Raw genomic sequence first — 57,671 nt, forward strand, 5'->3', positions numbered from 1 at the left:
CCACCTGCAGCTATAAGCATAAAACCAGCATATTCACCAGCTGAGGCGTTATTTAGTAGCCCAGCTAAAAATCCTTGAAAAGGATTTAGGCCAGCGTTTTTAGCAACAATACCTAAGCTAAAAGCTACAGCGAAATATCCTAATGCTATGGGGATAGAATCTTTCATTCCTGAAAAGAATTCTGCCCTATTTGTTCTTCTTCGAGTTTCCATGAATCATTACAACTTTATTTATTGGTTAATATTTAATCTTGCCTTAATAAAATCATTACAACTTTACTAAGATAACATATATATCTTTAAAAGATTAAATTTATTTTTATATGTTGTTTAATGGCGTTTCGTATCTATTCAGATACTACATAATCTAGGCTATCAACGGTTAGATACTCTATTACAATTTCTGATATTTCACCTTTACTATCACGTCCAAAGTAAACAAAGTACGTTGCCTCCCCAAATCCTGGGCAAATCATTGGCATATTTAGGTTTGTTCCTGGGATAGTAAAGTTTATCCAATTTCCTTCTTGAATTTGAAAGTGTGGACTATTTTTATAGCTTTCTTTAAACTTTTCAGAAAAATATGTGTTGTATATTTCTTTTTCAGGATTGTCTTGTGACCATTCTTCACAAAAATTATGGTATGCATCTTTAATCTGCACATCTACAATTGTCACTAAACCTGTGTCAACTTGAAAGCCGAAAAAAGAATTTTCATCTACATCATCTAAGTTTTCATATCCAATTAACGCCTCTTCATATATAACAGATTTTTCTTCTGTAAATTTTATCCTTGTAGCGATATACATGTAATGATTTTCTCTTATTTCAGCTACTAAAGTTTCCAACTGGAATGTACCTATTGGTACTTTAATAAAGTATGCCTCTTCTCTAGGATGTAAGTAAACTATCGGGTCTCTAACTAGAATTTGCCCTGTTGGGAAAGTTATGGTTCCCATATTTACAACAAAAGTTTTTTTATTCAGGACTTCTTTTGCTCTAAATAGTTGATTATAGTCAACTGGCGATATAAGTAAGTTTTTTACTTTCTCATATTTTTCAAGCCATTGCTTTACAGGTTGCACTTCTTCTCCCCGTATTGTTACTTTCTATTTAATAATATACCTGTTAAAATCTCACATATTTAAATAGAACTTTTATTTATACTTCTTATATCTAATCTTTATATTTATATCTGTGCTCTGTAATATATAAAACATGGTTTCAAAGAATTCTAGTATCAATAGGCAAATTCTATCTCTTGCTCTTCCCACTTTAGGATTTATAGTTATTGCTCCCCTTTTGAGTGCAATAGATACTGCTTTTGTAGGTAGGCTAGGCACTCTTTCACTAGCCAGTCTTGGTATTTCAAGTAGTATTCTAACTACTTCATATAGCATATTTATTTTCCTAAGTTACGGCACTACCTCAAAAGTCGGTAAAACTTTTGGTGCTGGTAAGATAAAACAAGCTTACGAATACGGATTTCAAAGTATTTGGTTATCTATTTTTATTGGATTTTGTCTATGTAGTTTACTATTTTTCTTTGCTTATGACATTGCTTTGTTCTTAGGTGTAACTGAAGAGGTCGCAATCCAATCACAAAGTTATATAAGAGCTTCTTTACCAGGGCTATTTGCCATACTAATTTCTTTGTCTTGTGTAGGTATTTTAAGAGGAACTTTGGACACTATTACTCCTCTGATAGTTAGCGTTGTTGCTGCTATCATCAAAGTAATCTGCACCACTACTTTTATCATGGGTTTTTCTTTTGGACTTATAGGTGCTGGTATTGCGACTTCAATAAGTGAAGTTTTTATTGCTATTTGCCTTATTACAAGCATTCGTAGAAAAGTTAAAGGTAACAAAATAAATTACAAACCTACGAAAACTATTTTAGCTGCTTTGCTGGAAAATATTCCTTTATTCATACGTTCTTTGACAATAAATGCTTCTCTTATACTTGTTGGTGTTACTGTTGCTCATTTTGGTACTGAAGTCCTAGCTGCTCATCAAATAGTTTATACGGTAAGTGTTTGTATTGCGCTTCTAGTTGATTCAGTGGCAACTGCTTCTCAGTCGCTAATTGCTGTTGAAATGGGACGTAAGAATTATGAACAACTGGTAAGTTTAACTAAGCAGTGTTTTAAATTTACTAGTGTTATAGCTGTTTTTGTTGGAATAGTTATAATATGCTTGTCCCATTATTTGCCTATAATTTTTACTAATAATTCAGGCTTGCAATCTATGGCTGTTGTTCCTATTGTACTTATTGGGCTTTTACTACCTGTTATGTCTTTTGCTTTTATAGGCGATGGTGTGCTTATCGGCTCTGGTGACACTTGGTATCTAGCTATTGCTGGTGTTTTGAATTTCTTAGTCTATTCGATTTCTCTAGTAAGTATTTCTAAACTTGTTTCATCTAACTACGGTTTGATCGCTTTGTGGTTATGCATGCTGATTGTGTTTTATGGTGGTAGAGCTGTAGCTAATAGTTATCGTTTGTTCTCTTACAAGTGGGTAAAATTTTAGTGTCTACTAGTTCTTAAAGGTTTATAACTCTTAAGCTATATAAGGTCTAGAATTTTTGAGGTTTAGCATTTTGACCTAACAAACTTATTAGCTTTATTTTGCGCTGTTTATGCTTTCTTATGCCTTGTTTGTTTTCATATAAAGTAAGTTTATACTGAGCTCCAAGCCACTATACTCCTATTTATGGCTTTCTTAGCAATAAGTGCTTTTAGTGAGACTTCCGGTATATTTAAGTTTTCAATCTGTGAAAGTAAGTCTTTTACTTGTTTACACCATCTTACAAAGTCTCCAGCTTCTATATCAGCTGTAGATAAAATTTGAGACAGTTCTATTCCGTTAGACCATGGATATAATACTTCTACTAGCCCAAAATCTATATCGTGAACTTCTGATAAGTGGTTTTTCTTTTGCAACTGGTCAATTTTTTTGTATATTCTATATAGTTTTTCGTGAGTTCCTTCAAAACTTCTAGCATATTTTTTAGTCATACGACGTGAAGAGTTTTTTCTTCCGCTATATATACAAGCACTTATGAGGCACGCTAAAACACTTGGCTCTATATCTTCAAATATTCCCTCTGATATCGCTTGCGTAACTAGTAAATCGTTTTCGGAGTATACTTCAGAAAGCATATATCCTTTTTCTGTCAGCTGATAATTTTCATCGATATATCCCATCTTTTCTAGAACTTGCATAATATTAGTAAATAGCTTAGAAATATTACCAGTTTCGAGGTCAATAAGTCTCTCGTAGTGACTTATATTATCGCTGTGTTCTTTATATTTTCGATAGCTGTTTAAATGATCACGTTTATCTGGACAGTTATTACACTCATGTTGGTAAATCTTATTTTCTAGGTCAGATAGACGTTTAATGTCTTTAGTTTGTGCTTTTTCTGGTGTTTTGTATTTAAAAGTATCTTTTTTCCTGACTATTTTTTGCAAAATCATACCCAGTTTTTTAGCTGATTTTACATTATAAAATGCCTCGTATAAAAGGTGTTGATCATCTATTTTTAGCTCATGTTTATGAATTTGTGTCACAAATGCAACCATATTGTCTTGTAAGCTATCTAAAAAGATTTTCTTCTTATTACCTTTTTCTGTTACTACTGTGAAAAAAGAGTTACCTCTACTCGTTGGTTTTGCAATGGCAATACCGTATTTTCTATGTCTACCTTTTTTATAGGTAAAAATTGCTCCTACCTTACAGTATTCATCTAAGAAGATTTCGTTATATTGCTTTTGTCTTAAGAATTTCTCATATTTTAACTTAGACTGTTCTTTTGAAAGCTTTGTTTTTAACTCAGCATATTCTAAAAAATTACCTTTAGAACAACTCAAAGTGTTTAAAAATTTATCAGCTAGTTTTTCTTCTTTTTTGATTTTCTGAACATAAGCTGTAATTGACTCATTTCCCTGGAATTGCGCAAAAGACGATCTCAACAAGTCTTCTACTTCTTGAGGTGAAAAAGTCTTTAACAGGTTAGCGACCATGTTGTATGTAGGTTTGAACACTGAATTTAACTCATAATCCCTACTTGTAGCTAGTTCAAAGTAGTCTTCTACCTCAGCACTGCCATCGTATACTACGACAACATTTCCTAAAGTATCTATTCCTCTACGTCCTGCCCTACCAGCTAATTGAGTAAACTCTATTGGAGAAAGCATTACGTGTGCCTTGCCATTCCAAGTATATAAGCTTTCTAAAATCACAGTTTTTGCTGGCATATTTACACCAAGAGCTAGAGTTCCTGTTGCAAATACAACTTTTATGAGTCCATCAGCAAATAATCTTTCAACAAATTCTTTCATTATTGGTAGCAAACCAGCATGGTGAGTAGCATACCCATTTATCAAGCATTTTGCCCATTTGTGTAGATTTAAGTTTTTATGGTCTGTCTTATCAATATTTTCATAGAAAACTTGAAAGCGTTCTTGAATTAGTACTTTCTCTTCGTCAGTTGTAAGATCTATTTTTTTATCTAGACATACATTCATTGCTTCTTCACAATTAGCTCTCGAGAAAATAAAGAAAATAGCCGGTAACATTGATTTTTCAGCAAGCAAAGAAACAATTTTATGGCGAGGTAAAATTTGTGGTCTAAATCTACGATAGGTATGGTCAGCTGGAACTTTCTGTATAGCATTAAGCAAAGAATCATTTATTTCTAAAGCAGTTCTTTTACCTAAAGTATCAACGCTTTTTCCCTCAGCAAATAAATCGTATATTTTATTTCCAACCAGCATTTTTTGGTACAAAGGCACAGGTCTATGGCTAGTTTCAATTAGTTCACAAGAGTAACGACATTGTCTAATCCAGTTAGCAAATTGTTTAGAGTTAGATATCGTAGCAGATAAAGCTACTATCTGTACCTTATAATCCAGATGAATTATTATTTCTTCCCATATAGGTCCTCGAAATTCATCAGATAAATAATGCACTTCATCTAGTATTACTGAAGATAAGTTTTCTAAACGCTTAGAGTTTTCATAAATCATATTACGCAATACTTCAGTAGTCATTACAACTATTTGCGCGTCAGGATTTATTGCGATATCACCAGTTAATAGGCCTACTTTTACCTCACCATGTTCTTGTAACAATTCTCTATATTTTTGGTTACTTAAAGCTTTAATTGGTGTGGTATAAAAAACTTTTTTATTTTCACATATTGCTTTGTGTATAGAAAATTGAGCAACAACAGTTTTACCGCTACCAGTTGGAGCACAAACTAAAACGTTATCATTTTGGGTAATTTTTTCTATAGCTTCTTTTTGAAATTTATCTAAAGTAAATTTTAGAGTTGTTTCAAAACTTTTAATCATCCATCAATCCGTATCTACGCCATCTATTAACTACACGTGCGAGTCTATTATATTTTCGTTCCAGTCTTATAGTTTTTATTTCAATTCGTTTACGTCTTTGCATATTTTTATAATTTGAATCAGCAACTACACCAACTTTATATTCGGGTAAATCTTTACCTGCTTTAGATTCTTTTTCATTAGAATCAAATATTTTTAAGATTCCTATAAGCTTCATAACAATTTTATACAAAAGGTATATAGGGGTAACTATTGCTAGCACTACTAGAGTTATCCATATAGCTGTCCACATATTTTACCTCTTATATTTGAAACATTTTATATAACTTTGAATAGAATCAACTCATTATATTTTACACAATAATTCGTCAAAGTTTTATATTGAAAAGAGTATATCTAAGTTATTTGAATTCTTATTGGCAAAACTCATGCTACTTCGTCAAATAATTCATACTACTTCTTGTTAGAATAGTTACATGATTTATAGAAAAGTTGAAGTAACAAAAATAATATCAAACACAGATGAATGCTTTGAGTTAGAAACTACTGTTGTAGACGAATACAATGGTGGGAATGCCAAAGTCTTATGCAATGGTCACATTTTGAAAGTCATGGCTTATAAAAGCATTATTGACACTGTGAAAATTGGTGATAGCTTACTAGTTGAAGCTAGTGCTGTTGCTAAAAAGTTGGGAACTGGTGGTCTAGCTTTTGCCGTAACTAACTTTGATGCTGATTTTACTGATAAAATGCCAGAAATAGGCCATATTGTCAAAGCTCGTTACTCTCCTTTTCAACATATGGTCATGAGTATTGAAGAGCAAGATAGCCCTTATCACGATGTTATTAAATCTAAATCTTCTATTGAAGGGTTGCCAGTAATCGTAGCTGATTTGCATTCAGCTTTGCCTAGTGTTTTAGCTGGTATTTATGCTTCAGATCCTAAGGCTAAAGTAGTGTACGTAATGCCAGATGGAGCTGGACTACCTATTGCTTTCTCAAAAAACGTCGCTGTTTTGAAAGAGAAAAACTGGATTTATAAAACCATTACTTGTGGGCAGGCATATGGTGGAGATGGTGAAACTATAAATATTTACACAGCTTTACTTGCAGCTAAATACGTTTACAATGCTGATGTTGTAATCGTTACTCAAGGACCTGGAAATGCTGGCACAGGCACACATTTTGGTTTCTCGGGTATGCAATGTGCTGATATTTTCAACGCTATTGGTGTTTTAAAAGGTACGCCTATCGGAGTATTACGTCTTTCTAACGGTGATTTGCGTGAACGCCATTACGGTGTTTCTCACCACTGTTTAACCACCATTTGCGAAGCAACTTACGTACCTGTACACTTACCTATACCTACATTTGATGGGGAAAATAAGTTTGAAAAAGAATTAGGTAAAGATTTTTATAACCTATGTATAAAGAAAATAGAAAAAGCACTTATTACATCTTTATCTAAACATTCTTTGGTACCTTTTGCCTCTAAAAGTATTTATGAAGATTTATGCAATGTTCCTGTAAAACTATCTACTATGGGAAGGAACCTCGAGCAAGATTACTCAGCTTTTGCTGCAGGGTATGCTAGTGGGTTTTTTGCTATGACCTTGAAATAAAATCGTAATACTTCAGTAGGTCTTTGTTATGGTTGCACACAATAAAATTATTTCGTGGCAACTATAGAACTTTTTTACTAAAAGCTTACATAATAATTCTTATGTGAGCTACCACGAATTTTAAGATTATTTCCCCACGTTAAAGGTGAAAAACTACTCAGTCCTATGTAACCAACGCAAATTATCACCATCAGAGCCTTGTCTGAAAGGTTCAAGTTCTTCATCCCAAGCATTACCTAGCGCTAATTTTAATTCGTGTATCATACGCTTAGGGTCATCTTGGTATTCAAGTACAGCCCTCACTCTGTTTTCAGAAATAAGCATGTTCCCATTTCTGTCCATTTGGGAGTAGAAAATTCCAAGTTCAGGAGTATGAACCCATCTTCCCCCATCTGTCAGCAAAGTAGGTTCTTCAGTTATTTCATAGCGTAAATGCTCCCACCCTCGAAGAGCAGAAGCTAACTTTGCTCCGGTAGCAACTTGCCCTATCCAAGAATGCTCAGTTCTATAAACTTTTTCATCTATACTCTGTTTAGTCCACTGTAGCTTTATCTCAGTTTCAAGCACATGACTTATAGCCCATTCAATGTGAGGACATAACGCTCGTGGAGTTGAATGTATAAAAATGACTCCACGAGTAAGTGAATTTTTATTCATAAGTTTTCATTTCTCGCGGAGTCCTTCAAATAGAGTTTCTAGTTTTGTATCTCAACAACTGCTAAATTACGCTTGCCTTTACGAATTAACGCAATTTGTCCGCCTAGTAAGTCATCTTCAGTCAATGTGTAGTCTTCATCAGTGACTTTTTCGTTATTTAGATATGCTCCACCTGAAGCTATTGTTCTACGTGCTGCTGAACGACCTTTTTCTAGTCCTGTTTCAACTAGCATATCAACCATATTAGCTCCAATACTGCATTTACCCTTAGGGAGCTGTTCAGTTGCACTTATAAGAGTTTGAGGATTAATTCCTTTCAAGTCTCCACTTCCCCAAAGGGCTGTAGAAGCATTGATAACTTCATCACATTCTTCTTTACCATGCACCATTGTTGTAACTTCTTTAGCAAGTAGTTTTTGAGCTGCACGTAAATGTGGACGCTGGCTAACTTCTTCTTCCATTTGAGCAATAGTATCTCTATCTACAAATGTGAAAACCTTTAGGAAGTTTACGACATCGCTATCTTCAGCACCCATCCAGAACTGGTAGAAAGCATATGGACTTAATAGTTCTGGGTTTAGCCATATTGCTCCACCCTCACTCTTACCAAATTTAGTACCATCAGATTTAGTGATAAGTGGTGTTGTAAGAACATGAACGCTTTTACCTTCAGTTTTACGAATCAAATCCATACCTGATACTAGGTTACCCCACTGGTCATTACCACCTGTTTGTAATACACAGTTATAGCGTTTGAATAGTTCTAAGTAGTCATTTCCTTGCAAAATTTGGTAAGAAAATTCTGTGTAAGAAATGCCTTCTTCTGATTTAAGTCTTCTTGCAACGTTATCTTTAGCCAGCATAGTACCTAGTCTAAAATGCTTACCTAGGTCTCGTAGCAAATTAATTGCTGAAAGTTCGCTAATCCACTCGTAGTTATTTACCATACGTACAGCATTATCGCCATCGAAGCTTAAAAACTTACCAATTTGCTCACGTAATTTTTCAGCCCATTGGCTAACGATTTCTGATGGATTTAGAGTTCTTTCACCAGACATTCTTGGGTCACCAATTAAACCAGTTCCACCACCAACAAGTGCTATAGGTTTATGACCAGCATTTTGAAGATGTTTCATAAGAACTAGCTGTACTAAATGCCCATGATGTAAAGATGCAGCAGTAGGGTCAAAGCCACAATAAAATGTGATAGATCCCTCATTTAGAAGCTTAGACAATTCATCAATATCTGTGTGTTGGGCTACTAGTCCACGCCATTTCAATTCTTCTAAGAGATCAGTCACAATATTACCTTCCAGTTTTTAAAATATACCTCTATATGATATCTAAATATATTTATTAAAATCTAGTCACACAATACCAAAGACAGAGTATTAAGGAATAAAGATACTACAACTTTTGAATTATATTATTCTAATTAGAAAGTTGGAGTTATACTGCAGGTTCAGCCAGCCTCAACAAATAATCTCTAACTTTATTAGCAACTATTTCACTTCTACAGATCATAATAACTGTATTATCACCTGCTAGACATCCGAGAACATCGTCCAATACAGCAGCATCAATTGCTCCTGCAAGCAAATTCGCACCACCATTAGGAGTACTTAAAACTAAAATATTTCCAGCGATGTCACCACCCACCAGTAGTTCCTGACACCAACGCTTGAGTTTATAAGAAGGCGATTCTTCTAAATTCCAGCTTTGCTGATGTATATGTGGAACTGCCTCAGGCATACTATAAACGTTTTCACCAGATATATTGCGAATCTTAGTTGCACGCATTTCAAGCAAGTCTCTAGATAATGTAGCTTGAGTGGCAACTACGCCCTCTTCACGCAAAGCTTCACATAATTCTTTTTGCGAACGAATTGGCCTATTTGAGAGAATTTGAGTAATCATGGAATGTCTAGTAGCTTTTGTAACTGGAATTGCAGAGCTCATAACACACCTCTCAAATATAAAAAGATTTCAATATATATTATACAGTTTTTAAGATATAGATACGTCAAATATCATACTTAAAACTTATTTTAATTATCTTTATACTATATTTACGACACAAGTAGTAAACAGAATTTTCTTAATATTTTAATATATTTTTTAAGAATCATTTATTTACTGAGTGTATCTATAAAAAGTTAACAATTTCTTATAAAAGTCTTAATAGTTTATTACTAGAAACTCTTCCTTTCACAGGATAAGACATCCCTACCACAGGTTGCAATAGGTCAAAATTTTTCTAAACTCATTATCTCTACAAAGTAATATATGTTTTATAATCGCTAAATTTATAAATTTTACAAATTTTATTTTTATTCATCTTAAATTCATTTAAGAAAAATAATATTGAGTCATCAAGAAAATCAAAGGAATAAAAAATATTCCAAAGACAGGTAAGTATCTAAACAAATAGAGATAACTACCTAAACTAAATAATCCTAATAAAAATCAAATAAAGGGAAAAGAAAATGAAAAAAATTACTAAAAAGCAAAAAGTTGCAATTGGGGCGATTGCTGCTCTAGCAGTACTTGGTATCGGAGGATCAAGCATTGCAATAGCAAATATGGATAACTCTTTTCCAGGAAAGCCTGTTGTCACACAAAACGTAAAAATAAGCATGAAAAAAGCAGAGAGCATAGCTTTGAAAGAAGTAACCAATGGGCAAATAATACAGACAGAGCTTGTACAGAAAAATATTCCAGTGTATGAAATTATAGTAAAACAAGGCAATTTAGAAAAACAAATTGAAATTAACGCAAATACTGGGAAAATAACTGCTAAACGTTCAGGAAGCGCTATTCGGATGAATCACGAAATGGGACACCACCCAGAAAAAGGCATGAGAGGCGGTAAACACCACCATGATCATATGCCTGCACCTGCTCCTAAAAATCAGCTTTCCCCTTCTTCTAGTAGCAAAGAGGAAAATACTCAGAATCAAGGAGACGAGCAGGGAAAAAATAAGACTTCCGATACTGAACAGAATAAAAATCCAGAAAACCGCTAAATATAGTAATTTTGATAGTGTCTCTGGGATAGTAATTACTAAGCTAAGCTTTAAATATGTAGTACGCGCTTATTCATAAAACACGAATTTCTCCTTGTCCTCGTGTATAAAACTATGGCTACTTTTAGTAGCCATAGTTGAATAAGAGATTGAACCTAAAGGATATGACAATGACGAAGCTAACAAAGAAAAAGAAAACAATTATAGGAACAATTGCTGGAATAAGTTTACTAGGATTTAGTGGAACAAACTTAGCTATGGCAACTTCAGGAACAACGCTTCCTCAAGTTATGCAGGAAATAAGCCATTTTTATCACGAAAATAGGGCAGAGCAAACCCCAGTGCCTACATCACAAGAAACAGATAGCGACACTGATATAGTGTAAAGTTGCAAATATAAAACATTTACATAAATGCAACAAAAGTACATAGATAAACTTCAAATAATTGTTGCTTTTATAGCTTGAAAATAATATGAAAAAATATCTTATAGCTGATAAAAATCAACAAAATTATCTAAGACGTCATTATAAAACTGGGAAACACCTTATTCCTCAATATTACTATTCATCGTAAGTCTAGGTTATAAGTGCTTTCCTAAACTATAAACGAATAATATTAAAAGAGTATCAAATCAGTAGGTAAAAATGAGTAAAAAAATCCAGAAAAAGGTTACGTTACCAATAACAGTGATAGTGATAACAATACTGACAGCATTAGTTGGAAAAAAGAAAAACGAAGTGAAAACGTCATTGTATAAAGAATCTAAAAGAAAAAACCTGGTAAAAGATTACGTACTAGCTTACTGAGACTAGTGAGAATTTTCATTCTAAGATTGGTAAAACTATTCATATATAACACTTATTCCCCTAAAGCCTCTAGAGTCGTAGACGTAGAAAGGAAAAATATCGAAAAAACATAGAGCATTAAACTATAAAAAATAAATATTCTTCTCTTATACCCCTAAGTAGGTTCAAACATAAAACACTAATGTTTGAACCTACTTTACTTGAGCATTAAAAATAGACAAATCATATATAATAGTTGATAAGATTTTACTTTGGGACCAAAATGAAAATATTAGTAGTAGAAGACGAAAAAGACTTAAACCGAATAATTGCTAAACTATTACAGAAAAAAGACTACGTTGTAGACAGCGCTTACGATGGTATAGAAGCCTTACACTACATTAAAACATCCTCTTACGATGCAATAATCATGGACGTAATGATGCCCAAACTTGACGGATATAAAACTGTTGACCAAATACGTCTATCTCAAAATAATACACCAATAATAATGCTAACAGCACGTGATAGTTTAAGTGACAAAATCAACGGGTTAAATTTGGGCGCAGACGATTACCTAGTAAAACCTTTTGAATTTGACGAACTACTTGCCCGTCTGAACGCATTAATCCGCAGAAAATATGGCAATGCTACTACTAAATTAACAACACAAGACCTCATAGTAGATACTTCTAACAAAACTGTTATGCGAAATAATGTAGCAATAAATCTAACTGCAAAAGAATATAAAGTATTAGAATACCTATTACAAAACAAAAACCGTATAGTTTCAAGAGAACAAATACGACAAAGCGTGTGGGATTATGACAATGAAGCAGAGTCAAACGTTATAGATGTGCTTATAAAAAATATAAGAAAGAAAATAGATATCAATAATTCTAATACAATAATACATACAAAACGAGGGCTAGGCTATGTCATTAAAGAAACTAACTAATGCATTTATTAACGTGAAAAATGCTAGAAAAATTAAAAATGTAATAGTTAGTTCTTTTAAAAATACTTCCATAATAATGCGTGTTACTCTATGGTACACAGTATTTATGATCATACTCATAGCCGTACTTATAGGAATCTCACTAGAAGTAGCAAAAAACCTTGCTAGGAATAGCCTACATCAAGAAATAGTCCAAGCAGTCACTTCCGTATCTAATAATCCAGAAAAATTCCAAGGCTTTGACAACGGAATTTTCTTCGCAGTATATGATAAGGATAACAATTTACTAGAAGGTACTTTTCCTGCAGACTTTGCTACAAACTTACCGATAAGCAGTAACGAAGTCAGAGAATATAAGCATAGAGGAAAAGACTTCCTGTACTATGATGTTCAGATTGACAATGAGGACAAATGGATACGTGGTATTATCCCAGATTATCATTCTTCCAAAGAGATTTCTTTTTTCTTAATACTCGTCTTAACTATCTCTCCTTTACTAGTACTGTTCACCGTTTACGGAGGGTATAAAATTATTAAGTACGCTTTTATACCTGTTAGTCGAATTTCTGCTACAGCCTTAGAAATAAAAGATCAAAAAGATTTCTCAAAACGAATTCCAACTCAAAATGAAGGTGATGAGTTAAATAAATTAGCTAGTACTTTCAATGAAATGCTCGATTCGTTAGAAAGTTCATTCTTACATGAAAAGCAGTTTAATATTGATGTTTCACACGAACTACGCACACCTGTAACAGTAATTCTATCTGAGAGTGAATATGGATTAAAATATGCTGATAATATTGAAGAGGCAAAAGAATCATTCACATCAATTATGAACCAATCTAAGCGCATGACTACGCTTATTAATCAAATAATGGAACTATCAAAAATTGAAGAAAATGAAAAACTTAATTTCGAAAAAGTAGATTTATCACAAACTTTACAAATGCGATTAAAAGATTATACATATATTTGTGACAAAGAAAATATAACTCTAAAAATCAATGTAGAGAATAGTATTTTCGTAGAAGCAAATCAGTTAATGATAGAAAGATTAATAGATAACTTATTGAGTAATGCCATAAAATTCACTAAAGATGAAATAGCAGTAAGCTTATCTATAACAAATAATCGAGTAAAGTTCGCAGTGCAAGACAACGGTGTGGGACTAGATGAAAATGCACAAAAATTAATTTGGGATAGATTCTATCAAGTAGATAATTCACGTAATAAACAGCAAAATTCTGGCAACGGTCTAGGACTATCGCTTGTGAAAAAAATTGTTGAAATGCATAGTGCTGATATAAAAGTTCAAAGCCAAATAGGTGAAGGGGCTAGTTTCATAGTAAGCTTCCAAAGCTTATAACTGTATATACTCAAAAACTAGTATAAAACTGCCATCTAGCAAAACATATAGGCTTATACCTTATAAAACTGCCGAATAAAGAGCAAAACAAAAATACGTCAAAACGCTAAAATACATCTCAACTATAAATAGTATGTGCTTTGCAAAAAATTCAATAACTAGTTATAAAATATCTTTTAGTTTTTCAATATCTTCTATACGGGTATACCAACTAGTAGCTAAACGTATAATATTCTTTCCATCAGCAGTCTTACCTGAAAAAGTAAACTTTAGCTTTTCAGAAAGCTTTTGTGTTTTATCCTGATCAAGAACTATGAACTGTAAATTGGTTGGAGAGTCAATAAAAAACTCATATCCTTTTGAAATTAATATCTCTTTCATACGCATTGCCATATCTACGGCATGTTTACTTATTTCAAAATACAAATTATCGCTAAATAAAGTGCAAAATTGTACAGACAACAAGCGTCCCTTAGCAACTAAAGCCCCATGCTGCTTAACTATAGTTCTAAAGTTCTTTGGCATATTAGCATTTGTAAATACAACAGCCTCACCACACAAAGCACCTATTTTAGTACCACCGATATAAAATACATCACAGTTAGCAGCAACGGTAGGTAAATCTAAATCACATTCATTACTTGCCAAAGCATAACCAATACGAGCACCGTCAATAAAGAAAATTAAGTCGTGCTTACGACAAACATTAGATAAAGCTTCCAATTCAGCCTTTGAATACACAGTGCCGTATTCAGTAGATAATGAGATATAAACCATACCTGGAGGTACTGTATGTTCATAAGCAGGATTAGCGTAAAAATTAGTTATGTAACTATCAACATCATCAGCAATAAGCTTACCGTTTACTCCAGAAATAGTAATAACTTTATGCCCAGTAAATTCGATTGCACCAGCTTCATGAGTAGCAATATGACCAGTATCAGCAGAAATTACACCTTCAAAAGGTTTAAGCATAGCATCAATAACTAAAGCATTTGTTTGTGTGCCACCTACTAAAAACCAAATATCAGCATTTTGTCTATTACAAGCCGATTTGATTTTATCACTTGCCAATTTCGTATACTCATCAGTAGCATAACCTGATAGAGATAATTCGTTAGTGTCAATCAAAGATTGCAACACTTTAGGATGAGCACCTTCTACATAATCGTTTTCAAAATGTAAATACTTGTCACTACTCATTACCCTATCACATCCAAAACTATCTATTTCGAAGGTAAAAATTCACATATATGACCATGATATACGAATTTTATTATTTTGCCTATAAAGTATTTAAGTTTCGTATTGCTGAAAATATCTTTTATCAAAAACCTTTATATAAATTTATCTTTTCTTACATACAAGCACTCTTGTCGAAACATCATAAATTATTTCGACAGATAAACAAAATTGCCCCAGCAAACAAAGCTAGGGCAATAAAGTATTTTATATATTATAAACCTAGTTCTGGGAACCACAAGCCAAGTTCACGCTTAGCTGATTCAGGTGAGTCAGAACCATGAACAATGTTTTCCATGTTACCAGTTCCCCAGTCACGACCTAGATCACCACGGATAGTTCCAGGAGCAGCAGTTGTAGGGTTAGTTGCACCCATTAGGCTACGCATACCTTCAATAACGCGGTCACCTTCAACAGCAATAGCAACAACTGGACCTGATGACATATAACCAACTAGGCTACCGTAGAATGGTTTTTCACGGTGTTCAGCATAGTGAGCACCTAGAAGCTCTTCAGAAGCAACCAAAACTTTCAAACCAACTAGTTTGTAACCTTTAGCTTCAATACGTCGCAAAACCTCACCAGTCAAACCGCGTTCATAACCATCTGGCTTTACTAGAATAAGTGAATGTTCCTTAGCAACATCAACTAACATTTTAAATTCCTTTCAAATAATTACACAAAAATTTTACATAAAAGGTAAGAATAAATATAGAAGCAACTAACTTATTCAAAGTTTTTAAGGAAAATATAGTAAAACTTCATATATTAGTTTTCGCTAACTTTATAGGAAATAGTTCTCCAAATACCAATTCCAACTATCCACATTCCACTTATATACCAAATTATTAGAGCTGGTAAAGATGATAGAGGGTGAAGATAAACTAAAATTACAGATGTTGCACACCAAATAATTACCATACTTATATTTACTAGGCGTAAAGTTTTAACTCTAAAAGGATGCAAGAATTTAATAGTACTCAAATGCAAAACAGCGAGAATAATCGTAACTATAACATTTGTCCAGCCAGAAGTTTGCATAATGTAGAACACTAAAGCGACAATATTCCAAACAGCTGGAAAACCAACAAAGTAGTAGTCGTTTGATTTCATCTTAGTATTACAGAAACAAAACATAGATGAAATGCAAACAATAATCATAACTACCATACCCCACATCTGTGATGGTACAGGCAATAGTAAATACATAAATAAAGCTGGAACGAATACGTAAGTCAAATAATCGACTATTAAATCTAAAGCTGTTCCATCAAACCAAGGCACAACTTCTTTTACTTTCGCATGACGAGCCATTGAACCATCAACACCGTCAACTATTAAAGCTATAAGTAACCAAAAAAACATCATTTTTACGTCGTGTTTGTAAAGACTTAAAAACGCTAACAATGCCCAAACAACACCACTCATTGTAAAAGCATGTACTGCCCAAGCAACTACTTTATGCTTTAAAGAAAAAGACTTACTATCACTATCCATATCAAATAAACCTTACATTTTCATTGCAAATTTTCGTTTTAAAATGCAAAACTACCACACAAGTATAAAACATTTATAGCAAAACTTGTTGCATTTATCGATTAACATTCATAAATGTGTGGTAGTTTACAAAAATTATTCAGCAAATAATTGTCTAATTGCTCCTGCTAAAACTACAGATCCGAAGCTCAAAACTGCACTATTTGCCATAAATTCACTGTTTTCATCACTAAGTGTTGTAGCAATATCAACGGCATCATGCAAGTTTCGTGCAATGTGAACTCTATCAGCACCAAAAATTCCATCAGCAATTTGTTTTAGCTCATCTATATCCATAGCTCTCTCGCCTGGCATTTGCACTAGCACAAGATGCTCTAGTGCTGCTTCCATTTCAGACAAGATACCATCTACATCTTTGTCTCCCATTGCTGAGAAAATGCCAGTAATACTCGCATCAGGCAAAACCTCCTCAAGAGCTTTTGCTAAAACTCTACTGCCGTCAGGATTATGAGCAGCGTCAACAATTACTATAGGAGAAGTCCTAACAACTTCAAGACGTCCCGGAGAAGAAACTGTATCAAAAGCTACCTTTACATTTGCTCCATCAATTGCTCTACCTCCACAGAATGCTTCAACAGCGCTAAGAGCTAGTACAGCATTCTCACTTTGATATTCACCATGCAAAGGTAAAAATACATCCTCATATACAAATTGTGGAGTCTGTAGTCTTAAAATTTGTCCACCAGGAACTACTACCCTGTCCAAAACGTGCATATCTTGGTTGAAGAAATATGCTACAGCTCCAACTTCTTCAGCCTTAGCTTTTATAACAGCCTTTGCTTCTTCAGGTTGTGTTCCTACAATAACAATCTGTCCAGGCTTTATTATTCCAGCCTTTTGCTCAGCTATCTCTTCAATTGTTGTTCCCAGCCACTGAGTATGGTCTAAAGATATAGGAGTTATGACTGCAACTTTGGAATCTACAACATTTGTAGCATCCCATAAACCGCCCACACCTATTTCCATAATTGCAGCATCTACCGGTGCATATGCGAAATAAGAGTATGCCATAACCACTAAGAGTTCAAAGAAAGACATTCTAGGCCCTTGTTTTTCCAAGGACCTTTTATCTGTCATATCTATATGTGAAACAATATCTTTATAAGCTTCAATGAAAACTTCATCAGAAATAGGTTCACCAGCGACACTAATTCTTTCATTCGGACGATATAAGTGAGGAGAAGTGAAACGCCCTGTTTTAATCCCTAAGGACGAAATCAAGGAGTCGATCATACGTGAAGTAGAAGTTTTACCGTTAGTTCCTGTAACGTGCACCACAGGATAAGATAACTGCGGATCCCCCAAAATAGATAATGCGTATTGGACGCGCTCTAGAGTTGGTTGGATTTTATGTTCAGGAGCTCTTTGCATTATTTCAGCAAAAATTCTCTGTACTTCAAGCGTTAAATCTTTTTTGTTCACTTATCAACCCTCACAATTTCAATATTATTTTTTTCAATGTCAGCAGAAACAATTTCACATTCAACTGTCAAAGTTTCATTGCAAACCATTTCTTTATTATCAAGAACACCTTCGTATTTGTCAGCTGGTACTTGTAGTTTCAACTTTATACGGTCAGATACTTCTAGTCCTATAGCTTTACGAGTGTCTTGAATTTCACGAATTAGATCTCTAGCGTATCCTTCAGCTTCAAGCTGGGCATCTAAAGTTGTATCTAATACAATGAATGTTCCTGAGTTCAAGATAGTTGCAACTTTTCCTTCAGGGGCAGAAACTACACGTGTAAGCTCATACTGATTTGGAGATAGACTGACTTTGCTACCTTCAAATTCAATATTTGAGAATACAATGTTGTCGCCTTGCTTTTCCCACTGGCTCTTATCGTTAGCTGCCTTGAATAGCTGTGCTGTTAGTTTACGCATAGCAGGATCTAGCTCACGTGGTAAAACAGCCAATTCTTCAAGTAACTCAAATCCCGAGTTTTCAGCAAGCTTTAACTCAATTCCCTTAACATTTACTTCTGAAGCAATAAGTTTAGTAAATGGTTCAAGTAGCTGAGGTTGTACTGATACAACTGTTAGGTTACGCAATGGCTGACGTACACGCAACTTATTTTCTTTACGCAAGGAGTGAGTTGAAGATACAACATCACGGACTTCATTCATAGCCTTTACAAGCTCATCATTTTCTACAGCTTCGCTGTATGTAGGATAATCTTGTAGGTGTACTGACTGCCCGTTAGTCAAGCCTCTCCAAACTTCTTCACATAGTAGTGGACACAATGGAGCCATTATTCTACATAAGTTTTCTAGCACTGTGTAAAGAGTGTCAAAGGCTTTCTTATCTTCGTCCCAGAATCTTTGACGTGCTGTACGAACATACCAATTTGAAAGCATATCTAGATAGTCACGGATTAGGTTACAAGCGTTGGAAATATCGTATTGGTCCATGCATCTCTTTACTTCTTCTGATAACTGTTTCAAACAAGCCAAAACATATTTATCCATGACAAATAAAGAGTCAATTTCTGTCTTATCTTCCAAGTTTATAGACTTAGCTAGATAACCTTTTCCTCCATCGCAAGTTTTAGCATACAATGCAAAGAAATACCATGTATTCCACAAAGGTAATAGAACTTGACGTACAGTTTCACGAATACCTTCTTCAGTAACTATCAAGTTACCTCCACGCAAAATTGGTGATGATAACAAGAACCAACGCATAGCATCTGAACCATCACGGTCAAATACCTCATTCACATCTGGATAGTTACGTAAAGACTTAGACATCTTACGACCATCAGATCCAAGCACAATACCGTGTGAGACACAATTTCTAAAAGCAGCCCTATCAAATAGTGCGGTAGCTAGAATGTGTAGCGTGTAGAACCAGCCACGAGTTTGACCAATGTATTCGACAATAAAATCTCCAGGATAGTGGTTGTCAAACCATTCACGGTTTTCAAAAGGATAATGTACCTGTGCATACGGCATAGAACCAGATTCAAACCAACAGTCAAGCACATCTGGAATACGTCTCATCATAGATTTTCCAGTTGGATCATCTGGGTTAGGACGCACTAAAGTATCAATAAATGGTCTGTGTAAATCTTTTACTTCTACTCCGAAGTCCTTCTCCAAATCTGCAATAGAACCATATACATCTACGCGTGGATACTGTGGATCGTCGCTCTTCCAAACAGGAATTGGTGAACCCCAGTAACGGTTACGTGAAATTGACCAGTCACGAGCATTTGCTAACCATTTACCGAACTGTCCGTCTTTAATGTGATCAGGCACCCAGTTTATTGTCTGATTTAGCTCTACCATGCGATCACGGAACTTAGTTACTGCAACGAACCATGATGATACTGCACGATAAATTAGAGGTTGACGGCAACGCCAACAATGTGGGTATGAGTGCTTATATGAAGCTTGTTTTACTAACACTGCTCGTTCATTTTCTGGGCGAGAAGCAATAGGACCAGCAACTTCACGTAAATCATGCAAAATATGTCTATTAGCATCAAAAATTTGCATACCTTCATAGTCTGAAACTTCAGCAGTAAACTTACCAGCTTCATCAACAGGAACTACAGGCAAAATACCCTCAGCATTACAAGCATTCATATCGTCTTCACCAAAAGCAGGTGCTAAGTGAACTAGACCAGTACCACTATCAGTGGTAACAAAGTCACCAGCTATTATATGCCAAGCTTTTTCACCCGGTGCTTCGTTCTTGTCTCGTCCAACAAAGTAATCATAGATTGGATAGTAAGCTTTGCCTACTAGTTCGCTACCTTTGTAGGTATCAATGATTTCTACTTCTTCACCGAGTTCTTTAGTATAAGCACCTAGCAAGTCTTTAGCGATGATTACTTTTTCTCCAGCCAAAACTCCTTCTTGTGGCTGAACAGTTACGTAATCTATTTCTATTCCAACAGCAATTGCTAAGTTTGAAGGCAAAGTCCAAGGTGTTGTTGTCCATATTAGTGCGTAAGAGCCATCTTCTAACTTTAGACCAACTGTGACAGTTTGATCTTGACGATCTTGATATACATCATCGTCCATACGTAGTTCGTGGTTAGAAAGTGGTGTTTGATCGTTCCAGCAATATGGAAGTACTCTGTGTCCTTCGTATGCTAAACCTTTATCATATAAAGTTTTGAAAGCCCAAATGACTGATTCCATGTATTTTACATCAAGGGTCTTATAATCGTTTTCAAAGTCTACCCAACGAGCTTGTCTTGTAACGTATTCTTCCCATTCTTTGGTGTATTTTAAAACTGAAGATCTACATGCATCGTTGAATTTATCAATACCCATTTCTTCAATTTGGCTTTTATCTTCAATACCTAAAATACGTTCTGCCTCTAGTTCAGCTGGTAACCCATGTGTATCCCATCCGAAACGGCGTTCAACACGATGACCTAATTGTGTTTGGTAGCGACCAACTGTATCTTTTGCGTATCCTGTTAGTAAGTGACCATAGTGAGGCAAACCGTTAGCAAATGGAGGACCATCATAGAATACGAATTCATTATTACCTTTTTCACCAGCATCTCTATTTTCAACTGATTTATAAAAAATACGATTTTCTTTCCAATATTTTAAAGTTTTTTCTTCTAATTCAGGTAAAGATGGTGAAGAAACTAATTCATCTCTATGCAAAGGATAAAAGTTATTTGCTTCAGTCATTTCTGTCCATTCGTATATTCTAGGTTTTTGAATAAATACGAGGACGACTTATATGCCGCGGTACCACCCCGCTTGTGTTACGTAAACACCTCTCGTTACAGCTATTTCGGGCTTACCCGTTCGGTTCTAGTAAATATATTTCTATATCGTTCTTCCGAATGCTCCCCTGTGATACCCTTATACAAAGGCAGGATCATAGCCATTGGGAAGTAATTATATCTTAAAAGTATGATAAGTAGTATCTTTTTGAGGTTATTTTACAGATTAGCCAATATATTTTAAAAATTTTCTCTTCCGTAATAAAACAGGTACTGCTGTGCATAACCAGCATACTTACCGAATACTTTATGCACTCTTTTATGTACTTGCTTTTTAGGTAGTTCATGACCTACATATAATTTTTCAAATACTCGTTTACTCCATACATCTACTGGGTAAACCTCTCCTCTTCCATAAGCAAATAAAGCTATACAATCAGCTACCTTTTGTCCTATACCTGATAGTTTCTGTAATTCTTTTACAAGTTCATCAGTGTCTAGGCTTGCCATATTTTCTATATCAATTTGTTTATTATGTATTAGCTTTGCTGTTTGAACTATATATTTATCTCTATACCCGACATTACATTCTGCTCGCATTTTTTCAGGAAGAGCACTAGCTAGGTCTTTTGGCGTTGGAAAAGAATAATAATGCATCCCTGTTTTAGAACACATTTTTTGCCCATATTTTTCACAAATCGAAAACATTATTTTTTGTATACGGGAAATATTATTATTGGCACTTACTATAAAACTAATGATTGTTTCAAATTTTTCTTGACGTAATATTCTTATTCCACTGCCATATTCCATAGCTTTACTAAGTGCATTTCCATGTTGCTTTAGTCGTGATTTTATCTTTGAATAGTCAGTTTCTAAATCAAAGTATTTTTTCCAATAGTTTTCAAATTCATCGTTGTTGCAGTAAAAGTTAACTAAAACTATATTTTTTATATCAAGTGAATTATCTGTCATACTCTCTAAATCTCTTATACTCATATTGGTAAGATTTAAAGCAGTATTAATATTATGAGAAGTGAGTTTTTCTTGTAGTACTTCTACCATTTTGTCACCACTATAGACAATATAATTATTATCGTTTATTTTCTTAAACCTAAAAACTTGTCCACATTCAAGAGTCTGTTTTATATCAAAATCTTTAATAATTACCTTTACCGCATTTACTTCTGGTAACTGTATTTTTTCCATATCCCCTCAAGTATACGTATAAATTTTTATTAAGGTATAAAGCAAATATTCTCATTCACTTTATACAAAGCAAATCTTGTAAGTAACAATAAATACACACAAAGAAAAATTACAAAGGCGATTCTTAATCTTTAGAGTCATTTTTATGAATATTAGTTACACTAGCCACATCAATCAGACTTTCCCTATTCTTTTCATCATAGAGAATAAAAGCAGACTGTTCCTCTTTAGAATAAAATGTAGTCTTTGCTCTACGTCCACAATAAATGTATGCAACTATACCAACTATTACTACTATTAGTGCTGCCCAACCATTAAAACGTATACCTAAGAGCACATACGCTTTGTCAATCCTGATAAATTCTAGAACAAATCTAATGCAACCGTAAAAAATCATGTACAAACAGAATAGTTGTCCTGAGCGTAACTGTTTCTTTTTATCAATAAATAGTAAAACGCTAAAAGCAATAAGGTTTAAAATCTGTTCGTATAAAAATGTAGGATGAAATAACGTACCGTAAGGGTATTCAGATGGAGTATGCGCAGAATCTACTTTTAATCCCCAAGGCAAAGTTGTAGGTAATCCAAATAGCTCTTGATTAAAATAGTTACCTATGCGACCAAAAACTTGAGCTAAAGCTATATATGGAGCTATTGAATCAGCAAAAGGTCCTAAACGTACATTTCTGAAATACTTCAAAAATATATAAGCACTTAATGCACCAAAAGAAACACCACCGATAATAGCTAATCCGCCTTCCCATATACGGAAAATGGAAAAGAAATCCCCATTTGGAGGAAAATATTGGTTCCAATTAGAAATACAGTGATAAAGTCTAGCCCCTATAACGCTAATAGGAACAATCCAGATTGCAGTATCTAATACAGTACCTTTTTCCCCACCTCGTAAATAAAATCGTTTATCTCCAAAGTAAACCGCTAGAGCTATACCGAATAAAATAGCCAAAGCATAAACATGAATAGAAAACGGCCCTATTTCTATTACGGAACTCCAGCTAGGAGGACTAGGTATATAGTACATAAATACCCCAATCATATGAATATTATTTTTCTAAAGCTAGAATATCAACTACGATAGCTATTGAAGCTTTACCGTCTGTGTCTTCGCCAGTTAAATACAATAATACCCTAGAACCAACAGGCTCGTCAGCTAATAGCTGAGCAATAACTTCGTAGCTATGTTTAAAATCTATCTTTCTAGCTACCCCAGTCTCATAAGTTGTATCTACTATTTTACCAGTCTGTAAATCCTTAGCTAAATAGTGCGTAATAGGTGAAGAATTCTTAGATATTTGTTTACCTTCGCCCTTAATTAGGATATAAGCTGCAGATTTTTCAGGACTAAATTTCTGCTCACCAAAACTAGGCTTACCATTTTCAAACTTTACGTCCACTGGAAGGTCTTCCCCAGTTTTCTTATCCTTAGTAAAAGTAGTATTTTCAGGTTTAAAATTCTTAGCTTTTATATCACTATTGGTAAGTACACGTAATGGTAAAACATCTATAATAGAAACTTCACCAGCCAATCTGTCATTCTTAGTAACTGGAAGATAAGTAGCTATACGCTCACCGACACGTGTCTTTAACAAAGATTCATACACATGTGATTCAACAATTTCAGAAGTCAGTTTACCTGAAACAATTTTAGGATTATCACCTGTTAGTTTATCTCCAGTTTTACTATCAAATACAGTAATCGCTAGTAAAACTGGGTCGTTTTCTTTTAATACTTTTCCGTTCGAAGTAATAAGCTTCTCAGTGCAATTATTAGTTGCTAGTATGGGATCTTTTATCTCAATTACAGGAACTGTGCCCAAGTTTCCTGAAACAGTTATATTTTTCTTTAAATGTTGACATAAAACAGCAGTTTCACTGACAGTTTCTTGAGGAATAAAAAATTGTATGGCTATAAATACTGATATGAACAAAGCAAAAAAAGACACTAAAATTTTAGACAAAAAGCTAAATTTTTTCTTTTTCCTAGGTCTAGAATGCTTGTTATACGTCAACTTTTTACCTCACATAAATTATTATTGGTAACGATTATCATACAAAAAATTATTCAAATAAACCACTAATTTAAAGTTTAAAACAAACTTTTATGTATCTAACTTACTAGTTTTATGGTCTAAATCACGGATGACTTTTCTTATTTTTTTATCTGATATTGTTCTTTTATCTATCTGACCATTATCCCAATCTTTAACCTCATCCCATTGAGATCCTTTATTGATACTAGCGTTAGCTGGACGACGAGACAAAGTAAAATCTTCATTTTCTACAGCTAATGTTCTAGCAGTAATAATAAAACCTGTATGCCCTATCATGGAATGCTCTGGACGCACTGCCAAGCCATCTAAATGCCAAGGACGAACAAAAGTTTCAAAAGGATAAATTTTAGTAAACAATCCGCTTTCTTTCATAGCTTCATCAAGTCGTGACATTTGTGATGCTGTTGCAACATAACTAATAAAAGTACCACCTGGACGCAAAGCATAGTGTACAGCTTCTAAGTTTTCCCAAGGGTCAAGCATATCCAAAACTACCCTATCAAAACTGTGTGCAGGTACTTTTTCATACACGCTACTTGCAAAATCACCAACTATTACTTCCCAAGCTTTATGTCTTGCTCCAAACCACAAATCCACATTGGCTTCAGCAATTTTAGCGAACTCCTCACGCCTTTCAAATGAAATAAGCTTCCCGTTTTCACCTATAGCGCTTAGCAAAGATATTGATAGGCCACCTGATCCAACACCAGCTTCTAGAACTTTAGCTCCAGGGAATATATCTCCCATTTGTATAATCATTGCCGCATCTTTAGGGTAAACAATAGTTGCACCTCTTGGCATAGAAAGCACATAGTCACAAAGCTGAGGGCGTAATGCTAAGAAATCTTTACCTTCTATGGAAGTTATTACACTTCCTTCTTCTCTGCCTTCAATTTGGTGATGTTTTATGGTGCCTCGACTACAAGTAAAATGGCCTTTTTCTATGAGCTGAAAAGTGTACATACGCCCTTTATAGTCAGTAAGTTGTACGCGTTCTCCGTATTTAAAAGGACCGTTTCGTCTGGCTTGTCCTAAAGGTAAGGTTTGGCATGTATTAGGAACATTTATTTCGTTTGCATAGTCTTTATCCGTTGAAGTAGTGTTATCACTTTTAGAGGAAATATCTGACACTTTACACCCTTACTTTTTATTACCTTACCTATTAAGTAAAACTTACTTCCCACTAATAACTATTATGAGTTTTAAGAAAGTAAATCAATATTTTCACCTGAGAGAATTATATCAATACGTTCAGGAGTTAAATCTTTAATACTTTTTACCCAAGAAATATTTTCTATATGTTCAAGCTTACCCATAAATGGTATGGCTACTGTTCTACCGCCTGAAGAAGCACCTGCTTTAATACCAGAATTAGAGTCTTCAAGAATAATACACTGAGAAATATCTACTCCCAATTTTTCAGCAGCAATTTCATAAGGCTGTGGATTTGGCTTTGGATACTGTACGTGATCTCCAGCTATATAAAAATTAAAGCCTTTTCCGTCAATTTTTTTTGCTTTTTCAACAAATATTTTAGCAAGTCTTGAATGTGAAGAAGTAACTAGAACTATAGGAATTTCATTTTTATTAGCATAAATTAGTAACTCTTTAGCTCCTGGTCTCCACTCTAAAGACTCACTTAACATTTTGTTTTCAACACACTCAATTATTTCCTCAGTAATTCTATCGGAATCAACATCTATATCTAAGTATTCAACTATTGTTTTGCCTAGTTGTTTGGCTGACGTTCCTATAAGTTTTAAGCTTAATTCTTCAGGCATAACTTTGCCATATCTACTTACCACTTCAGCTTCTGATTTGACCCAAAACTTTTCACTGTCAACCATAGTTCCATCCATGTCTACTAGAAAAGCTTGCGGATTCTTATAACTCATTTATTTATCCTAATTATTATTGCTATTTACTTATGTTGTAACGAGTAGTATTTGAACTACTAATATACCATTTTCAAGCTTATAGGTTATATATCTATGCAACAGATAAATATAAACAATAGACGTATAAATGGAGAATATGTCTTATATTCCTTTTGTTTTCAGTCAGATAAACTTAGAAAATACTACACTGGAAGTAAGACTTTTGTCATTAATAAAACCGTAACCACACCAGCTAAACCAATGCGATAAATAACAAAAGGCATAAATGTCTTAGTACTTATTAATCTCATAAAGAAAACTATAACCGCATAACCTACAAGGAAAGAAACAACAGTTGCCACTATTAAAGGCAACACTTCAACTTGTAAATTAGACTTTAGAGCTGCTTTAAGTAAAATATAAAATCCTGAACCAAATATTGCTGGCATTGCTAATAAGAAAGAGTACTTAGCAGCATCTTCTCTGCGGTATCCCATTAGACGACCAGCAGTAATAGTACCGCCAGATCTAGATACCCCAGGGATTAGAGCTAAAGCTTGAGCGAAACCAAAAACTATAGCATTTGCCCACGATAGGTTTTCTATGCGATAAAGCTTTTTGCCATATTTATCAGCCAATCCTAGGAATATAGCGAACAGGAATAAAGTCAGTACAGTTATCCACAAGTTCCTAAAAGTTGTCTCAATCCAGTCTTGTAAAAGTAGACCTAAAATAACAATAGGTATTGAGCCTACTATTATCATCCATCCTAATCTAACATCGGTGTCATTGTTTTTGATTCCTGATGTTTTTATAAAACTTAGACACCATTTTTTTATGATACGTACAATATCTTTGAAAAAGTAAATTAGTACAGCTAGTTCAGTGCCGATTTGTATAATAGCAGTAAAGCCAGCTCCCGGATCTTTCATTCCTAATAGTTCACTTGTTATGCGTAAATGTGCTGATGAAGAAATAGGAAGAAACTCTGTCAATCCCTGAACTATACCGAATATGATGGCTTCTAAAATACTCATAGTTACCCTTAGAGTTGTGTCTAAATTTATTTACTAGGTAATAAGTTTTACCTATTCATAATACTATCTTATTAATTAATCATCTATATCTATAGTTCATCAATTGTTTTAACTTCATATGGGAAAGAACGCAAAGCAATATACTCAGTCAAAAAATCTTTATGTTCTTCACAAGCAAGCCAAGTTTTTGTTCTATCAGTGTGTATATTTGGGTTAGACCATACAATGGCATATAGTCCCTTACCATTACACCCTCTTGCGCTACAAATTTTATCCAATGTTCCTTTAGAAAGCATGATTACATAATACTAGAGTTATAAAAATTTGGTAGTCTTAGGAAAAATAATATTGCTTTTATCCAGAATACTTACTATTCACTGCTACAAGTTGTCAGTTCGCGAGTTACATATTTATCCTTGTATATCACTATTAAGTATCAGTTTCATATAGAGTTTATTTCAACACAGTTTTCAAAGCATTACACAACACAAGGGCAAATAGATAAACTTATGTGTAACCTTTCGTAATATTTATAAAAATAAGTAATGTATTAATACAAATATTTAAGTTAAAGAAACTAAATCCATATACTCATCATTCCACAAATCTTCATCACCGTCAGGTAACAGCAAAACTCTTTCAGGGTTCAAAGCTAAAACTGCCTCAGGATCGTGAGTAACTAGTACAACTGCTCCTTCATAGTTAGCCAAAGAATACAAAACTTCTTCCCTGCTTGCTGGATCTAAGTTATTAGTAGGCTCATCGAGTAATAGCACATTGGCTCCTGAGGTAACTAAGGTAGCTAGTGCTAAACGAGTTTTTTCACCACCTGATAAAACTGATACCTTTTTATAAACATCTTCACCAGTAAATAAGAACTGCCCTAAAATATTACGTATTTTAGTTTCATCCATATCTACGGCTTCTTTTTCAAGATTCTCGTACACAGTCAAATTAAAATCTAAAGTATCGTGTTCCTGTGCATAGTATCCTATTTTTACACCATGCCCTAGCTGAACTTTTCCCCAAGTCGGTTCTTCAATACCTGCTATAAGCTTAAGTAGAGTTGTTTTACCAGCACCATTTAGTCCTAAAACTACAACTTTTGAGCCTTTATCTATAGCAAGGTTAACATCAATAAATATTTCTAAACTCCCATAAGTTTTGGTAAGTTCTGAAACAGAGATTGGAGTTTTTCCACATGGCAGAGGTGTAGGAAAACGTAAGCGCGCAACTTTTTCTTGCTTTTCTTCTTGAGGTAAGCTGGCTAGCATTTCTTCAGCTCTGCGAATCATCTGTTGAGCAGCAACTGCTTTAGTGGCTTTTGCCCTCATTTTTTCACCTTGAGCTAGTAATACATCAGCCTTTTTACGTATGTTTTGGGCTTGCTTACGCCTACGCTTAACATCATCTTCTCTTTGCTTAATATAAGCTTTATACCCCATGTTATAAAAGTCTATAGTTTGTCTAGTAGCATCTAAGAAATACACTTGATTTACGACTTCTTCAATTAGATTTATATCGTGAGAAATAATGACACATCCACCACTATAAGTTTTCAAGTAGTCTCGAAGCCATAAAATGGAATCATGATCTAAATGGTTAGTAGGTTCGTCCAATAGCAATATATTCGACTCTGAAAATAAAATACGTGCAAGCTCAACTCTGCGACGTTGCCCACCTGATAAAGTTCCCAAAGGTTGTTCAACAGTTGCTTCATTCAAACCGAGATTTGAGCATATACTGTAAGCTTGACTCTTAGCCGCATATCCCCCATTCATAGTGAATTCATGGTCTAAACGGATATACTTTTCCATAGCTTTTTGCTGTTTTACCCCTTCAAGAGTGGACATTTGATATTCAGCTTTTTGAATTTTCTCCAGCAAAACATCTATGCCTCTTACGCTGAGGACTCTATCTATGGCTTTCATATTTGGGTCAGCGTGTGCTGGATCTTGAGGTAAATATCCTATGGGAGTGCTACTTGAAATTTGCCCATCGTGTTCTATATTTTCGAGATTAGAGGTATCACCAGCTAACAGACGCATAAGTGTTGTCTTACCAGCTCCATTTCTACCGATGAGACCAATTTTCATGCCTTTATCAACTTTTAGTGACACATCTTGCATTAGTACTCGTGCCCCTATGCGTATAGTTAGTCCGTTAGTCTGTATCATTTTTCCCTTAAAAACTTTGCATACAAGTGAGTCTGTTTAGTAACAATTTTTATATTATTTATCTTAAGAAACCTTGAAAATTATACTATTTATATTCTAGCTTTATCAAATACATATATTTAAAGTTACGTTGTGTTTATGTGAGATACTTTCAATACATTTTGTTATATACTTACGTGAAGTTTTTATTTTTATAACTCTTTTATATCTGCTTTATTATCTTAGTGAATAAAGAATGTATACTTTTATTCCAATGTGCATGAACATTTTACGGTATACAAAACAAACACTACTTATAGTTATTTACAAGTAATCACCAAAAGTTTAAAAGTAAAATAGTGCTGAAACAATGCTTCAAACCAACACCATTCCAACACTATTTACAAGATATTCTCTATATTCTGCAACATATCAGCTTTTAGAAAGTCAAACCGTATAAAACCTAGAATTTCTTCCTACTACCAGGCTTTACTACTTCTAGTTCACCCTCTGCACATAAAGGACATTCAGCATTATCATACGCATCAACTTCCAAAGCAACAGCAGATGTCAAGTCATATTCCATATCAGCTTTGCCATTTGTACGGTCAATAATTGAAGCAATACCTACAACTTCAGCCCCCAGTTCTTCCAAAACTTTGATAGTTTCCAAAGAAGACTTTCCAGTAGTTACAACGTCTTCAACAATAAGCACTTTTTCACCAGGTTTTATAAAAAATCCACGACGCAAAGTCATCTCATCGTTTTCACGCTCAGTAAACATTGCACGCACACCTAATGCTCGTCCAAGTTCGTAAGCTACAACAATTCCACCCATTGCCGGACCTACAACAGCATCTACTGTAATACCTTTATTTTCTAGCTTTTCTTCGATAACTGAGCATATTTTCTCTGCACTGTCTGGATACATCAAAAGCTTTGCACACTGAACGTATCGGTTGCTGTGTTTGCCTGATGAAAGTAAGAAATGCCCCTCTAGTAAAGCTTGTCTTTCTTTTAATATTTCTAACACCAAGTCACTCATTTTCCCCGCCTTTTCATTTTCTTTTACAAAAACTAATCCATAAATTAGTTATATTATTCCAGTTATTTCTTTTAGATTTTTTATGCCTTCTTTTTCACAAAAGCTTTCCATTCCTTCAATAATGTCTATCATTACTGTTGGGTTTATAAAGTTAGCTGTGCCTACTTGAATTGCAGTAGATCCTGCCATAATGAACTCTATCGCATCTTTGTAATCCATAATTCCGCCCATACCTACAATAGGCACATCTACAACGGAGTAAACATCTCTTACCATGCGTAAGGCTATTGGTTTTATGGCTGCACCTGATAGTCCGGCTGTTATATTGTCAAAGACTGCTTTGCGTTGATGAATATCTATTGCTAGAGCATTGAAAGTATTTACTAAAGATAAGCAATCAGCACCTGCTTCAACACAAGTAAGGGCCATATCTTTTATACTTTCAGCATTTGGAGATAACTTTACCATCAAAACTTTATCAGTATGAGCTCTAACTTCTTTGATAATTTGGTAAGCTGAATCGCATTTTATACCAAAAGCCATTCCCCCCTCTTTAACATTAGGGCAAGAAATATTAAGCTCAATTATCTTAATATTAGTTTTATCTATAAGGTCAATAGATTTCACGTAATCTTCTATTTGAGAACCACCAATATTAGCTAATATTTGAGTATCCAGTTTTTCCATATACGGTAATTCTTCTTCTATAAAAGTAGGGACCGACGGATTTTGCAAACCTATGCTGTTCATTATTCCTGAGGGGGTTTCCCATATACGAATACCAGTATTACCGTCTCTTCCGCCATAAGTTAAACCTTTAGTAGATATTCCACCAATGCGGTTCAAATCCATATATTCAGCAAATTCTCTACCGAATCCAAATGTACCGGAAGCTCCGATAACAGGGTTTTTAAACTTCACTCCACAAATATCAACTTCTAGCATTAGAACACCACTTCACTAGCTTCAAATATTGGTCCATCTTTACATATTCTACGCATTTGATCTTTGACTCTGCAGCTACAAGCTAAGCAGGCACCTATGCCACATGCCATTCTGCTTTCCAAAGATAGATCTATAGGTATGTTTAAACCTAGATTTTTTACTGATTTCATCATTGGATTAGGTCCACAACAGTATATTTTGTCGTAGTAATTTTTCTTAATTATTTCTGTTACAAATCCTTTATGTCCAACGCTACCGTCATTTGTTGTTATATAAATGTTATCTACGTATGGTTTGAATTCGTCAACAAAGTATGTTTCGTCTCTAAACCCTAGGTATAAATCAATTTCAGCGTCTATTTCTTTAGCTAAGTACAGCATAGGAGCAATTCCTATTCCCCCAGCTACAAGTGCGACTTTTTTCCCAACTTTTGAAGAATCTATATTGAACCCGTTGCCTAGTGGCCCCAGTACTTCAACTGTTTCTCCGACGGTTTTTTCAGCCATAATTTTTGTGCCTTTTCCAACCACTGCATATAGTAATGTAAGAGTTGTATCTGTTACATCACATATACTAATTGGGCGTGGTAGCATAGTTTTGTCTTCAAAGCATTTCACCATGTAGAATTGTCCAGCTTTAGCTACAAAATTACCTTTAACTACCATTTTGTAAATATTGCTTGCAATTTTTTCGTTAGTGATAACTTCAACTGTTTCGTATGCTTTATTCACCACGTATACTCTTCCTCATATCTAGAACTGCTTGACGTGTATAATAGGCAAATTTTTCTTCCCCATCTTCAAAATTTTGATAGTGTTTTATGATGCCTCTAGATGAGTTTACAACTCCTCCATTGAACTCGTCTAAATATTGCCTAATATCTTCAGCTTTAGCTCCTTGAGCACCATATCCTGGTAGTAAGAAAAATATATTGTCATACCTTTGACGTATTTCTTTAGCTTCTTCACCATGAGTTGCTCCTACGACAAATCCTAGTGATGAATAACCTTTTTCACCCACCAGTGTGTCGGCTATTTCCTTTAGCTGATCTCCTACATGAAAGTATAAAGGCTTTCCATCATGGTCTACACACTCTATATCTTTAGCCCCTGGATTAGAAGTACGCAATAGGACGAATATACCTTTTTCACCTGTTTTTAAGTAATCGATATATGGGGTTACGCTGTCCATTCCCATATAAGGATTAATAGTTATGAAATCCGTCTCAAAGTCTCCTTCAAAATGTGCTTTAGCATATTCTTTAGCTGTGCTTGAGATATCTCCTCTTTTTATATCACCTATGCTAAGCAGTCCTTTTTCTCTCAAGTATTGAACAGTCTTTTTGTAGGCTTTCAATCCTTCAATACCATGAGCTTCATAGTAAGCAATTTGTGGCTTATAAATAGCTACAATATCGTCAGTTGCATCAATGATTTGCTTGTTATATTCAAAAATCACATCTGATAGATTCTCGTATTTTTCTTTAATATTTTTAGGAATATAATCTAAGTGACTATCTAAACCTACGCATACAAACCCTTTTTGTTCCACTTGTTCATATAGTTTATCTATAATCATTAAAAATTCTCTTCCTTGTATTTAATTTCGCCTTTTTTAATTGTCGCTAGGATTTGACCATAGTATTTTTTGCCTGCAAAAGGAGTGTTTTTACTCTTGGAAGCAAAAGTAGATGGATCTACTGTGATTTCTTTTTCAGTATCAACAATAACTAAATCAGCTTCGTATCCTTGTTTTATTAGGCCTTTGTTGATTCCTAAAATTTTAGCTCCGCCGTATGAAAGTAGCTCTGATAGTTTCCTAATGTCTACTCCGTTGTTTTTAACTAGTGAAGTATAGGAAACGCAGAACGCTGTTTCTAAACCTACCATTCCAGGAGCACCGTTTTCCTTATCTTCTTCAGTATGAGGAGCGTGGTCAGTGCCTATAGTGTCTACCACGCCTAGTTTCACTGCTTCAATTAGAGCTTGAACGTCTGTTTTGCTTCTAATTGGAGGGTTTACTCTATAGTTTAGGTCGTACAAGCTTATATGATGAGGTGCTATCTCACAAGTTACTTTTACGCCTTTTTCTTTAGCTTTTTGTATTGCTTTTACAGCATCAATAGTGCTTACGTGGCAAAAATGTATTGGTGCACCAAGTTTTTCAGCTAAATATAAATCCCTCATTGTGATTAAATCTTCAGCATATCTGTAATCTATCTTAGATAATTCAGATTCTGCATGAACCATTATGAGTTTGTCATTTTCTTTAGCTTTTTTCAAAGCATGATACATTACTACATCTGAGGGTACACCTTTTCCATCATCTGAAAGTAGTTTTGTACTTAGCTTTGAATAGTCTACAACTGTTGTAGCATCAAAATTTTCAGTTACGGCAACTGCCTGATAAATATCAACTAAACCTATTTTTTCTGCACGAGTAATGATATCTTTGTGTTTTTCTTCGCTATCACAAATAGGATTAGTGTTAGCCATAAGATTCACAGTCGTGTATCCGCCTTTTACTGCAGATTTTGATCCTGTTTGCAAATCTTCTTTATAAGTAAATCCTGGATCTCGAAAATGTACATGCAAATCAACGAAAGCAGGCATAACTGTCTTATTTTTTGCATCAATTATTGTAGTGTCACTATCAGTTTGTATTTGATCAGCTACTTTACTAATAAGACCGTTTTCGATTAGAATTTCGCTTTTTGCAATAGTATCTTTATCAACAATTACAGCATTTTTTATTAGTGTTTTCATTTTACTTTCCAGCGGTATACAAATTATCACAGTAGTTGCAACGATATATGCCTTCTTCACGTTTTAATAAAACAAAATGGGTTTCAATATTTTCATGGCATGTAATGCAACGAGGATTTTTACATTTGATGAATCCTTTTACTGTTTCAGGTAACACCATTGAAATTTTTTCTTTTATATTGCCATTTTCAATGATATTTACTGTTAGATTTTTATCTATTAAACCTAGAATTGCAAGATCAACATCAATTTTGTTTTCAACTTTAATTATGTCTTTTTTACCTAGTTTTTTGGAGTCTACATTCATAATCAATGCAACTGCATAGCTAGCTTTATCTAACTCTAGCAATTTGAATATTTCATATCCATAGCCTGTTTTAATATGATCGATTACTATGCCTTTTGATATACTATCAATTTTTAACATTACTTGACCTCCAATAGTGTTAAGATTAGTGCCATTCTTATAATCATTCCGAATCTGACTTGTTCAAAATATTTTGCTCTGCTATCTTTATCAACTTCAACGCTGATTTCATTTACTCTAGGTAGTGGGTGCAAAACAATCATGTCTTCTTTGGCATTATTTAGTTTATTTTGATCCAAGATGTATATATCTTTTAGTCTTACGTAATCTGCTTCGTTGAAGAAACGTTCTCTTTGTACACGTGTCATATACAATATATCTAGCTGATCAATTATTTCCTCTAAGTCTCTTACTTCTGTAAACTCTATATTACGTTCACGCAAGTACATTTTTATATATTCAGGTATTTCTAGTTCTTCGGGTGAGATAAATATGAACTTATTACCTTCAAATTTAGATAGTGTTTTTACTAGTGAGTGAACTGTTCGACCAAATTTTAAGTCACCACATAGTCCGACAGTCATATTTTCTAATGTACCTTTTGTTTGATAGATAGTTAGTAAGTCTGTCAAAGTCTGTGTTGGGTGCTGATGTCCACCATCTCCAGCGTTTATAAAAGGAACTGATGCTACTTCTCTAGCCAGTTCTCCAGCTCCTTCATGTGGATGACGCATTGCAATTATATCTGTGTAAGCACTAACTGTTCTAATAGTATCAGCTAAACTCTCACCTTTAGTTGCTGAGGAAACCTTTGGCTCAGGAATTGTTATGTATGTGCCACCTAAACGTAGCATAGCAGCTTCAAAGCTTAGGCGTGTACGAGTTGATGGTTCAAAAAACAAAGAACCTAGTACTTTGCCCTTACATAAATCAGCGTATGCTAATGGATTTTCATAAATTTTTGATCCTAGCTCTACGATTTTTTCGAATTCTTCTTTAGTGAAGTCTTCATTACTTACTAGACTTTTGTATTTTGCCATGTTCCTCTCCTATTTTTAGGGCATAAAAAAAAAAGAGAAATAACATTTGTTATTTCTCTTTGATTAAAACTACTTTTCTTTTTTTAATTACTCGTAAGCAACAATCATTTTTAAAACTATTAAGCATTTTGATTAGAAAAACTAAATTTGAAAAATAGAAATCACTTTTAGCAACTACACATTTTTGTATATTTGTAAAAGTCATTTTAGTCACTCACATATCATCTGTATTTTTCCTCAAATAATTAGATAATATTTTTTCAAAAATGTAAATAGGATTTTGTATTTTTCTCACATATTTTTTGTAAATTTTTCATCACATATCAATATAGCAAAAACAAAGGAAAATACAGTGCGACTATTTTATGGAGAAAAAAATAAACTTCTATAGACTATATAATCTATCTTGAAAGTATTTAACGTTTAAAGGTTTAAGAAACTTTTAAACATTAAAACCTAATGCTCGTAGCTGATCTTTACCGTCATCTGTAATCTGTTCCGGCCCCCAAGGCGGTAGCCACACCCAATTTATCTCTACTTCCTCTACAAGTGTTGAAAGAATATAACGCACTTGTGTTTCTATTACATCTGTAAGAGGACAAGCAGGAGATGTCAAAGTCATATCTATTGTTGATTTACCATTTTCATCTAATGTAATCCCATATACTAGACCTAAGTCAACAATATTTATCCCTAATTCAGGATCTATCACATCTTTTAGCGCTTCTTCAACATCGTAAGCAGTAATAACGTTTTCATCGCTATCAGCATTACTAGCTTGTTTTTCAGTTTTACATTCACAAGAATGATTTTCTACCTTAGTTGTTGCACATTTATGGTCAATTGAGTTTTCTTGAACTGTACGGATAGGAATTTTATATTTTTCAGGTATCTCATCATTAGATTCCATTGGATTTACCATATATTTTCCTTACTCACATCATGCAGATAGTTGTTCACCAATATAAATCATATGTGGCTTCAAACCGTTTTCCACCACTTGATTAGTAATTATAACTTTTTCAAGGTTATCTATACTTGGAACTTCAAACATTATGGGTTGTAGTACTTCTTCCATAATTGATGAAAGTCCCCTAGCTCCAGTAGCCCTGTTAATAGCTTTTTTAGCAATAGCTCTCAATGCTTCCTCTTCAAAGATTAACTCAATATCATCTAGCCTAAATAGTTGCTGATATTGTTTAACCAAAGAGTTTTTGGGTTCAACAAGAACTCTACACAATGAGTTTTCATCTAAAGCACTAACATTCGTTACAACAGGCAAACGACCAATAAATTCAGGGATTAAACCAAACTTATGTAAATCTTCCGTAGTAACTTTACTGTATAAATCACCATATTCTTTAGTAGACTTTAGATCTGAACCAAATCCCGTTGAACGCTGTCCTAAACGCTTTTTAACTATTTCATCAATTCCAGCAAAAGCTCCAGCAGCAATAAATAAAATGCTAGAAGTATCAATTTCAATATACTCTTGATGTGGATGCTTTCTACCGGGAGTAGGCGGTACTGAAGCAACTGTGCCTTCAATGATTTTTAGAAGAGCTTGTTGCACTCCCTCACCTGATACATCTCGAGTAAGCGAAGCATTTTCACCTTTACGTCCTATTTTATCTATTTCGTCAATGTAGATAATTCCTCGTTGAGCTTTTTTGATATCGCCATTTGAAGCATTTATAAGCTTTAACAAAATATTCTCAACGTCTTCACCCACATATCCAGCCTCTGTAAGAGCTGTGGCATCTACTATCACAAAAGGAACATCTATAAGCTTTGCCAATGTTCTAGCCAAATGTGTTTTACCGGTACCGGTTGGTCCTAGTAGTAAAACATTCGATTTAGTCATTTCTAGAGAAATATCAGTGTCTATAGTTGAAGCATTAACTCTTTTATAATGGTTGTATACAGCAACTGATAAAGCTTTCTTAGCAGTTTCTTGTCCGATCACATAGCTTTGCAAAAAGTCGAAGATCTCCTGAGGCTTAGGTAAATATGTTATCTCTACCTGAGATTGTGAAGCTTTTTCTTCAACAATTTCCTTACATATATCAACACATTCATCACAAATATATGCACCAGGACCAGCAATTAGTTGCTTCACCTGCTTTTGGTTTTTACTACAAAATGAGCAAACTATGAACTCACGGTCGGACAAGAATTCTCCTAAATTGTTTCTTTTCTAGAAGTTAGAATCTGGTCAACAATACCATATTCTAGTGCTTTATCAGCTGTCAAAATATTATCACGTTCTATGTCTTTTGAAACTTCTTCTGCAGAACGATTCGTATGTTTTGCTAAAGTGTTTTCGAGCCATTCACGCATACGTAAAATTTCATTTGCGTGGATTTCAATATCAGAAGCCTGAGCAAAAGCTCCTTCAAAAGATGGCTGGTGAATCAAAACACGAGAGTTAGGTAATGCTAGGCGCTTACCTGGAGAGCCAGCAGCCAAAAGCACAGCTGCTGCTGAAGCAGCTTGTCCCAAGCAAACAGTCTGAATCTGAGGCTTGATGTATTGCATGGTGTCGTAAATAGCAGTCAAAGCAGTAAACGAACCACCTGGTGAGTTGATGTACATAGTAATCAAGCCGTCAGGATCTTGGGATTCTAACACTAACAGCTGTGCCATAATGTCATCAGCGGAAGCATCATCAACTTGCACACCTAAGAAAATAATTCTATCTTCAAATAGCTTTGAATATGGACTTTGACGCTTATATCCGTATGCTGTACGTTCTTCAAATTCTGGCAAGATATAACGTGATTGAGGCATTTGTGGAGCATATCCATAAGGCATTGCCATATTTGAATTATATGTTGAGTTATTCATCGTTATTTCTGTCCTTCATCTGTGTTATTTAGAATTGAACTTGAATGTTCAACAACATGGTCTACGAATCCGTATTCTTTTGCTTCTTCTGCTGTAAACCAGTGGTCACGATCAGCGTCAGATGTAACTTCTTCAAGTGTTCTACCTGTTTGCTCAGCAGTTAGTGAGGCAAGAGTCTTTTTCATATTCAAAATAAGTTCAGCATTAATGCGAATATCAGTTGCTGTACCACCAATACCACCTGAAGGTTGGTGCATCATGATTCGAGCGTGTGGTGTAGCGTAGCGTTTACCTTTTGCTCCAGAAGATAGCAAGAACTGTCCCATTGAAGCAGCAAGACCAACTGCAACAGTTGCAACATCTGGCTGAATGTACTGCATAGTGTCATAAATAGCCATACCTGCTGTTACAGAACCACCTGGAGAATTTATGTATAGATAAATGTCTTTATTAGGATCCTGAGCTGCTAGTAATAGCATTTGCGCACAAATAGCATTAGCGTTCTCATCTCTAACTTCAGAACCTAGCCAAATTATACGTTCTTTTAGTAGGCGATCATATACGTGATCTGTAAGTCCCATCGATGGACTACCCTCGTTAGCTTGTGGCAAACTCATTCTTCCTCCTGTATATTATTTTGCTTATACTAAAGTATCCTATCTTGAGCCAAGAATACAGTAGAACATACAGTTTTTCGCTATTAGCTTAGGCATAGTTTAGAGTATTTACTTCTAAGTAAAACATTCAAAAACATTACGCATATTTCCTGCTTTATATATTTACTCAAATTCTAAAATATATACTCAGCAAGTTTCTAACAAATATTACATTTATATTGTAGATGATTTTGTTATAGAAAATAGCGCATTAAATGCTAAAGGGTGCATAAGGTCTTGCCTCACACACCCTTTACAAAAATCAGTTATTCTGTTTCTTCAGCAGTTTCTTCGTCTTCTGCTGCGTCTTTAGTAAATTCACTTAGGTCAACGACGTTACCATCAGTGTCTTTAACTGTTGTCTTACGCAATACTGAAACCAAGCTCTTGTTGCGTGTAATATCAGCAACCATCATACGCATTTGTTCAGAACTTGAGCTTTGAAGAATCTGTGATGGATCAATTCCGTATGCTTGAGCCATCTGGAACATGTATTCTAGTAGTTCACGCTGTGAAACCTCAATTTTTTCCTCTTCAGCCAAAACATCTAGAAGAATTTGTTCACGCAAAGTCTGTTCGATTTCTTCACGTACCTTTTCTTTCTCAGCTTTCTTCATGTTCTGTGGAACACGAGCTTTTAGCTCAGCTGAAACGATATCTGTTGGTACTGGGAACTTTTCAATCTTTTCTTTGACTAGTTCAAATACCTTGTCGCGTGCTTGCAATGCACGTTCAGTTTCTTTGCGTTCAGCAATCTTTGATGACAACTCACTGCGTAGTTCTTCTACTGTGTCATGCTCTGAAGCTAGTTGTACAAATTCCTCGTCAACTTCAGGTAGTTCCTGCTCTTTTACAGCTTTAACAACGATGTTAATGTCTGCTTTCTTGCCTGCATGAGCGCCACCAACTAGTTCTGACTTGAATTTCTTCTTCTTACCTACTTCTAGACCAAGAAGAGCTTCATCCAAGCCTTCTAGCATCGACTTTGAACCAACTTCGTATGAGTAACCAGCAACTGAGTCAACTTGTTCACCCTTAATTGTTGCTGTTAGGTCAATTGATACGAAGTCACCTTCTTCTACTGGGCGTTCTACACCTTTTAGTGTTCCAAAACGCTTACGTAGAGCTAGCAATTCGTCATCAATTTCTTCATCTGAAACACTAATTGTGTCAACTGTAACTTCAAGACCATCTAGGTTTGGTAGTTCAATTTCAGGACGAACTTCAACAGTTGCTACGAATACTAGGTCAGCATCGCGTCCCTTACCTTCAGCACCTGGGGCCTGAGTAACTTCAACATCTGGTTGTCCCATTGGCACAACATTTGCTTCAGCAATTGCTGTGTCGTACAAATGTGGCATTGCTAGTCGTGTAGCTTGCTCAACTACTGCACTAAATCCAACACGGCTATCTACAACTCGTGGTGGGATCTTTCCACGACGGAAACCTGGGATATTGATTTGCTTAGCAATTTCTTTATAAGCTACATCGATTTCTTTTTGAATTTCACTTACTGGAACCTCAACGTTTAGTTTGACCTTTGTAGGTTCTAGTCTTTCCACGGTCGTTTTCACTGTGTTGCACTCCATAGAAAATAGTAGTAACGACTATCTAAGTATAGATAGGCCTTGTTTTATAAGGCTATAGACTAGACTATTCTATGTTATTTATTGAAAAAAATACACTTACTAAATGAAAATACTTTAAATATTTAGCTCTTTTATATCTTTTTGAAGTCAAAACTTAAAATTTATGTTTTATAAGTATAAGCAAATTTTCATCACTATATCGTATCTTTTTGATAGTAAACTTTTAAACAGAAGTATTTAAGTAAGCTTGTTAAATACAATTTTCAGCTTATGCACATAGATTATAAAGTTACATATGAACTATAGACAACAAAAGTATTGTATAAAATAACTCATTATAAGTACTTACAAATAAATTATTTTAAATAAAAATGTCGGGGTGGCGGGACTCGAACCCACGACCTTCCGGTCCCAAACCGGACGCGCTACCACCTGCGCTACACCCCGAATTGACTTTTACGTTTGTCAATTACCTAAACAATGATACATGATGATTTGAAAAAAACAAGTTAATTTTAAAAGTATTTTACTGTATAAGTGTATATAAACTATCTTACCCTTCATTTTTCAAGGAAAAATCAGTTTTAAATATTAAATATAAAGAGCAGTATTTTTGTGTATTATAAATTTTCCACATGCATTCTTGCGTTAAATAAAAAATACATATATAATGATTTCTCGTCGCACATTATATGCGGATATGCGGATGTAGTTCAATGGTAGAACTCCTGCCTTCCAAGCAGAAAGTGCGGGTTCGATTCCCGTCATCCGCTCCATGGATATATTCTTTTAATATGGTTATCGAAATATAGGTAAAATTACCTTATTTTCCACTAACCGCAAACTTATTTCTTAGTCCAATTAACGGGAAACAGTTCAGTATGGTTGGGGTCTGAACATACTGATATCACGGTATATTTCTCTCATGATACTGATTCAAGAATTTAGGTGACAAAATAGTTGGACTGGAACCATCAGAATCTACCTTCGTGACTAACTACGCTAGAAGTTACGCAACCTACGTAATGCTACCGCGTCACACTAGTAGAGGTCTTACCCTTCTTTCTCAGCGCCCCAGAGCATTGACTACAAGAAGAAGTCATAATTCTTATCTACTGAATTTTAGTTTTTCGCACTTCTGCCCATCGAGTCGCGAAAAACTCCATTCTTCAAATAATACTTTTTACACTTCAATCTGAAAGGTTGATAATGTAATATATACGAGGAAATGAGAATATTCAAGAAGTACAAATACTACTTGGAGGAGAATAAGGTGTTTCGTAAACTAATTGAGAAAAAAGTATTAACTTCTATTATGATACTCTCTTTATTTGGAACGGGTCTGCTTGTGAATCCGATTCTGGTTCATCCATCGCCTCACGAAGATAACGTGCAGGCTGGCTTCAGTATCATCCAGCAGTTTCGGTTTGAGAAGAAATTGGACATGACTAATGCCCCTGACAGAACGAGGGTACCTAGACTCTCCGTTCCTTTTATACTCAGTGAGATACCGAAGGGCAAGGAAAAAGAATATGGCATCGGTAAATTTGCTGATGCGGGACAGGATTTTTTCATTCAAAAGGGTGAATTTAAATCAGGAAATGAAGCGGAATGGGAGGTAGTAACCTTCAACCCGGACGATGCTTATGACGAGAAGCTTACTGATTTAATAGATAATCATCCAGATAATGGGGGCGCCATATTGGATCACAACATAAGATATAACTGGGGAGGATTGAGGTCCAGTGATGGTGTTCAGACCGCACAGGCAGGCTATGATTCGAGCAAACCTGGAGACGATACTTATACAGAAGATAGGCGTGGCTGGCCAAAGGACACTATTGCATGGCGTTGCTTCTATGAAGGTGGAGGGATAGGTGCCTTCGATGATGGCTGTCAGCTTCTGCTCGAGTATTCTTTCGATACTTTCTTTTATTCTCAGGTCTATAATTTACGAGCAAATATAGCCGTGACCTATTATGCAACACCTGTACAAAGAACTTTGTTTACTCATAAGGATGTTAATGCGGATGGAACTATCAATTCGGTATCCAAGTCTTTATGGCGTCCTAAGCCCGTCAGGGGAGGATATGTTGATGAGAATACAACAGATACAGAGGCATTAAGAAAAGCTTTTAAGAGAGATTTTCTACAAGATGATATTCCAACATTTACAGAACTTTCGCATAAATTAAAGGATAGCTATACCACGTCAAATGGAGAGCCAAAAGACTACAGAATAAGGAGATACTTACTTCGAGAAGGGAAGCCTACAGGTGAAGATGCTGATCTGATTGCTTCTAATAATCAGGTCAAAATCGTTGATATATTAGATTATAACGATAATTTCATGATCTTTAACTCCGTAGAAGAAGCGGATGCATACTACGAGAATATCAGTTTGCAGGGTTTTAGCTCATACGATGATGTGCCAAACAGCTTTATCAAGCCTGTAACTTTTGTAAACAAATACAAGTCTGAAATTTCTATCAGCAAGGTGGATGAGAATGGCAAGCCTCTTGCAGGAGCGGAATTCGTAATCACGCCTAAGAATTCTGAAAAGGTAGTTGCAAACTGGACCAGTGACATGGATGTTAAGGCTCTAAGACTTGATGAGGGAGATTATGTTCTTAAAGAGACAAAAACTCCTGAAAACTATGAAACATTCGGCGAATTCGGCTTCCATGTGGATAAGAACGGGTTAATTAAAGCGACAGAAAACCATAAGAATGTAACCGTAGATGGTTCTAAACTTACAGTAAAGAACATCAAAATAAAAGTATCGCCAAAAGACAAGCCGAACAATCCACCAAAAGACGAGCCTAAAAAACCAAGCAATAAAACATTGCCAAAGACAGGAACAGATGGAGTTAATCTATCGCTGTATGTTGGATTAATGGCATTATCAGGTACATTGTTATTGGGAATCGGAGCGTTAAAAGGACGTAAAGAAGAACATAGCCGATAAAAAGCACAGGCTGAAGGTTCATTGTACAGGTGTTAGCTTAGTGACGAGATTGCTTATATTTGTCTATAACATCTGTACAAAAACCAGCTCATATCAAATGGGAGTATATTTCGGGTCTGAATCTGCTGGTTTTTAACCGGGTAGTTCGTGCCATGTTCCAAGGAAGGTACGCTTCTCATCTTTATTGGCATGAATCCCACTGTAGCGCGAGAGTTCTAGAAAAGAACGAAGGTTGCGATTGGACTTGTACACACTTAGCCAGCCGGCTCAAGAATAAGGATTATCCCTAGCACTTCAGTGAGCCGACAAGACTCACCTTTATGAATCTTGTACCAGTTGTAGATAAAAATCCATCAAAGGCTCAGAAATATAGAGGGTTTACACAAATTTCATAATGAAAACTTCAGGATTTTAACGTCTAGATTCTGAAGATGATGCTACCAGACTCTCAAGATTTCATTACCTCACATTTCCTATACTCCACGTGTACCCGCTAGCACGCACACGTCTCATACTTGTCTCTCTCCCCCCCCCCGAACGAAACTTGCATCCACCCAGGTAAAATCTGCACCCACTCGCCGTCTTGTATCCAACAGCGGCAGGTTTGGTCTGTTAGTATCGCTCATTTGGGTATAGATTTTCCAAATAAGTATTTTTTACTTTAAAATGGAACAATTTGTGAAACAATTTATTTTCACTAAATTAGATAATCAGTTATATAGCCTAGAGTCTAAATCATACCTAGACCGTTACGCATTTGCCTTCTCTTATAGGCATTTACTTTCTCTTATATCAATTAGTGACACGAAAAGGTTCTTCAAGCTTACAAAATTCAAGGAAGCTTTATGGGAAAGTCTCACGCTTTTGGTAGCAGAAAGCTTCTTTTCCAGCTTTATTCGTTTTTTATTCAAACGTGCAAACCTGAAAGCATGTACAGCGGTTAGTCGCCCATTCTCTTCAGAACTAGGAAGTGACAGTTCGCAAGTACTTGACCAATCTCTGACTCATGCCCTTAAGCTTTTAATTTATCGATGAGCTTAGTTACCTTTACAACTTCGTCACTATGTAGTGGGTTATTGGCGATCTCATGATTGATGTCATCTAATCTACGATGCAACCCAGCTACATTACTCTTCCCAAACATCATTATCTTCCTCTTGCTCAGTGTTAACAGAGGCAAAGGTAACCCCTTCTCGAGGGTTTTCTAGAGCAGTAACTTCACCTTCACAGCATTATACTAAGAGCAAAAACAGTTTTCACTTTCCTGCTTACCCTAGGCACCTATACCTATCTATAACTACCTACTTATTGCTTGTATCTCAAGGCAAACTAGTACTTTAGCAACTTTTGGTGTGTTTTCTACCCCCACGGAGTTAGAGACCATATTGCACCTGCTAATAAGAATGAAAGTATTCCTATTATCCCGCCTTTGATAGCGTCAACACCAATAAGTTTGAAGACATACATGGTTGATTGTTTTTGGTCTCCATCAAGTTTGTACCCCTTAGAAAGTTGTTTTTCAAAACTATCGTCTAATACCATGTAAACTATAGGGAAAACAACAATCAAACCTAGTAACCAGTTTTTATATTCATACCAAATTTGGACAATAGACATACCAAATATAGGACTTACAATCGTCAATATAAATATAATTATAATAGATATAGCAAATACTCTAAAAACACTTTGTACTAGTTTGTTAGACATATCATTACCTCCATGGAGTCGCACACCAGATTGCACCTGCAGCTAATAGTGCAGCCAGTCCTACTACACCGCCCTTGTTAGCGTTAACACCGACAACTTTGATTATATACATAGCCACTTCTCTCTAAAGACGCCGCTCAATTAGTTTATTAAATCCACCTGTAAAGAAACCCACCTATACCTCCTAAACCTGCAGTATTAATTACACATTTTGTATAGTCGGTAACTGTAGGGATTACTTTTCCTGTAGATATATTTTGTTCGCAAAGGCGTTAAAGAAGTCAACAATTTTTGCTAAATCTTGAACATTAACATTGGATTCATGTTCAGCTTCAGTTATATACCAAATACCAGAAGAATCTTGACTTATATACTCAGTGAATAGTAACTCTACCTCGTTTGAAAAATGACTTACTTCTTTAGAATCAACCGCAGCTAAATCTGGTAAGTATCTCGAAATCGAATAGTTTACAGCATTATTCTTCGAATTTGGTGTTGCGTTTGCCATTCATATGAAAGAAACACTAAGTGCACTGACAGTAAATATAGTTACAACAGGATAAAATATATTCTTTTTATTTTTCATGGCTACTACCTTTCATAATATAAATATGTAAGAAATATTGTTAATAAAATGCAATAATGATTATCTAATAATTACTTCTAAAACTATCTAATAACATAATCTAAAACTTCATTGTTAAAACATTTTTTACAATGTATGCATTTTATTGAATAATTACAAACTTAACATAAGCTTATATTTAAATATGTACACAAATCTTACAAACACGTGACCTCTACCTATCTCCTTGAACTAGAAGATAACGAAATAGATACTCATGAACAAAAAAAAATAGCTTTACCATAAAAGAAATTAATTATTTCACTAAGCAATAAACACAATATTTCTTTTAATAATATAAAACTCACTTTTACCACAAAGAAAAAACTGGTTTTAAGCTCCCTCCTCCCCCTAAAAATCTTAAATAAAACTTCATCCTCATTAAAATTTAAAAACTAAAAACAAAATAAACTTTACTTTCAAAACCAACTAAACAAGTTATTTCACATACACTTTGAAAAAGTCTCACATTACTTTTTTGTAAATACACATTCAAGAACTGATATATTAAGTATTTATATAACAAAGTTAGCAACACATAAGTTATCCAGTCGAAAACATCTCTCCATATATTCATTAGGTGACTTCTTATAGATAACTCCGTCTAAGAATCTACAGAGATATACTGTATTTAAAGCAAGACCCTTTGTTTATTTGGAACTTTTTAAGGTAGTATCAACCTGTATTCAAGCATATTATATGTATAAAATATATTTCAACAATCAACAACCCATATAAATTGAGAATAATTTACCAAGAGAAACGTTTACAACACTCACCAAGTGGAAATTTATAATTTATCTAATAATTAAATTGTCCATTCTTTTAAAGAATGTAACAACTATTTTTCGAATTTTATAGATTTATCCTACTATTTACTTTGTTGATTTCAATATAAAACTTAGAATTATAATACACAATTATTAGGGGGGAAATTAATCGTGTTACGCAAAAAAGCATTCACTGCATTACTTGCCACCACTTTTTTAATGCTTTCAAGCATTATTACTGTTAACACGGCAAATGCAACAAATATTAAAACAAAGTCAGGTGATTTTTCATCTGGATGTGTTGTTTTATGGAAGACTAAAGCTGTTCTTGATAAGAATTTAAAAGATGATGACGCTGAATATCCAGGTTTAACAACTAGGCTTGATGGTTCGCCAGTCATTTACTCAAATGCTGGTTACATTTCAGAAGTTACTCCATCTCTTGGAGGAAAAGGAATATTTGAAGCAAACCACTTCTTTACTTATAATCCAGATAAACAAAACTGGCGTTTTCCACTAGCTACTGATCACACAATTAAAGCTGGCACAAAAGTTAATGTTGATTTGCCAGACGATATGACAAATACTGTTTTTGATCGTGTATCAACAAATGAGCGTATGTCTACTTGGGGTGAACCATACGCTAAATACACTTGGTCCTCATATGACGCATCAAAACTCGAAGCTGTACAAACAGATGTTGCTAAGAATATTTGGACTCTTACATTCAAGAAAGACATACCTGCTGGACACGCAACCGTTTTCCAGTTCACTGGTGACGGTAACACAAATGGTCGTTACGTAGCATCTGCTGAACTTGAAGGTGCATATAATGAAGGTGAAGGTACATGTCAGTATGATAAAGACAAGTTACCAAAGCTACCTCCTGCACCTAGCGAATCAAAATGTAAAGTTGCTTTACTTGGCCGTACTGTTTGGAGTCCATACGGTTCAGATATTACAAGTCGTGAAAAGTTTGTTTCAAACTGGAAGACACCAGCTGATGGTTGGGGTGAAGTCAACGCTGACGGTTGGGGTCTAGGTAGCGATGGCTGGGCAAATGATGGCAAAACAGCTACCCTACGCCTATATGGTGCAGTAGATAAAGATTTCCAAGGAGGAACATATACTGCAACTATTGCTCAGAATGCTGTTTTCAAAGCAGGATCGGTCAATACTTTCGTATCACCTGGAGCAGGAGCGCTTAAAGGTAATGGTTACACCAATGTTGTAAAAGATGCTACTGAGCCAACTATTTCACCAGATGGAAAAACTATCACTTTCAAGATTGGCAAACTACCGGCAAAATCCTCTTTCTCATTTAACGTAACTGTTCAATTTTTACGTGATGTTAAAGATGATACAACTGGACAGATTCTACCTATGGTCATTCATGAAAAGATGGAAATGTCCTCAGATAAGTGCGAACAGACTGTTGAAACTAGCAAGTGGAGTGAAGAAGTTCCAACTTGTGAAAATCCAAAAGTTACTCAAACTCGCACAGTGACAACCACTCCATATGTTTGGGACGAAGATAAACAAATGTGGACTACTGGTGAACCAATTGTAAAGACTGAACGTCGTATCGTAAGTCTAAAAGCTACAGCACATTGCTCTAAAGAAGTTACTCCTAATGAACCTACTTCCAAGAAGTCTGTTCCTAAGGCAAAACTGGCTGCAACAGGTATTGATACGTCAATTACTGTCACAGGTGCTGGAATTCTAGTATTTGCTGGTGCATTGCTTTTAGCCATGCGTCGTAAGCAAGATTAAAATCATATTTTAATTTTCTTTTAGAGAATTTTAGGGGCTAAACTGCACTTAATGTATGTTTAGCCCCTTTACTTTTCCATCTTTTTAGTACACGAAGTTATACTTGAAACCCCATGTTTGGGATCGTTTTCTTTTTTTATTTCGTTTTATTCTCTAATTTTTATTTCAAGGATTCAATCATGTTTGCAATAGATTTTGCATTCGTTCTTATTGAAAAAACACTTATGTGAAGTTTTTTAGAATATATTGATTTAGATATTTAATAAGGACAATCCACATAGTAAATATGAAAAAAGATATACTGTACTGCTTATTATAATTACCGTTGACGTCACATTCTCATATATTATTTAGGAAAAATTTGTAGAAAATCTTACACATATGCAAAAGATACTACGCGCACTACACCTTAGCCCACTTCTCCCCTACGCGTTTTATTTCAAAACTTTATAGTTCACTATAGGCGGTATTGTTTTAGCCATACTTTTATAAGAAGCATGCACTATTAAAATCACTAGTAGTAAAAGACAACAAAATAGCTAGACGTACAAATTTTTATATCAATAGATAAATTTATACTTATGTATATAAAAATAGCTACTTAATTTCTGTCTATTTTTATGTAGGATATATATTTCCCAACATTTAACTTTGAAACTATGCCACAAATATACAATTTTAAACCAAAGATATATTTGCTTCATATAAGTTTTTACTTAATACAATGATTAAGCTAATCTTAAAGTATCACAGATTTCACTATTTAATAATTTTTTATATAACAGTAGCTAATTTTTCTAGTAATATTTTCAACCATTTAAATTTATAGACAAGTAAGTAGATAGTAAATAAAAAAGTAAATACTTAAATAGAAACGAGTGCTCATGAGTATTGGAATATCTTCTGGTACATACGGAGAACTTTGGCAAGGTCCTTGGATGGACAATAAAGGAATACCACATATTGCAATTCTTACCTTCCCATCCGTACTTTATTCAACAGTAAAATTAGAACTTATTCCTAAAAACTCTATTAAAAAACCTTGTCCTATACCTAGTAAAAGCAGAAAAGCATTATTAAAAGTAATTAAAAAATTTCAGCTTGACACAAAAATTGATAATTACCACTGGAGTAGAAAAACAGAGTTGTTAACAAGTGTAGGTATGTCTAGCTCCACAGCAGATATAATTTCTACTATCAAAGCTGTCGCAAATATACATAATATATTGCTAAAACCAAATGATTTTCAAGAAATTTTGCTAGGAATCGAAAGATCTGATCCAAAAATGCTCGTAGCTGGAATAGGCAGTGCAATACCATTTGAAAATATAGACTATTCTTCGTATGAGTACATTCATTGGATAGCTTCATCACTAGCAGTAAATGGCGGAATTAACTTACTGAAAGAATCTGGAGTTTTTGGAGGTTTATCCACTGGAGCCACGTATATAGTAGCAAAATATCTTTCTCATAAAAATCCAAATAATATTTATATAATGCCATCAGCAGATACTGGACATCGGTATATAAAAGTATACGAAGAACACTACCACTCTGAGGATATACCTGAACCACTTTTTATAAACAGAAAAGAAGAGCTTACGATGCCATGGTCGTATACAGCTTGGAGTGAAAAATCTTTTCCTTATTTCATTAATGAATACTCTAATTCTAAAAATATTTATAAATGTTCTACCTCATACTATAACAAAACTGGAGATTCGAGATGACACCAAAAACTTTAGTAGCATTAGAGGCAATGTCAAATGTAAACGTAATGGCTGATATAACAAATGAATACGGATATAATTTCACTTTACTAACTTACGATCCAAGTTTATATTCAGGACTAGAAAACGTAAACGTTGTCGTATTACAAACCCATGACTCTTCAAAAGTAGAAGAGTATGTACAAGAAAATATAGACACTATTTACAATATTTTCAGCGTTACAGACACTTGGGGTCTACTAGCAGCAAGACTACGAGAAAAGTATGCTTTCCCTTCTTTCATTAAAAGTCAAGACCTCACACAGTTCAGAAATAAAAGTTGGGTACAATCTAAAATAGAGAATTTCCAACAAGAAACAAATATAGGTTGGCCAAGAATTTGCAAACCTATAAATGGTACAGGCAAAATCGGTGTAAAGCTTTTATATTCAGAAGAAGAGTATAAAAAATTTATAGCAGAAATAGATGATCACAATGAGTATATGACACAACCTTTCTACAAAGGTCCACTTTACTCAGCTGAAGTTTGGAAAAGCAAAGACAACTTCACATTTTTTGGTATAACTAATTGTATTATTTCCAAACCACCATTTTTTCTTGAAGAAACAAAAGCTTTTCCTTGGGCAGCTAATTCATCTTGGGAAAACAGTGTAAAAGAATGGACTCTTAGTATCTTAGAAACATTAAACTACAACTTGGGTTTAGCACATATAGAGTTCATTGAAAGTAGTGACGGTTTCAAACTTATTGAGATAAATGCTCGAATGGCAGGGGCTTTAATCACTCCGAGCATATTAGAAAGTACTAATTATAATCCGTACCGTTACACAGTGGAACAAGCAATCGGTATAACTCCAAGTATCCCTATAGAAAGGCAAATATATAAGGGATATGCTCACACTAGTATTTATGCTCATAAAACTGGCTATATACAATCAATTTCTGGTTTAGAAGAGATAAAAAACTATCCTGGTAATCCTACTTGGTTTCCATCAAAAAGCATAAAAGAAAAAGTAAGAGAAATTGGCACCTATAAAGCTAGAATAGGAAATTTACTTGTAACTGCACCAACTGCTGAGTTGGCACAAGATAGAGCAATTACTATAGCAAGTCATATAGAGGTGGAAATTGAGTAATTTAGTTTCTAAGCCCGTTTCAGTCAGCACTACCCTATTAATGGTTAGCATTTGTATATCGGGAATCACAACTTTTATGTTATACCCTCTACTAACTATTAACCTTTTAAAATACGGACTATCAACAAAAGAAATAGGACTAGTTTTAGGTGTTCTTGGAGGTATAGGCTCTATTTTGTCACTTTTAATTGGATTCATAAATGAAAAAATTGGCTCTAAACCTGTTGCAGTATTTGGATTACTTTTGCGTTCAGCTGGAATGAGTGTTTTCATTTGGGAAAACGACTTTTTATTGTACATACTTGGAGCTAGTATAGCTTCTATAGGTAGTTCTTCAACAGCACTAGCTTTAAAAACAGAGCTTCTTCGACGATCTACTAATCGCAGATTAATAACTATTCGTTCAATTGCTATTAATCTTGGCGCAACAACTGGACCTATGATTGGTGCAGCTTTGTATTGGAAATTCGATTTTAGTTTTATCGTTGAATGCTCAATTGCTTCTTATATACTACTAGCAATAATTATCTCCTTAATACATTTTAATCCTAGCGAATCTTCGTTTCAAAAGAAAAATCAAAGTAAACTACCTGACAATAGGAAAAATATAAAAATAAATACGCAAAGTACTAATAAATCACTTATAGAAAAGAAAGTATTATATTCAATTTTAGGTTTAACAGCTATCTATTGGATTATTTACTCCCAATGGGCAATTATTGTTCCTATACTTGCAAAAGAAGCATTAAATGAAAAATTTGGATCTGGTTTTATATATTCATTAAATGCTATAACCATACTTATTTTACAGTACCCGATTTTAGTTCATGCTTTTAAAAATATAAGAGATTCATTTATACTATTCACAGGCTTTGTACTAATAATGTTCTCAAGTATCCTTTTACTGTTACCTATTTCATGGGTAATTGTTATTTTATTCGCAATTATTTTTACTTTTGGTGAAATGCTTATCAGCCCTACCTTAGATTCTATTACTGCCAAAGCAAGTGCTAAAAATCGTAATTTAACAAGAACTTTTGGATTTACAACTTGTATATGTGGTATAGCTTCCTTATTAGGATCATTTTTAATTGGTTTACTTATTTCAATACATAACTATACATCCGACATACTATTCCTAACAATTCCAACAACCTGTTTAGCATTGATACTTTCAATGTTCATTGTACGAAACGAGGTAAACGAAAATGAACTTGTTACTAATTAATCCACGTGAAGAAGTAATAAAATCTGCATTACAAGCCGGTAGTACACCAATAGTAATTTTGTCATGTGATAGCGAAAAAGATTTCATAACAAAATATGGTATTCAACTTATCCACTGTGACAATACACTTGATCCTTTAGTTATTACTAGAGCAATTATTAACGTAGGTATAAAACCGTGTGATGCTAATACTGTTTGTATTGGTTTTGGTGATGACACATCACAAGTGGCTTCTTTAGTAAACTCTTCCATGAATTTTGCCAATGGAAAGTACTCTCACGTTTTCGAACTTGAGCTAATGCGAAATAAACCTCTTTTTCGATCTTTAGTAAATAAAAATCTTGCCTATCTATCTGGTAATTTCAAAGTTATATCAGTTAAAAGCCAACTATTGGAAACATTTATTGACTTTGGAAATAAAGGCGTTGTTGCTAAGCCTCTTTATGGTTCAGGAAGTAAAAATGTTCAAAGATTTGATAATATCTCAAAGTTGCAAAATTCACTAGATTCGCTCTCCTTCCCTTTGCTTGTAGAAGAAGTATTTCATGGCAAAGAGTACTCGGTAGAAACTTTATCTTGGGATGGCAAGCATTATCCAATAATAGTTACAGAAAAAGTAACAGGTGGTGTAAGTGGCTTAGTCGAAATCGCTCAAAAACAACCTGCTTCAATTTCTTATAAACAAAAGGAAGCACTTTTTACTGCAGCTTCTAATATATTAAACCTTGTTGGATACAAGTTTGGTCTATCTCACATTGAATTTATGATAAATGAAGAATCAGTAAAGGTTATTGAAGCCCATGGACGTGTAGGCGGAGATAGAATAGCTGATTTAATGGGATACTCCACAGGAATGAACGCTTTCGAAAGGCTTTTTAGAGCCTATGAAAATGACAATGTAGATGAAATAAAATACACCTCTAAAGAAGCATCAATACATTTCGTTGAACTAACTGATGAAAAAGTACAAGATAGTGATTGGCTAAAAACTGTACTTTCTAAAAATGATGTTGTAGATGCACAAATATTACTCCCTAAAGAAAAACGTGGAAGTATTTTATCTTCAAAAGACAGACACGCATTTTACATTTGTATTTCAGATGGTGAAGAAAACTAGATTATGAAAAGGTAGTACCATGAAAATTTTAGTTTTAGTTCTGCAAAGTGATTTTTATGAACCAGTAAATAACTTCTTTATCCCACAATCATTAACCGAATTAAACCACAGTGTTTTTCTTGGTGATGTAAATTCACTACAAATATTAAACGGGCAAGTCATTACACGTATCGCAAAATTTAAAAACTCTAAAGTAGGCGAAAAACATGTTTTTATGGAAGAGTACCATTCTTGCGAAGATTTTGATTTATGTTGGTTACTTGATTATTCTCATCCTAATAAAATAGATGACTTTTTCCGTATTCTATGGGTACTAGAAGGACGTATAAAGTTTGTAAACTTACCATCTTCTATTTTCTTTCTTAATAATAAGATTGGTATGCAAAGACTTTCAGAAAGCAAGTTTTACAATAACAGTGTTCTACTCGACAGCGATAAAATAGTATCCATAGTAGATAAATCACCTCCAGAAGAAAAGTGGGTAATTAAAGCACCTAATAAAGGATGTGGTGCTGATGTTTTTGTCTTACATTCTGAAGATAAAAACAAAAAAGCAATAATTGAATCAGCTGTAGGTAATCCTAAACAACTGTATGAGATGTATGGTAAAACAATACATGGCTTTGCTGAGCAATACGCAGTCTTACAAAAATATATTCCTAATTTAGACAAAACAGAAAGTAGAGTTTTGCTCGCTGGAGGAAAAATATTAGGCGGTTATAGAAAAATACCTGCTAAAGGAGATTTTAGGGGTAATTATCTCATTGGCGGTAAATGTACTCCACTTGAGCTTAACAACGATACACAAAATTTATCACTAAAAATTGCTAAAGAATTAATGAAGTTTGGAATCAACTTTGCAGGAATTGACATAGCATATCCTCATCTTATTGAACTAAATTTAGTAAATCCAGGAGGAATAAGCGGACATTTAGAAGCAACAGGTGAAGATATCGGTAAAGAAGTTTGCAAAGCAGTTTTGGAAAAAGTATGATTACGTAAAATCGTCGTTATTACAGGCAAAACACTTACTATTTACTTATAAACCAAGAAATTAAGTGTAGACCCTGTTCGTGATAAGCATTAAAACAGATAGGTTTCTATACAAGATATTCTTATTTTTTAATACAATTGTTGGGTACTATCACCGTTGATAATTACCCAACAATTGTTTATGCGAACATTTTAATATAATATCTAAAATCACGATAGTAGTTTTAAGTGCATATACCCATAATGTATTACTTTTGTATCAAACATTTAATCTATATTTTATAAATTTTAGAAATAGTATTTTCATAAAAATCCCATATCGAATATGTAAATAACTAGTATGTCTTTTTATATAAAACTAATACATTCCTTTTAAAAATCACAACTTTTAAATTAAAACTCTATAAACCTCACAACGAATATATACTTACAAAGCACGAGGGTGACTTGTTGAATAAACTTCACGCAAAGTAGTTATGCTGACTTTAGTATAAATCTGAGTAGTAGTCACATTAGAATGTCCTAATAACTCTTGTACAACTCTTATATCAGCTCCACCTTCTAATAAATGAGTAGCAAAGCAATGTCTCAAAGTATGAGGAGAAACTTCTTTTTTCAGCCCACAAGCTTGAACATTATACTGCAAAATTTCCCACGCTGATTGTCTAGAGAGCTTATTTCCACGCTTATTCAAAAATAAGTTTACGCTCCCTTTTCCTTTAGCCGCTAAAGCAGGTCTAGAACGTGATAAATAAGCATTAACCGCTTTTATAGCAAAACTACCCACAGGTACAATTCTTTCCTTAGACCCCTTACCCATAACTTGCAAAACACTAATTCCGTCTTCATCCACACGAAAGTTATCAATAGTTAAATTAACCGCTTCGCTTATACGCAAACCACAGCCATATAAAATTTCAAGTAAAGCTTTATCTCTAATTCCAATTACTGTTTGTAAATCTGGAGCATTTAGAAGAGTTTCCACTTCATCAAAAGTCAATGCTTTAGGTAGTTTTTGCCCAGTTTTAGGGGTTTTTACACTATTCATCGGAGTATTTAAAATGATATTTTCAGAAACTAAATATTTATAAAAAGATCGTAAAGTAGCCATACTCCTAGCAATTGATGTTTTAGAATATCTATCAGCAAGACTAATAACATACTCATTTATATCTTCAGTACTAACCTGACTATAAGATAAACCTCTACCATCAATAAAATTTTTAAATCTTTCCATATCGCTACTATAAGAAAGAACTGTATTTTCAGATAAAGCTTTCTCAATTGTTATAAATGAAATAAAATTTCTAAAAAGTGTATTGTCGTCCATAATCACATATTATCTTGCTTAAGTGTAAAATTAAATAATACTACGACTGTACGTTAAAAAATATAGTTTTATTTTGGAGAAAATATGCCTAGCAAAATCACACATATAACTTCTAATATCAATGATGACTTAGATACTTGCGTGTTTGATATAAAAATATCTGATAACCTGCTACAAACTCTTACTCCTACTATTGAGTCAATAGTTTCAAATAAGATTGCTTCTAGAATAAAAGCAAAAGACTATACAATCTGGGGAAAAGATGCTGAGGAGGAATCTAAGAAAAGACTAGGTTGGGTCGATGCAGCTAGTAAAGCAGAAAATTTTATAAAAGATTTATACGAGTATAAAAAACTTCTCTCTGAGCGTGGTTTATCTAGAGTAGTTTTAGCTGGTATGGGTGGTTCATCTCTAGCTCCTGAAGTTATATGTAATGTTTATCAAAAAGATATAGTTATACTTGATTCTACTAACCCTGAGCAAGTACAAAACACTTTAGTAGATTTAGAAAAAACCGTATTAGTCGTATCTTCTAAATCTGGCTCAACTGTTGAAACTGACAGCGCATTACATACTTTTGAACAAGCTTTTAATGCAAAAAACTTAGATTCGTCTAAACACATAGTTATAGTTACAGATCCAATGAGTCCTTTTGAACAATATGCTAACGAAAAGGGCTATAAAGTTTTTCATGGTGATATACAAGTCGGTGGTCGTTTTTCAGCACTTACTGCTTTTGGACTGCTGCCTTCTTACCTAGCTGGTGTAAATGTAGAATCTATTGTCAATGACGCTGATAAAACTAGTGAGTTGGTATACAGAGATTTTGATGCAAACCCTGCAATAATACTAGGCGCAGCTTTATCAGCAAGCGTTCTAAAACAAGGGTCAAGTTCTGCTGATAAGACCTTGCTAGTTGATACTGCTAGCGGACTAGCTAACTTTGCTGATTGGGCTGAACAATTAATAGCAGAATCATCAGGGAAAATAGGCAAAAGTATTCTACCAATAGTATGCTCTGAACCAACTGAATTAGCATATAACTTACACGATGTACTACCTGTATATATTTCAGGTACACAAGAATGTGCTTTTACAGATAGAGTTAACCAGCATATCGAAGTCACAGGTAGTTTAGGTGCTCAGTTCTTAGTATGGGAAGTTGCTACAGCCATAGCTTGTTATGTTATAGGAGTAAATCCTTTCGATCAGCCTAACGTAGAATCAGCAAAAGTAGCTAGCCGTGAAATATTAGCAAATATGGATAAGGCAACAGATAGCAACTCTTACGATATAGTACAATTACAAGCTTTCAACCTAGGTACGCCAAATATTTCTTCAGAAAATTTTGAAGATGTAGATTCTGTTTTACACTCACTATTTTCCAATGTTAAAGATGACTCTTATTTAGCTGTAATGATATATGGTGACAGAATTAGTTATAGCGATAGCGTATCTACTCTTAGGCAAGAGCT

General features: G+C 34.4%; 49 protein-coding genes and 2 tRNA genes (2 of these 51 cut by a window edge). 15 read left to right on the plus strand and 36 right to left on the minus strand.

The annotated features are described in order from the left end of the window. Together HCQ94_RS03515 and HCQ94_RS03520 are read right to left on the minus strand one after the other, a co-directional pair. Window positions 1-212, minus strand: the beginning of a protein-coding gene (locus HCQ94_RS03515; RefSeq protein WP_166981929.1) for an AzlC family ABC transporter permease. Its footprint begins 616 nt before the window's first position; the window shows 212 of its 828 coding nt (coding positions 1-212); it begins with the start codon at window positions 210-212; its stop codon lies beyond the left edge, outside the window. Window positions 213-346: 134 nt separating this feature from the next. Beyond that, complete coding sequence (locus tag HCQ94_RS03520; protein WP_166981932.1) at window positions 347-1,084, minus strand: DUF4241 domain-containing protein; 738 nt, start codon at window positions 1,082-1,084, stop codon at window positions 347-349. Window positions 1,085-1,217: 133 nt separating this feature from the next. On the opposite strand from HCQ94_RS03520, the gene HCQ94_RS03525 reads away from it, so the two are divergent. Beyond that, on the plus strand, window positions 1,218-2,531 hold the full coding sequence (locus HCQ94_RS03525) for an MATE family efflux transporter (RefSeq protein ID WP_166981936.1): 1,314 nt from the start codon (window positions 1,218-1,220) through the stop codon (window positions 2,529-2,531). 149 nt (window positions 2,532-2,680) lie between these two features. Here the strand turns inward: HCQ94_RS03525 and HCQ94_RS03530 are convergent, their stop codons facing one another. Next, complete coding sequence (locus tag HCQ94_RS03530) at window positions 2,681-5,359, minus strand: DEAD/DEAH box helicase (protein ID WP_166981939.1); 2,679 nt, start codon at window positions 5,357-5,359, stop codon at window positions 2,681-2,683. Beyond that, a complete protein-coding gene (locus tag HCQ94_RS03535; protein WP_166981942.1) occupies window positions 5,352-5,651 on the minus strand; it encodes a hypothetical protein in 300 nt (99 codons plus the stop codon). The genes HCQ94_RS03530 and HCQ94_RS03535 overlap by 8 nt, the downstream gene beginning before the upstream one ends. A 184-nt stretch (window positions 5,652-5,835) precedes the next feature. On the opposite strand from HCQ94_RS03535, the gene HCQ94_RS03540 reads away from it, so the two are divergent. Further along, entirely contained in the window at window positions 5,836-6,981 is a 1,146-nt protein-coding gene (locus HCQ94_RS03540) for a DUF3866 family protein (RefSeq protein ID WP_166981945.1), read from the plus strand. Window positions 6,982-7,134: 153 nt separating this feature from the next. On the opposite strand, the gene HCQ94_RS03545 is transcribed toward HCQ94_RS03540, so the two are convergent. The 3 genes from HCQ94_RS03545 to HCQ94_RS03555 all read right to left on the minus strand — a co-directional run bounded on the left by HCQ94_RS03545 (window position 7,135) and on the right by HCQ94_RS03555 (window position 9,597). Continuing rightward, window positions 7,135-7,638, minus strand: coding sequence for a DUF3145 domain-containing protein (locus HCQ94_RS03545; protein ID WP_166977697.1), 504 nt, complete (start codon window positions 7,636-7,638; stop codon window positions 7,135-7,137). Window positions 7,639-7,676: 38 nt separating this feature from the next. Then, complete coding sequence (gene tyrS, locus HCQ94_RS03550) at window positions 7,677-8,939, minus strand: tyrosine--tRNA ligase (protein WP_166981948.1); 1,263 nt, start codon at window positions 8,937-8,939, stop codon at window positions 7,677-7,679. Between the two features lie 148 nt (window positions 8,940-9,087). Beyond that, the gene (locus HCQ94_RS03555; protein ID WP_166977700.1) at window positions 9,088-9,597 is read right to left on the minus strand and encodes an arginine repressor; all 510 of its coding nucleotides are present in this window, start codon (window positions 9,595-9,597) and stop codon (window positions 9,088-9,090) included. A gap of 527 nt (window positions 9,598-10,124) precedes the next feature. Between HCQ94_RS03555 and HCQ94_RS03560 the strand changes: the two genes are divergently transcribed. From HCQ94_RS03560 to HCQ94_RS03575, 4 genes are all read left to right on the plus strand, one after another. Continuing rightward, the gene (locus tag HCQ94_RS03560) at window positions 10,125-10,664 is read left to right on the plus strand and encodes a PepSY domain-containing protein (protein WP_166981951.1); all 540 of its coding nucleotides are present in this window, start codon (window positions 10,125-10,127) and stop codon (window positions 10,662-10,664) included. Window positions 10,665-10,834: 170 nt separating this feature from the next. Then, window positions 10,835-11,050, plus strand: a complete 216-nt coding sequence (locus HCQ94_RS03565) for a hypothetical protein (protein WP_166981954.1) — start codon at window positions 10,835-10,837, stop codon at window positions 11,048-11,050. 685 nt (window positions 11,051-11,735) lie between these two features. After that, a complete protein-coding gene (locus HCQ94_RS03570) occupies window positions 11,736-12,410 on the plus strand; it encodes a response regulator transcription factor (RefSeq protein WP_166977705.1) in 675 nt (224 codons plus the stop codon). Next, entirely contained in the window at window positions 12,388-13,776 is a 1,389-nt protein-coding gene (locus HCQ94_RS03575) for a HAMP domain-containing sensor histidine kinase (protein ID WP_166981957.1), read from the plus strand. The genes HCQ94_RS03570 and HCQ94_RS03575 overlap by 23 nt, the downstream gene beginning before the upstream one ends. A gap of 162 nt (window positions 13,777-13,938) precedes the next feature. Here the strand turns inward: HCQ94_RS03575 and HCQ94_RS03580 are convergent, their stop codons facing one another. The 26 genes from HCQ94_RS03580 to HCQ94_RS03705 form a co-directional block, all read right to left on the minus strand. Further along, complete coding sequence (locus tag HCQ94_RS03580; protein WP_166981960.1) at window positions 13,939-14,979, minus strand: threonine aldolase family protein; 1,041 nt, start codon at window positions 14,977-14,979, stop codon at window positions 13,939-13,941. A gap of 253 nt (window positions 14,980-15,232) precedes the next feature. Then, entirely contained in the window at window positions 15,233-15,673 is a 441-nt protein-coding gene (ndk, locus tag HCQ94_RS03585) for a nucleoside-diphosphate kinase (RefSeq protein ID WP_166977711.1), read from the minus strand. Between the two features lie 113 nt (window positions 15,674-15,786). After that, window positions 15,787-16,515: a CDP-alcohol phosphatidyltransferase family protein gene (locus HCQ94_RS03590; RefSeq protein WP_166981963.1), complete on the minus strand. Its 729-nt coding sequence runs from the start codon at window positions 16,513-16,515 to the stop codon at window positions 15,787-15,789. 135 nt (window positions 16,516-16,650) lie between these two features. Beyond that, window positions 16,651-17,997: a bifunctional folylpolyglutamate synthase/dihydrofolate synthase gene (locus tag HCQ94_RS03595; protein WP_166981966.1), complete on the minus strand. Its 1,347-nt coding sequence runs from the start codon at window positions 17,995-17,997 to the stop codon at window positions 16,651-16,653. Next, window positions 17,994-21,233 carry an isoleucine--tRNA ligase gene (ileS, locus tag HCQ94_RS03600; RefSeq protein ID WP_166981969.1) on the minus strand — a complete coding sequence of 1,080 codons (3,240 nt, stop codon included), beginning with the start codon at window positions 21,231-21,233 and terminating at the stop codon, window positions 17,994-17,996. Before ileS ends, HCQ94_RS03595 begins: the two co-directional genes overlap by 4 nt. A gap of 278 nt (window positions 21,234-21,511) precedes the next feature. After that, window positions 21,512-22,480 (minus strand): DNA glycosylase, encoded by a 969-nt coding sequence (locus HCQ94_RS03605; RefSeq protein ID WP_166981972.1) that lies wholly within the window; start codon window positions 22,478-22,480, stop codon window positions 21,512-21,514. A gap of 124 nt (window positions 22,481-22,604) precedes the next feature. Beyond that, the gene (gene lgt / locus HCQ94_RS03610) at window positions 22,605-23,522 is read right to left on the minus strand and encodes a prolipoprotein diacylglyceryl transferase (RefSeq protein WP_166981975.1); all 918 of its coding nucleotides are present in this window, start codon (window positions 23,520-23,522) and stop codon (window positions 22,605-22,607) included. 22 nt (window positions 23,523-23,544) lie between these two features. Next, on the minus strand, window positions 23,545-24,444 hold the full coding sequence (locus tag HCQ94_RS03615; RefSeq protein WP_196373597.1) for a hypothetical protein: 900 nt from the start codon (window positions 24,442-24,444) through the stop codon (window positions 23,545-23,547). 156 nt (window positions 24,445-24,600) lie between these two features. After that, window positions 24,601-25,683 carry a tRNA (adenine-N1)-methyltransferase gene (locus HCQ94_RS03620; RefSeq protein ID WP_232525702.1) on the minus strand — a complete coding sequence of 361 codons (1,083 nt, stop codon included), beginning with the start codon at window positions 25,681-25,683 and terminating at the stop codon, window positions 24,601-24,603. A 71-nt stretch (window positions 25,684-25,754) separates the two neighbouring features. Beyond that, a complete protein-coding gene (locus HCQ94_RS03625; RefSeq protein ID WP_166981980.1) occupies window positions 25,755-26,447 on the minus strand; it encodes an HAD family hydrolase in 693 nt (230 codons plus the stop codon). Window positions 26,448-26,632: 185 nt separating this feature from the next. Then, complete coding sequence (locus HCQ94_RS03630; protein ID WP_166981985.1) at window positions 26,633-27,466, minus strand: undecaprenyl-diphosphate phosphatase; 834 nt, start codon at window positions 27,464-27,466, stop codon at window positions 26,633-26,635. 89 nt (window positions 27,467-27,555) lie between these two features. Then, the gene (locus HCQ94_RS03635) at window positions 27,556-27,762 is read right to left on the minus strand and encodes a hypothetical protein (RefSeq protein ID WP_166981988.1); all 207 of its coding nucleotides are present in this window, start codon (window positions 27,760-27,762) and stop codon (window positions 27,556-27,558) included. Between the two features lie 267 nt (window positions 27,763-28,029). Further along, window positions 28,030-29,643 carry a ribosomal protection-like ABC-F family protein gene (gene abc-f / locus HCQ94_RS03640; RefSeq protein WP_166981990.1) on the minus strand — a complete coding sequence of 538 codons (1,614 nt, stop codon included), beginning with the start codon at window positions 29,641-29,643 and terminating at the stop codon, window positions 28,030-28,032. Window positions 29,644-30,085: 442 nt separating this feature from the next. Next, window positions 30,086-30,667, minus strand: a complete 582-nt coding sequence (gene pyrE, locus HCQ94_RS03645; RefSeq protein WP_166977732.1) for an orotate phosphoribosyltransferase — start codon at window positions 30,665-30,667, stop codon at window positions 30,086-30,088. A gap of 48 nt (window positions 30,668-30,715) precedes the next feature. Beyond that, window positions 30,716-31,612, minus strand: a complete 897-nt coding sequence (locus HCQ94_RS03650; protein ID WP_166981992.1) for a dihydroorotate dehydrogenase — start codon at window positions 31,610-31,612, stop codon at window positions 30,716-30,718. Beyond that, window positions 31,612-32,346: a dihydroorotate dehydrogenase electron transfer subunit gene (locus HCQ94_RS03655; protein WP_166977736.1), complete on the minus strand. Its 735-nt coding sequence runs from the start codon at window positions 32,344-32,346 to the stop codon at window positions 31,612-31,614. Before HCQ94_RS03655 ends, HCQ94_RS03650 begins: the two co-directional genes overlap by 1 nt. Beyond that, window positions 32,336-33,190, minus strand: a complete 855-nt coding sequence (gene pyrF / locus HCQ94_RS03660) for an orotidine-5'-phosphate decarboxylase (protein WP_166981995.1) — start codon at window positions 33,188-33,190, stop codon at window positions 32,336-32,338. Before pyrF ends, HCQ94_RS03655 begins: the two co-directional genes overlap by 11 nt. Next, window positions 33,190-34,377 carry a dihydroorotase gene (locus HCQ94_RS03665; protein WP_166981998.1) on the minus strand — a complete coding sequence of 396 codons (1,188 nt, stop codon included), beginning with the start codon at window positions 34,375-34,377 and terminating at the stop codon, window positions 33,190-33,192. The genes pyrF and HCQ94_RS03665 overlap by 1 nt, the downstream gene beginning before the upstream one ends. 1 nt (window position 34,378) lies before the next feature. Next, window positions 34,379-34,804, minus strand: a complete 426-nt coding sequence (locus tag HCQ94_RS03670; RefSeq protein WP_166977742.1) for an aspartate carbamoyltransferase regulatory subunit — start codon at window positions 34,802-34,804, stop codon at window positions 34,379-34,381. Further along, complete coding sequence (gene pyrB / locus HCQ94_RS03675) at window positions 34,804-35,724, minus strand: aspartate carbamoyltransferase (protein WP_166977744.1); 921 nt, start codon at window positions 35,722-35,724, stop codon at window positions 34,804-34,806. The genes HCQ94_RS03670 and pyrB overlap by 1 nt, the downstream gene beginning before the upstream one ends. A gap of 442 nt (window positions 35,725-36,166) precedes the next feature. Then, window positions 36,167-36,646 (minus strand): iron-sulfur cluster assembly protein, encoded by a 480-nt coding sequence (locus tag HCQ94_RS03680; protein WP_166982001.1) that lies wholly within the window; start codon window positions 36,644-36,646, stop codon window positions 36,167-36,169. An 18-nt stretch (window positions 36,647-36,664) separates the two neighbouring features. Continuing rightward, the gene (clpX, locus tag HCQ94_RS03685) at window positions 36,665-37,897 is read right to left on the minus strand and encodes an ATP-dependent Clp protease ATP-binding subunit ClpX (protein WP_166982004.1); all 1,233 of its coding nucleotides are present in this window, start codon (window positions 37,895-37,897) and stop codon (window positions 36,665-36,667) included. Window positions 37,898-37,905: 8 nt separating this feature from the next. Further along, on the minus strand, window positions 37,906-38,571 hold the full coding sequence (locus HCQ94_RS03690) for an ATP-dependent Clp protease proteolytic subunit (protein ID WP_269775632.1): 666 nt from the start codon (window positions 38,569-38,571) through the stop codon (window positions 37,906-37,908). A 2-nt stretch (window positions 38,572-38,573) separates the two neighbouring features. After that, complete coding sequence (locus tag HCQ94_RS03695; RefSeq protein WP_166982007.1) at window positions 38,574-39,188, minus strand: ATP-dependent Clp protease proteolytic subunit; 615 nt, start codon at window positions 39,186-39,188, stop codon at window positions 38,574-38,576. A gap of 305 nt (window positions 39,189-39,493) precedes the next feature. Next, entirely contained in the window at window positions 39,494-40,801 is a 1,308-nt protein-coding gene (gene tig, locus HCQ94_RS03700; protein ID WP_166982010.1) for a trigger factor, read from the minus strand. Between the two features lie 389 nt (window positions 40,802-41,190). After that, a tRNA-Pro gene (locus HCQ94_RS03705) sits at window positions 41,191-41,263 on the minus strand. A gap of 255 nt (window positions 41,264-41,518) precedes the next feature. Here HCQ94_RS03705 and HCQ94_RS03710 point away from each other — a divergent pair. Both HCQ94_RS03710 and HCQ94_RS06225 read left to right on the plus strand, forming a co-directional pair. Further along, window positions 41,519-41,592, plus strand: a tRNA-Gly gene (locus HCQ94_RS03710). A gap of 452 nt (window positions 41,593-42,044) precedes the next feature. Beyond that, entirely contained in the window at window positions 42,045-43,784 is a 1,740-nt protein-coding gene (locus HCQ94_RS06225) for a prealbumin-like fold domain-containing protein (protein WP_198426288.1), read from the plus strand. A gap of 1,359 nt (window positions 43,785-45,143) precedes the next feature. Here the strand turns inward: HCQ94_RS06225 and HCQ94_RS03720 are convergent. Then, window positions 45,144-45,494: a hypothetical protein gene (locus HCQ94_RS03720; RefSeq protein ID WP_166977756.1), complete on the minus strand. Its 351-nt coding sequence runs from the start codon at window positions 45,492-45,494 to the stop codon at window positions 45,144-45,146. A gap of 235 nt (window positions 45,495-45,729) precedes the next feature. After that, window positions 45,730-46,002: a hypothetical protein gene (locus HCQ94_RS03725; protein ID WP_166982013.1), complete on the minus strand. Its 273-nt coding sequence runs from the start codon at window positions 46,000-46,002 to the stop codon at window positions 45,730-45,732. A gap of 1,058 nt (window positions 46,003-47,060) precedes the next feature. Here HCQ94_RS03725 and HCQ94_RS03730 point away from each other — a divergent pair. The 6 genes from HCQ94_RS03730 to HCQ94_RS03755 all read left to right on the plus strand — a co-directional run bounded on the left by HCQ94_RS03730 (window position 47,061) and on the right by HCQ94_RS03755 (window position 54,867). After that, window positions 47,061-48,662: an LPXTG cell wall anchor domain-containing protein gene (locus tag HCQ94_RS03730; protein WP_166982016.1), complete on the plus strand. Its 1,602-nt coding sequence runs from the start codon at window positions 47,061-47,063 to the stop codon at window positions 48,660-48,662. An 884-nt stretch (window positions 48,663-49,546) separates the two neighbouring features. Continuing rightward, window positions 49,547-50,392, plus strand: a complete 846-nt coding sequence (locus HCQ94_RS03735) for a GHMP family kinase ATP-binding protein (RefSeq protein ID WP_166982019.1) — start codon at window positions 49,547-49,549, stop codon at window positions 50,390-50,392. Then, window positions 50,389-51,528: an ATP-grasp domain-containing protein gene (locus tag HCQ94_RS03740; RefSeq protein ID WP_166982022.1), complete on the plus strand. Its 1,140-nt coding sequence runs from the start codon at window positions 50,389-50,391 to the stop codon at window positions 51,526-51,528. Before HCQ94_RS03735 ends, HCQ94_RS03740 begins: the two co-directional genes overlap by 4 nt. Then, window positions 51,521-52,756 carry an MFS transporter gene (locus tag HCQ94_RS03745; RefSeq protein WP_166982025.1) on the plus strand — a complete coding sequence of 412 codons (1,236 nt, stop codon included), beginning with the start codon at window positions 51,521-51,523 and terminating at the stop codon, window positions 52,754-52,756. Before HCQ94_RS03740 ends, HCQ94_RS03745 begins: the two co-directional genes overlap by 8 nt. Then, window positions 52,737-53,873, plus strand: a complete 1,137-nt coding sequence (locus HCQ94_RS03750) for an ATP-grasp domain-containing protein (RefSeq protein ID WP_166982028.1) — start codon at window positions 52,737-52,739, stop codon at window positions 53,871-53,873. Before HCQ94_RS03745 ends, HCQ94_RS03750 begins: the two co-directional genes overlap by 20 nt. Before the next feature lie 19 nt (window positions 53,874-53,892). Further along, a complete protein-coding gene (locus HCQ94_RS03755; RefSeq protein WP_166982031.1) occupies window positions 53,893-54,867 on the plus strand; it encodes an ATP-grasp domain-containing protein in 975 nt (324 codons plus the stop codon). A gap of 426 nt (window positions 54,868-55,293) precedes the next feature. On the opposite strand, the gene xerD is transcribed toward HCQ94_RS03755, so the two are convergent. Next, window positions 55,294-56,196, minus strand: coding sequence for a site-specific tyrosine recombinase XerD (xerD, locus tag HCQ94_RS03760; protein WP_166982034.1), 903 nt, complete (start codon window positions 56,194-56,196; stop codon window positions 55,294-55,296). A gap of 84 nt (window positions 56,197-56,280) precedes the next feature. On the opposite strand from xerD, the gene HCQ94_RS03765 reads away from it, so the two are divergent. Then, window positions 56,281-57,671, plus strand: the 5' portion of a protein-coding gene (locus HCQ94_RS03765) for a phosphoglucose isomerase-related protein (protein WP_166982037.1). It continues 289 nt past the right edge of the window; 1,391 of the gene's 1,680 nt are visible here — the first part of the coding sequence; it begins with the start codon at window positions 56,281-56,283; the stop codon falls past the right edge of the window.

The organism is Actinomyces sp. zg-332 (assembly GCF_011751945.2).
GTDB lineage: Bacteria > Actinomycetota > Actinomycetes > Actinomycetales > Actinomycetaceae > ZJ293.

Coding starts and splice junctions, on each gene's coding strand:
- HCQ94_RS03540 (WP_166981945.1), top strand. CDS start 5,836: ATGATTTATAGAAAAGTTGAAGTAACAAAAATAATATCAAACACAGAT.
- HCQ94_RS03575 (WP_166981957.1), top strand. CDS start 12,388: ATGTCATTAAAGAAACTAACTAATGCATTTATTAACGTGAAAAATGCT.
- pyrB (WP_166977744.1), bottom strand. CDS start 35,724: ATGGCAAAATACAAAAGTCTAGTAAGTAATGAAGACTTCACTAAAGAA.
- HCQ94_RS03635 (WP_166981988.1), bottom strand. CDS start 27,762: ATGCTTTCTAAAGGAACATTGGATAAAATTTGTAGCGCAAGAGGGTGT.
- HCQ94_RS03525 (WP_166981936.1), top strand. CDS start 1,218: ATGGTTTCAAAGAATTCTAGTATCAATAGGCAAATTCTATCTCTTGCT.
- HCQ94_RS03725 (WP_166982013.1), bottom strand. CDS start 46,002: ATGGCAAACGCAACACCAAATTCGAAGAATAATGCTGTAAACTATTCG.
- HCQ94_RS03670 (WP_166977742.1), bottom strand. CDS start 34,804: ATGTTAAAAATTGATAGTATATCAAAAGGCATAGTAATCGATCATATT.
- HCQ94_RS03650 (WP_166981992.1), bottom strand. CDS start 31,612: ATGCTAGAAGTTGATATTTGTGGAGTGAAGTTTAAAAACCCTGTTATC.
- HCQ94_RS03555 (WP_166977700.1), bottom strand. CDS start 9,597: ATGAGCTCTGCAATTCCAGTTACAAAAGCTACTAGACATTCCATGATT.
- pyrE (WP_166977732.1), bottom strand. CDS start 30,667: ATGAGTGACTTGGTGTTAGAAATATTAAAAGAAAGACAAGCTTTACTA.
- ileS (WP_166981969.1), bottom strand. CDS start 21,233: ATGACTGAAGCAAATAACTTTTATCCTTTGCATAGAGATGAATTAGTT.
- HCQ94_RS03560 (WP_166981951.1), top strand. CDS start 10,125: ATGAAAAAAATTACTAAAAAGCAAAAAGTTGCAATTGGGGCGATTGCT.
- HCQ94_RS03565 (WP_166981954.1), top strand. CDS start 10,835: ATGACGAAGCTAACAAAGAAAAAGAAAACAATTATAGGAACAATTGCT.
- HCQ94_RS03695 (WP_166982007.1), bottom strand. CDS start 39,188: ATGAGTTTGCCACAAGCTAACGAGGGTAGTCCATCGATGGGACTTACA.
- HCQ94_RS03630 (WP_166981985.1), bottom strand. CDS start 27,466: ATGAGTATTTTAGAAGCCATCATATTCGGTATAGTTCAGGGATTGACA.
- abc-f (WP_166981990.1), bottom strand. CDS start 29,643: ATGATACAGACTAACGGACTAACTATACGCATAGGGGCACGAGTACTA.
- HCQ94_RS03570 (WP_166977705.1), top strand. CDS start 11,736: ATGAAAATATTAGTAGTAGAAGACGAAAAAGACTTAAACCGAATAATT.
- xerD (WP_166982034.1), bottom strand. CDS start 56,196: ATGGACGACAATACACTTTTTAGAAATTTTATTTCATTTATAACAATT.
- HCQ94_RS03750 (WP_166982028.1), top strand. CDS start 52,737: ATGAACTTGTTACTAATTAATCCACGTGAAGAAGTAATAAAATCTGCA.
- HCQ94_RS03740 (WP_166982022.1), top strand. CDS start 50,389: ATGACACCAAAAACTTTAGTAGCATTAGAGGCAATGTCAAATGTAAAC.
- HCQ94_RS03535 (WP_166981942.1), bottom strand. CDS start 5,651: ATGTGGACAGCTATATGGATAACTCTAGTAGTGCTAGCAATAGTTACC.
- pyrF (WP_166981995.1), bottom strand. CDS start 33,190: ATGATTATAGATAAACTATATGAACAAGTGGAACAAAAAGGGTTTGTA.
- ndk (WP_166977711.1), bottom strand. CDS start 15,673: ATGTTAGTTGATGTTGCTAAGGAACATTCACTTATTCTAGTAAAGCCA.
- HCQ94_RS03625 (WP_166981980.1), bottom strand. CDS start 26,447: ATGAGTTATAAGAATCCGCAAGCTTTTCTAGTAGACATGGATGGAACT.
- HCQ94_RS03735 (WP_166982019.1), top strand. CDS start 49,547: ATGAGTATTGGAATATCTTCTGGTACATACGGAGAACTTTGGCAAGGT.
- HCQ94_RS03590 (WP_166981963.1), bottom strand. CDS start 16,515: ATGGATAGTGATAGTAAGTCTTTTTCTTTAAAGCATAAAGTAGTTGCT.
- HCQ94_RS03545 (WP_166977697.1), bottom strand. CDS start 7,638: ATGAATAAAAATTCACTTACTCGTGGAGTCATTTTTATACATTCAACT.
- HCQ94_RS03755 (WP_166982031.1), top strand. CDS start 53,893: ATGAAAATTTTAGTTTTAGTTCTGCAAAGTGATTTTTATGAACCAGTA.
- HCQ94_RS03665 (WP_166981998.1), bottom strand. CDS start 34,377: ATGAAAACACTAATAAAAAATGCTGTAATTGTTGATAAAGATACTATT.
- HCQ94_RS03580 (WP_166981960.1), bottom strand. CDS start 14,979: ATGAGTAGTGACAAGTATTTACATTTTGAAAACGATTATGTAGAAGGT.
- HCQ94_RS03720 (WP_166977756.1), bottom strand. CDS start 45,494: ATGTCTAACAAACTAGTACAAAGTGTTTTTAGAGTATTTGCTATATCT.
- HCQ94_RS03605 (WP_166981972.1), bottom strand. CDS start 22,480: ATGGAAAAAATACAGTTACCAGAAGTAAATGCGGTAAAGGTAATTATT.
- HCQ94_RS03680 (WP_166982001.1), bottom strand. CDS start 36,646: ATGGTAAATCCAATGGAATCTAATGATGAGATACCTGAAAAATATAAA.
- HCQ94_RS03530 (WP_166981939.1), bottom strand. CDS start 5,359: ATGATTAAAAGTTTTGAAACAACTCTAAAATTTACTTTAGATAAATTT.
- lgt (WP_166981975.1), bottom strand. CDS start 23,522: ATGTACTATATACCTAGTCCTCCTAGCTGGAGTTCCGTAATAGAAATA.
- HCQ94_RS03690 (WP_269775632.1), bottom strand. CDS start 38,571: ATGAATAACTCAACATATAATTCAAATATGGCAATGCCTTATGGATAT.
- HCQ94_RS06225 (WP_198426288.1), top strand. CDS start 42,045: ATGAGAATATTCAAGAAGTACAAATACTACTTGGAGGAGAATAAGGTG.